The sequence below is a fragment of the Stenotrophomonas acidaminiphila genome, assembly GCA_002951995.1.
GTDB lineage: Bacteria > Pseudomonadota > Gammaproteobacteria > Xanthomonadales > Xanthomonadaceae > Stenotrophomonas > Stenotrophomonas acidaminiphila_A.
On the sequence record CP019797.1, the window covers coordinates 1,058,476 to 1,116,146 of the forward strand.

Genomic DNA, 57,671 nt, shown 5'->3' on the forward strand with positions numbered 1-57,671 from the left:
CCTGAAGTACCGCTACCTGGATCTGCGTCGTCCGGAGATGCAGCGCATGCAGCGCACCCGCATCAAGCTGGTGCAGGCGCTGCGCCGGCACCTGGACGCGCGCGGCTTCCAGGACATCGAGACCCCGATCCTGACCAAGGCCACCCCGGAAGGCGCGCGCGACTTCCTGGTGCCGGCACGCATGCACCCGGGCGAGTTTTACGCGCTGCCGCAGAGCCCGCAGCTGTTCAAGCAGATCCTGATGGTGGCCGGCTTCGACCGCTACTACCAGATCGCGCGCTGCTTCCGCGACGAGGCGCTGCGCGCCGACCGCCAGCTGGAATTCACCCAGCTGGACATGGAGTTCGCCTTCGTGCGCGAGCGCGACGTGCAGGACTTCGTCGAGGACATGATCCGTTCGATCTTCAGGGAAGTGGTCGCCGTCGAGCTCGACGCGCAGTTCCCGCGCATGACCTGGGCCGAGGCGATGCGCCGCTACGGCTCGGACAAGCCGGACCTGCGCATCGACCTGGAACTGGTCGACGTGGCCGCGCTGGTCAAGGACAGCGGGTTCGCGGTGTTCACCGCCGCGGCCAACGACGCCGACGGCCGCGTGGCCGCGCTGCGCATCCCCGGTGGCGCAGCGCTGAGCCGCAAGCAGATCGACGAGTACGCCGCGCACGCCGCCAAGTACGGCGCCAAGGGCCTGGCCTACATCAAGCTCGCCGACAACGGCGAGGTCAGCTCGCCGATCCAGAAGTTCTTCAGCGATGACGCCTTCGCCGCGCTGCTCAAGCATGTCGGCGCCGGCAACGGCGACATCGTGTTCTTCGGCGCCGGTGGCTACAACAAGGTGTCCGACTTCATGGGCGCGCTGCGGCTGAAGGCCGGCAAGGACTTCGGCAGGGTCGCCGAGGGCTGGCGCCCGCTGTGGGTCACCGATTTCCCGATGTTCGAATGGGATGACGAGGAGCAGCGCTACGTCGCCCTGCATCACCCCTTCACCGCGCCGGCGGTGGACGACGTCGCCGACCTGCGCGCCAATGCCCGCACCGCGGTGTCGCGCGGCTACGACATGGTGCTCAACGGCAACGAGATCGGCGGCGGTTCGATCCGCATCCACCGCCCGGAGATGCAGAGCGCGGTGTTCGAACTGCTCGGCATCGGCGCCGAGGAAGCGCGCGCCAAGTTCGGCTTCCTGCTGGACGCGCTGAACTACGGCGCGCCGCCGCACGGTGGCATCGCTTTCGGCATCGACCGCATCGCCGCGCTGATGGCCGGCACCGAGTCGATCCGCGACGTGATCCCGTTCCCGAAGACCACCGGCGCGCAGTGCCTGATGACCGACGCGCCGTCGCCGATCGCCGACGCGCAGCTGGCCGAAGTGCACGTGCAGGTGCGTCCGCAGCCGGCCAAGGGCTGAGCGGCCGATGGCCGGCGTCATCCGTCGCGCATCGCCCGACGACGCCGGCGTGCTGTGCGCGCTGGCCGAGCGTACCTTCGTGGAGACGTTCGGCCACCTGTACCCGCCGCAGGACCTGGCCGATTACCTGGCCAGCGCCTATCCGCCGGAGCTGCAGCGCCGCCAGCTGCAGTCGGGCGAGTACGCCGCCTGGCTGCTGGAGGTGGGCGACGAACCGGTCGGCTTCGCCTTCGCCGGCCCCTGCGGCCTGCCACATGCCGACGCCCGTCCCGGCGATGGCGAGCTCAAGCGTCTGTACGTGCTCCGCGGCCACCAGGGCGGCGGCTGGGGTGGCAAGCTGTTCGCGGCGGCCGAGCAATGGCTGCTGGGCGCCGGCCCGCGCACGCTGTGGATCGGGGTGTGGTCGGAGAACTTCGGTGCGCAGCGCTTCTACGCCCGCCACGGCTTCGACAAGGTCGGCGAGTACGACTTCCCGGTCGGCCGCACCCGCGACCGCGAGTTCATCCTGCGCCGTCCCGCGCCCGGCGTGTGATTCCGTAGCCCGGTGCCCGCTCAGCGGGCCTTGCCGAGCACATGCGCGCCGTCGGCGGTGTGGTGTTCGGGAATGCCGTAGACCTCGCCCAGCGCCTGGATGAAACCCTCCACGTCCTCGCCACGGAACACCCCGCTGACGCGGTAGGACGCCAGTCCCGGATCGGCCAGCAGCACCGGTTTGAAGCTGTAGCGGCCGAACTCGGCCACCGCTTCCGGCAGCGGCGTGTCGTTGAACACCAGCCGCCCGGACAGCCAGCCCGGCGCCGAGCCCGCCGCCACCGCCGCGTCCGTCACCTGCAGGCGCTGCGCGGCCATGCGCGCGCGCTGTCCCGGGACCAGCACGCCCAGCCGCGTGGCCGGGTGCGCGGCGCCGTCGCCTCCACGCAACTCGACGCTGCCCTCGTACAGGGTCACGTCGGCGGCCGCGCCGAGCCGCGAGACCTCGAACTGGGTGCCCAGTGCGCGCACGCTGCCGGCGGCGGTCTGCACCACGAACGGGCGTTCGCTGTCGCGTGCCACGCGGAAAAAGGCGCGGCCACCGTCCAGCCGCACCGAACGACCGCGCGGGTCATAGCGCACCTGCACCCGCGTGTCCGCGTCCAGGTCCACGCGGGTGCCGTCCTCGAGCTGCAGCGAACGGCGCTCGCCGATGGCGGTGCGGTAGCTGCTTTCGACAGCGCGCGGCGGCAGCAGCAGGGCCGCCAGGCCGGCGGCGCAGGCCAGCACCAGCGCGGCCGCCGCGGCGACCGGCCAGCGCCGCCGGCGCGGCGTGCGGCGCGCGGCCATGCGCGGGCGCGGCATGCGCACCGCAAGCTCGGGTGCGGTGGCGAACTCGCCCAGCGACGACCACAGCGCCTCGATGCGGCCATACGCGGTGCGGTGCACCGGGTCGGCGTGCAGCCATTGCTGCCAGGCCTGGCGGTCGCGCTCGCTGGCGTCGTCGGCACGCATGCGGACGAACCAGGCGGTCGCCTGTTGCTCCACGAGGTTGCTGCCGTCGTGGGCGGAAGTGTCCGGTCTGCTCATGTGTCCGCCAGTCGCGACTGCAGGTGCAGCAGTGCGCGCATCATGTGTTTTTCCACCGCGCTCACGCTCACCTGCAGTTGCAGCGCGATGGCGGCATAGGTCATGCCTTCGTAGCGCTGCAGCAGGAATACCTCGCGGCAGCGCGGTGGCAGTTCGTCCAGCGCCGACAGGAACTGCTGCAGCCGCTCCCTGCCTGCGTAGACGTGATACCCGGCCGGCTCCTCACTGGGCAGCTCGTGCACGCTGGCATCGAGTGGCTCGTGCTGCCCGGCGTGGTGGCTGCGGTCGCGGCGGAAGCGGTCGCGCAGCAGGTTGGAGGCGATGCGCAGCACGTAGGCCTCGGCGTTGTCCACCCGCGTCGGCGAGCGCGCCAGGCGGATCAGCGCCTCCTGCGCCAGGTCCTCGGCATCGGCATCGTGCTGCAGATGGCGGCGGAAGTAGCGCAGCAGCATGGGACGGAAGTGGCGGACGTGGTCCGGCTCCCAGCGCATGGCCAGTACCTGGTCTGCGGTGAACGGCGGCATCGCGAAGGAACCCCGGGCGGATGACCCGCCGACGGTAAGCGCTGGCGCCGCACCCGCGCAACCGTGCGGTGGCCGGGTGAGGTATGCGCATCGCGCTGCGTCTGCGAAGAGGGGAGCCTGGCACAGGCCGCCATCCGACATCGCTTGGGGGAAACCATAGATGAGAAATACCGCACGGGCGTCGAACCGCCCCGGCCGCACCATCGTCGCCAGCGCGCTGGCCACGGCACTGGGCCTCTCGCTGCTGGGCATGGCGCCGGCCTCCTTCGCGCAGCCGGCGGCCACGCACCAGTTCGCCGTCGCCAGCCAGCCGCTGGGCGACGCGCTCAACCGCCTGGCCGAAACCGCCGGCGTGCAGATCATGGTGCCGCCGGACCTGGTCCGCGGCCACACCGCGCCGGCGCTGAGCGGCCAGTACACCGTGCAGCAGGCACTGGACCGGTTGCTGGCCGGGACCGGGCTGGTCCACCGCAGCACCCGCGGGGGCGTGATCACGCTCGCGCGCGCGCCGGCACCCGCCGCGGCGCCGCGGCCGTCGCCGCCGGCCGCGGCGGCCAAGCCCGCCGACACCCAGGAACTGGCGGCGGTGCAGGTCACCGGCTCGCGGATCAAGCGCGCCGAGGTGGAAGGCCCTTCGCCGGTGATGGTGATCTCGGCCCAGCAGATCGAGAACGAAGGCCACGCCACCGTGTTCGAGGCGCTGGAAACCCTGGTCATGGCCGGCGGCGCGGTGGAGACGGAGCTGTCCGGGGGCTTTTCCGCCAACGCGCACCCGCTCAACCTGCGCGGCCTCGGGCCGGGGCGTTCGCTGTTGCTGATCGATGGCCGTCGTGCCGCCGACTATCCGTTTCCCTACGGCGGCCGCAGCAACTTCCAGAACTTCGGCAACATCCCCTCCGGCGCGGTCGAGCGCATCGAGGTGCTGGCCGGCGGCGCATCCGCCATCTACGGTGCCGATGCCGTGTCCGGCGTGGTCAACGTGGTGCTCAAGCGGGGCTACGAGGGCGACGTCTTCAAGCTGCGCGGCGGTACCAGCACCATGGGCGGCCGCGATCGCGCCGACCTGCAGTGGACCGGTGGTCGCAGCGGCGACGACTGGAGCGTGACCTACGCATTGCAGTACTACGAACAGGAGCTGCTCTATGGCTTCCAGCGCGACGATTGGGACCTGCGCCGGAACCCGGCGGCGGACCCGCGCATCGGCCCCGAGCCGACTTCCATGCTGCGCATCCGCCGCGGTGGCACCAGCAGCAGCAACCCGCTGATCGCGCTGCCGGACGGGACCTGCCAGAAGTGGGGCGGCGAGTTCGTCGACTGGACCTACCGCCGCATCAGCGGCGGCAATGTACAGACGCTGGGCAATGCGTGCGGCAGCTGGAACGACGAGCGCTACGTGCACCTGAGCAAGGGCAAGGAGGAGGCCGCCGCCTACGTGTTCGGCACCTACGATTTCAACAGCGCGCTGCAGGGCTGGGCGTCGCTGCAGGTGTGGGATTCCAGGGCCGAATCGCTGGGCGGCTTCGAGAGCATCACCGGGCCGCACACCGACGGTGTGGGGCGCCGCGGTGACTTCTACGATCCGCAGTTCGGCGGGGTGATCGCCCCGACCCGCTATCTGTCGCCGGTGGATCTGGGCGGCGTGGCGGAGATGAACCAGCACTACAAGGAGCGTTCGGTGGACCTGGCCATCGGCCTGCGCGGGCGCCTGGCCGAACGCTTCGACTGGGACGCCACCCTGAGCCGCGCCGAGTACGACTTCGAGCGCACCCGCCGGCGCATGGTCGGCAACCTGGTCAACGACTTCTTCTTCGGCCCCCAACTGGGCACCACGTCCAAGGGCGTGCCGATCCACCAGCTGAACCTGGAGCGCTGGCTGCGGCCGCTGACGCCGGACGAATATGCCTCGATTTCCACCCTGGCCCGCTACGAGGCCCGGTCGTGGGTGAGCACCGGCAGCTTCGTGCTCACCGGCGACCTGTTCCCGCTGCCGGCGGGGCCGCTGGGGATGGCGGTCGTGCTGGAGGCCAGCCGCCAGGGCTACGACCTGGACAGCGACCCGCGGGTGCAGCCCGGCGTGGTGCAGCTGTACAACCTGACCGGGACCAACGGCGGCGGCGAGCGCGACCGCTACGCCGCCGGCGTCGAGTTCAGCATCCCCATCGTGGACACGCTGAAGGCGAGCCTGGCGGGCCGCTTCGACAAGTACGACGACATCACCGACGTCAACGACGCCAAGACCTGGAACGCCGGGCTGGAGTGGCGCCCGTTCGACGCGTTGCTGGTGCGCGCCAGCCACGCCACCAGCTTCAAGGCGCCGGACATGCACTGGGTGTTCAGCGAGGGCAGCGGCAGTTACGGCAACAGCGTCGATCCGTGGCGCTGCATCGCCGGCGGCGCCAACCCGGGGTGCTCGGGCTACAGCTATTCCATGTTCTCGGTCACCCGCGGTGATCCGGCCCTGGAGGAGGAAACCGGCAAGTCGTGGAGCGCCGGTTTCGTGTGGGACATCGCCGACGGCCTGTCGGTCAACGCCGACTACTGGAACATCGAGTTGAACGGCGCGCTCGAGCGTCTTTCCAACGCCGCCATCCTCGAGGGCGAGGCCGGTTGCCGCACCGGGCGCAAGCTCAACGGCCAGCCCTTCGACTTCGCGGCCGACTCGGGCTACTGCCAGCTGATCACCAGCCTGGTCACGCGCACCCCGGAGGAGGGCCAGGCGATCGGCCGCGTCACCGAGATCCGCTCGCTGCCGATCAACCAGTCGTACCGGCGCGTGGCCGGCATCGACGCCGGGGTCAACTGGCGCCTGCAGACGGCGCGGCTGGGGCGCTACAACCTGCGCCTGAACTGGTCGCACACGCTGGCATCCGAACGTCAGGTGCAGGCCACCGACCCGGTCCAGGAGGACTGGCGCGACGACCCGGACAACCTGGATTTCCGGAGCCGCATCACCACCGGCGTGGACTGGCGGCTGGGCGACTGGTCGGCCGGCGTGTTCGGTACCCGCTACGGCAGCCTGCCCAAGTACGGCGGGGTCGGGCGCACCGGCGTGCACTTCCTGTGGAATGCCAACGTCGGCCGGCAGATCACCGACAAGGCGGCGCTGAAGCTGTACGTCAACAACGTGTTCAACAGCCTGCACCCGCACGACGAGACCAACAGCAGCTTCCCGTACTTCTACGAGGTCTACAGCCCGGTGGGCCGGGAGGTGGCGGTGCAGTTCGAGTACCGGCTGCACTGAGGCGCCGCCGTGCGCGGAGCGCCCCGTGCCGGGGTGTTCCGCGCACCATGCGTCGATGCTGGGTGATGACGTCCGCCGCAGCGATGCGGGACACTGGCGGCATGAGTACCGTGTCCGCAGACAAGTCCCGCGTGATCGTGCTGCACGGCATCTGGAACGCGCGGGCGTGGGTGGGGCCGCTGGCCTGGCGGCTGCGCGCGCGCGGGTTCCAGGTCGGCGTGTTCGGCTATCCCAGCGTGTTCGGCGGGCCCGACGTGGCGGTGCCGTCGCTGATCGAGCGGTTGCGCGGGCAGGGCCCGGTGTCGCTGGTCGGCCACAGCCTCGGCGGGCTGGTCGCGCTCGAAGCGCTGCGCCAGGCACCCGAACTGGACGTGCCGCGGGTGGTCTGCGTGGGCTCGCCGCTGTGTGGCAGCGAAACCGCGCGTGCGCTGGCCGGGCATGGCTGGGCGGTGGCGCTGGGACGCAGCGGCGGCCTGTTGCAGCACGGCCTGCCGGCCTGGCACGGGCGGGCACAGGTCGGGCTGGTGGCCGGCAGCGTGCCGCATGGGCTGGGGGCGCTGATGGGCGCGCTGCACGGCGATTCCGACGGCACCGTGGCGCTGGCCGAAACCCGCCTGCCGGGCCTGGCCGACCACTGCGTGGTGGCGGCGAGCCACAGCGGGCTGGTGTTGTCGCCGCGGGTGGCGGCGCTGGTCGCCACGTTCCTGCGCCATGGGCGCTTCGGCGCGGCCGCCGGGCAGCGGGCGGCCTGACGGGGCGGCCTGCGGGGATCGGGTAGAATCCGCCTCTTGTTCCCTACAGATGTACGGTAGATCCCCATGGGTAGAGGTCCCTCCATCGAAGCCCGCAAGAACGCGTCGGACGCGAAGCGCGGCAAGATTTTCACCAAGATCATCCGCGAGATCGGCGTGGCCGCGCGCGGCGGTGGAGGCGACCCCAACAACAACCCGCGGCTGCGCGTGGCCATGGACAAGGGCCTGGCCGCGAACATGTCCAAGGACGTGATCGAACGCGCCATCAAGAAGGCCACCGGCGAGCTGGAAGGCGTCGAGTACGAGGAAGTACGCTACGAGGGCTACGCCCCGGGCGGCGTGGCAGTCATCGTCGACTGCCTCACCGACAACCGCGTCCGCACCGTGGCCGACGTGCGCCATGCGTTTTCCAAGTGCGGCGGCAACATGGGCACCGAAGGCTCGGTGGCGTTCATGTTCAAGCGCCTGGGCGTGCTGACCTACGCGCCGGACGCCGGCGATGCAGCCGCGTTTGAAAGCCGCATCACCGAGGCGGCCATCGACGCTGGCGCCGACGATATCGTCGTGTATCCGGACGACGGCTCGATCGACGTGGTCACCGCGCCGGAGAATTTCCAGCAGGTGAAGGCGGCGATGGAGGCGGCCGGGCTGGCGCCCGACCACGCCGAGATCACCTTCCGCGCCGACAACGACATCGCCGTGGCCGGCGATACCGCGCTGCAGGTGAAGAAGCTGCTGGACATGCTCGAGGACCTGGACGACGTGCAGGACGTGTACTCCAACGTCGACCAGGCCGGGCTGGAGCGGGCCTGACGGCGCGCCCGCGTCCCGTCACGTGAGACGGCGGCCGGCGAAGATGGCCGCCGTTTCCTCCTTCCGGCCGCCATGGCAATGACCCGCATCCTCGGCATCGACCCCGGCTCGCAGCGCACCGGCATCGGCATCATCGAAATCGATGCCGGCGGCCGCGCGCGCCATGTCCACCACCAGCCGCTGGTACTGCTGGGCGCGGCCGATTTCGCCCAGCGCCTGAAGCGGCTGGTGCACGGGGTGCATGCGCTGATCGACGAGTACCGGCCACAGGAAGTGGCCATCGAAAGGGTGTTCATGGCCAAGAACGCCGATTCGGCGCTCAAGCTCGGCCAGGCGCGCGGCGCGGCGCTGTGCGCGGTGGTGCTGCGCGACCTGCCGGTCAGCGAGTACGCTGCCACCGAGATCAAGCTGGCGGTGGTGGGCCGCGGCGGTGCCGAGAAACAGCAGGTGCAGCACATGGTGGGGTTGATGCTGGGCCTGCAGGGCAGGTTGCAGGCCGACGCCGCCGACGCGCTGGCCGTGGCCATCACCCATGCGCACGTGCGCGCCACGGCCGGACGGCTGGGCGTGGACGTGCGCTCTGCCTGGAGTCGCAAATGACCGTTTTTGTTGGCCATGCTGGTGCATGCCGCGGGCTCCGGCCCCTGGCCCCGGGTTCGCGGAGGGCGTTGCCGTGATCGGTCGCCTGCGTGGCATCCTGGCGCACAAGGCCCCGCCGTGGCTGGTGATCGACGTGGGCGGCGTCGGCTATGAGCTGGAGGCGCCGATGAGCACCTTCTACGACCTGCCCGACATCGGCCGCGAGGTGGTGCTGTTCACCCACTACGCGCAGAAGGAGGACAGCGTGTCGCTGTACGGCTTCCTGCGCGAGGGCGAGCGGCGCCTGTTCCGCGACGTGCAGAAGGTCACCGGCATCGGCGCGAAGATCGCGCTGGCGGTGCTGTCCGGTGCCAGCGTGGATGAGTTCGGCCGGCTGATCCAGGCCGGAGACATCACCGCGCTGACCCGCATTCCCGGCATCGGCAAGAAGACCGCCGAGCGCATGATCGTGGAACTGCGCGACAAGGCCGCCGACTTTGCCGGTGGCGGTGCGCCGGTGGCCGGGCCGCTGGCCACCGACCCGGTGTCCGAGGCGACCGTGGCCCTGCAGCAGCTGGGCTACAAGCCGGCCGAGGCGGCGAAGATGGCGCGCGACGCGGCAACCGACGGCGACGATGTCGCCATGGTGATCCGCAAGGCGCTGCAATCGGCGCTGCGCTGACCCCACTCCCCTTCATTACCGGGCGACCGAAACCACCATGTCCCACGCTGCTTCCCAGCCCGCCACCCCGGGCCACCCCGGCAAGCCCGGCACCGCCGCCGGCCTGGCGCTGATCGTCGGCGCCATCGGCGTCGTGTTCGGCGACATCGGCACCAGCCCGCTGTACACGCTCAAGGAGGCGTTCTCGCCGCACTACGGGCTCACCAGCGACCACGACACCGTGCTGGGCGTGCTGTCGCTGGCGTTTTGGGCGCTGATCATGGTGGTCACGCTCAAGTACGTGACCATCATCATGCGCGCCGACAACGATGGCGAGGGCGGCATCATGGCGCTGATGGCGCTGGCCCAGCGCACCCTGCGCAACGGCTCGCGCTCGGCCTACGTGGTCGGCATCCTCGGCATCTTCGGTGCGTCGCTGTTCTTCGGCGACGGCGTGATCACCCCGGCGATCTCGGTGCTGGGCGCGGTCGAGGGCCTGGAGGTGGCCGCGCCGGGGCTCGGCCGGTTCGTGGTGCCGATCGCCCTTGTGGTGCTGGCCATCCTGTTCGCCGCGCAGCGCTTCGGCACCGAGAAGGTGGGCAAGGTGTTCGGCCCGGTGATGCTGACCTGGTTCCTGGCGCTGGCCGCGGTCGGCATCTGGAACGTGATCGCCGCGCCCGAAGTGCTCAAGGCGTTCAATCCGTGGTGGGCGGTGCGCTTCTTCCTGGAGCACGGCTGGCACGGCGTGTTCATCCTCGGCGCGGTGGTGCTGGCGGTGACCGGTGGCGAGGCGCTGTACGCGGACATGGGCCACTTCGGCGCGCCGCCGATCCGTCACGCCTGGTATTTCTTCGTGCTGCCGTGCCTGATGCTGAACTACCTGGGGCAGGGCGCGCTGGTGCTGCAGCGGCCGGACGCGGTGGCCAACCCGTTCTTCGAGGCGGTGCCGGAGTGGGCGCTGTACCCGATGATCATCCTGGCGACCATGGCCGCGGTGATCGCCAGCCAGTCGGTGATCACCGGCGCGTTCTCGGTCGCGCGCCAAGCCATGCAGCTGGGTTACATCCCGCGCATGCGCATCCTGCATACCTCGCACGACACCATCGGCCAGATCTACATTCCCGGCATCAACTGGGGGCTGGCGCTGATGGTGTTCGGGCTGGTGCTGGCGTTCCGCAGCTCCAGCAACCTGGCCGTGGCCTACGGCATCTCGGTCTCCGGGACGATGCTGATCGACACCCTGCTGCTGGCGCTGGTGGCGCGCACCCTGTGGCCGCGCGCGCGCCATGGCATCGTCGCGCTGTGCGCGGTGTTCTTCGTCATCGACCTGGGCTTCGTCGTCGCCAATGGCGCCAAGCTGATGCAGGGCGCCTGGTTCCCGGTGGTGCTGGGCATCGCGCTGTTCACCATGATGCGCACCTGGCGCCGCGGCCGCGAACTGCTGCGCGACGAGGTACGCAAGGACGGCATCCGCATCGACAGCTTCCTGCCCGGGCTGATGCTGGCGCCGCCGATTCGGGTGCCGGGCACGGCGGTGTTCCTGACCGCCGACCCGAGCGTGGTGCCGCACGCGCTGATGCACAACCTCAAGCACAACAAGGTGCTGCACGAGCGCAACGTGTTCCTGCACGTGGAGACCCTGCCGGTGCCGTACGCGGCGGCCGGCCAGCGGCTGAAGATCGAGCCGGTCGGCGACGAGTTCTACCGCATCCAGGTCCGTTTCGGCTTCATGGAGACACCGGACGTGCCGTTGGCGCTGATGCGCTCGTGCGACCACGGCGGGGTCTACTTCGACCCGATGGACACGACCTTCTTCGCCAGCCGCGAGACCATCGTCGCCACCGCCAACCGCGGCATGCCGGTATGGCGCGACAAGCTGTTCGCCTTCATGCACCGCAACGCCGCCCCGGCCAGCAACTTCTTCCGCATCCCCGGCAACCGGCTGGTGGAACTGGGCGCGCAGGTGGAGATCTGATGGGCGCGCGGCCTGCGGCCAGGGCCCGGAAAACACGGGCAGTCCTGGCCGCTTGTGCCTACAATCGCCGTTGATGAACATGCCCGAACGCTTGTCCGCCTTTTCCCGGCCTCCGGCCTCCGGCCCCTGGTCCCCATGACCGACAACCGCATCATCGCCGCCGGCGCCACCCGCGAGGACGACGCCGCCGACGCCAGCATCCGCCCGCGCCGCCTGGCCGACTACCTCGGCCAGGCGCCGGTGCGCGAACAGCTGGACATCTACATCCAGGCGGCCAAGTCGCGCCGCGAGGCGCTGGACCACGTGCTGATCTTCGGCCCCCGGGGCTGGGCAAGACCACCCTGAGCCACGTGATCGCCAACGAGCTGGGGGTGGGGCTGCGGGTGACGTCCGGCCCGGTGATCGAGAAGGGCGGCGACCTGGCCGCGCTGCTGACCAACCTGCAGCCGTACGACGTGCTGTTCGTGGACGAGATCCACCGCCTGTCGCCGGTGGTCGAGGAAGTGCTGTACCCGGCGATGGAGGACTTCCAGATCGACATCATGATCGGCGAGGGCCCGGCCGCGCGCTCGATCAAGCTCGACCTGCCGCCGTTCACCCTGATCGGCGCCACCACCCGTGCCGGCCTGCTGACCGCGCCGCTGCGCGACCGCTTCGGCATCGTGCAGCGGCTGGAGTTCTACTCGGCCGATGAGCTGACCCGCATCGTGCGCCGCTCGGCGACGATCCTCGGCATCGACTGCAGCGCCGAGGGCGCCGGCGAGATCGCGCGCCGCTCGCGCGGCACCCCGCGTATCGCCAACCGGCTGCTGCGGCGCGTGCGCGACTATGCCCAGGTCAAGGCCGGCGGCCATATCGACCAGGCCGTGGCGCAGGCGGCAATGCAGATGCTCAAGGTCGACCCGGAAGGTTTCGACGAGCTGGACCGGCGCCTGCTGCGCACCCTCGTGGAGTACTTCGACGGTGGCCCGGTCGGCATCGAATCGCTGGCCGCGGCGCTGTCCGAGGAACGCGGCACGCTCGAGGACGTGGTCGAGCCCTACCTGATCCAGCAGGGCTTCCTGGTGCGTACCGCGCGCGGCCGCATGGCCACCCACAAGGCCTACCGGCACATGGGCCTGAAACCGCGCACGGCGCCGGCCGACCTGTTCGTGGAGCAGCCGGACCATGAGTGAGTCCCGGTTCAGTTGGCCGACACGCATCTACTGGGAAGATACCGACGCCGGCGGCGTGGTCTACCACGCGCGCTACGTGGCCTTCATGGAACGTGCGCGCACCGAGTGGATGCGGGCGATGGGCTATGGCCAGGAAGCCATGCGCAGCGGCGACGGGCAGGTGTTCGTGGTCCGCGCGATGGCCCTGGATTTCCTCAGGCCGGCGCGGCTGGACGACGCACTGGAAACCACGGTGGAACTGCTGCAGTGCCGCCGCGCCAGCCTGGTGATGCGCCAGGCGGTGCTGCGCGACGGCCAGCCGCTGGTGACCGCGCAGGTGCGGCTGGCCGCGGTCGGCGCCCGCGATTTCCGCCCGCAGGCCATGGACGACACGCTGTACGCCACGCTCAAACAATTCGAAACCCAACACGCGCAAGACTGAGGAACATCGGATGATCGCTTTGCTTCTGGCCCTGCAGGCCACCGTGACCGAGGCGCTGCCGGCGGATGTCAGCGCCGCCGCGGCGCAGACCGTGGCCGGCGCCAGCCATGGCGGCATCAACTACCTGGACCTGATGCTCAAGGCCAGCATCCCGGTCAAGCTGATCGTGCTGCTGCTGCTGGCCGGCTCGTTCATCAGCTGGGTGATCATTTTCCGCAAGGCGCGCGTGTTCAAGGCCGCCGACCGCGCCGCCGACGACTTCGAGAACCGGTTCTGGTCCGGCGCCGACCTGGCCAAGCTGTATGCCGCGGCCGCCGACCGCAACCGCTCGGTGGACGGGCTGGAGGCGATCTTCGAGTCCGGCTTCCGCGAGTACAGCCGCCTGAACGGCCGCCGCGGGCTGGACAGCCGTACCCAGCTGGAAGGCACCCAGCGCGCCATGCGCACCACCTTCGCCCGCGAGGTCGACGGCCTGGAGCGCAATCTCGAGCTGCTGGCCAATATCGGCTCCAACGCCCCCTACGTGGGCCTGGTCGGTACCGTGTTCGGCATCATGGTGACCATGCACGACATGATCAGCAGCGGCGAGCAGGCCGGCATCGCCTCGGTCGCGCCGGGCATTTCCGAGGCGCTGTTCGCCACCGCCATCGGCCTGTTCGTGGCGATCCCGGCGACCTGGGCCTACAACCGCTTCACCACCCGCGTGGAACGGCTGTCGGTGCGCTACGAGACCTTCGCCGAGGAGTTCAGCTCGATCCTGCAGCGCCAGTCCGGCGCCGACGAATGATGCGCGCCACGCGCACCAGCCCGCACAGGAACCGCCCATGATTTCCGGCATTTCCCGGCGCAAGCGCCGCAAGCTCAAATCCGAGATCAACGTCGTGCCGTACATCGACGTGATGCTGGTGCTGCTGATCATCTTCATGGTGACCGCGCCGCTGTTGACGCTCAGTTTCGAGGTCGACCTGCCCACCTCCAACGCCAAGGTGCTGGAAGGCAAGCAGGACCCGGTCATCGTCTCGGTGCTGGACGATGGCCAGCTCAGCCTGAAGCTGCCCGATGCCAAGAGCCCCGAGCGCATCGACGCGGCCACGCTGCAGGCGCAGCTCGGCGCGATGGCCGCGCAGGACAAGGGCCTGCGCGTGATCGTCGCCGCCGACCGCGCGGTGGCCTATGAGAAGGTCGTCGCGGCGATGGACGTGATCAAGGCGGCGAAGATCGAGAAGGTGGGCCTGGCGACCGATGCACGCTGACGCTCTGCCGCCGCCGCGCGACCCCGGCAACGAATGGGGCATGCCCGTCGTACTGGCGTTGCTGGTGCACGTGCTGGTCGCGCTGGTGTTCATCATCGCCTGGGTGTGGTCGCCGTCGCGCAGCACCGAGGCCGCCGCCGGCGACCCGGTGGTGGAGGCCAGCCTGCAGCTGTCGGCGGCCGAAGCCGCGGCCGCGCGCAGCGCCCTGCGCGCGTCGGAGAAACTGCCGCCGCCGCCCGAGCCGGCGCCGGACGCGCAGCCCCAGCCGGTCCCGGAAGACACCGTCCCGCCGCCGCAGCCGATCCCCGAGCCGCGGCCGCAGGACGCGCCCACCCCGCAGCAGCACAATGCCCAGGAGCGCATCGCGCAGCCGGACACCGTCGACCAGGAGCGGGTCAGCGCGCTGGCCATCTCCCAGGAGAAGGCCCGCCAGGAGCAGGAAGCCAAGCGCCGCCAGGAGCAGATCGACCTGACCGAGCGCAAGCGCGTGGAGGAGGCCGAGCAGAAGCTGCGGCTGGCCAAACAGCAGGAAGAAGCCGACCGCCAGAAGAAACTGGCCGAGGAACAGCGCAAGGCCAACGAGGCCAAGGCCGAGCAGGAGCGCCAGCAGAAGATCGCCGAGATCCGCCGCAAGCGCGAGCAGGCCGAGCGCGAACTCAAGCTCGCCGAGCAGCGCCAGCGCCAGGTGGCTGATGCCCGCGCCCGTGCGCAGGCGGCCGCGTCCAGCGCCTCGCCGGCCAGCGGCACGCCGCAGGCGTCGCCGGGGCAGGGCGGCACCAGCACCGACCTGACCGCCAAGTACGCCGCGGCGATCCAGCAGGCGGTGCTCAACCAGTGGGTGCGCCCGGACACGATCCCGCGCGGCCAGCGCTGCCGGCTGACCATCCGCCAGCTGCCCGGCGGCGAGGTGGTCGATGTGCAGTTCGCCGCCGGTTGCCCCTATGACGACGCCGGCCGGCGTTCGGTGGAGGCCGCGGTGCTGCGTGCCCAGCCGCTGCCGTACCGCGGTTTCGAGTCGGTGTTCCAGCGCACGCTGAACTTCACGTTCGAGGCGCAGGACCGCTGAATCGCGGGGGCTTCACGCGGCCCCCGGCACCCTTGGCGGCGCGCTTGCCCATCGACGGGGATGGATTTCACGGGATTTTCGTTCACGATTGCGAAAATGTTCATCCGCCTGCTGCTATCCCTTTCCCCCCTGTTCATCCGATCGTTGAGCACCCCATGAAGAAACCGCTTCGCTGGCTGGCCGCCCTGACCGTACTGCTGTTGCCCCTGGTGGCGATGGCGCAGCAACGGGGGCTGGAGATCGACATCATCGGCGGCAATGCGTCGGCCCTGCCGATCACCGTGGTGCCGATGCCGTACCAGGGCAGCGCCGCGGCGCCGGCCACCGATGTCGCCGCGGTGGTGCGCTCGGACCTGGACCGTTCCGGCCAGTTCCGCACCCTGCCCGAGGCGCAGATCGTGCAGCGCCCGACCCGCGGCAGCGAGGTGCAGTACCCGACCTGGCGCGCGCTCAAGCAGGACTACCTGGTCGTCGGCCGCGTGCTCGACGCCGGTGCGGGCGCCTACCGCGTCGAGTACGAGCTGTTCGACGTGGCCAAGGGCGAGCGCATGCTCGGCCTGGCGATGACCGCCCGCTCCAACGCGATGCGCGACGTCGCCCACCAGATGGCCGACGCCATCTACGAGAAGATCACCGGCGTGCGCGGCGCCTTCTGGACCCGCATCGCCTACGTCACCGCCAGCGGCCGCGGCGACGCCATGCGCTATGCGCTGATGGTGGCCGATGCCGACGGCTACAACCCGCAGACCATCGTGCGCTCGGCCGAGCCGCTGCTGTCGCCGTCGTGGAGCCCGGACGGCAACCGCCTGGCCTATGTCAGCTTCGAGCGCGGCAACTCGGCCATCTACGTCCAGAACATCTCCACCGGCGCGCGCGACCTGGTCGCCAGCTTCCGCGGCATCAACAGCGCCCCGGCGTTCTCGCCGGACGGCCGCCGCCTGGCGCTGACCCTGTCGCGCAGCGGCAACCCGGAGATCTACGTGATGGACCTGGGCAGCAAGCAGCTGACCCAGCTGACCAACCACTTCGCCATCGACACCGAGCCGACTTGGAGCGCCGACGGCAACACCATCTATTTCACCTCCGACCGCGGTGGCCGCCCGCAGATCTACCAGGTGCCGGCGTCCGGCGGCAGCGCCAGCCGCGTGACCTTCCAGGGCAATTACAACGCCAAGGTGTCCGTGTCCTATGACGGCAAGAAGCTGGCCATGGCACAGGGCAGCGGCAACAGCTACCGGATCGCGCTGATGGACAGCAGCCTGGGTTCGCCGCGCTGGAGCACGCTGTCGCCGGGCTCGCTGGACGAATCGCCCAGCTTCGCGCCGAACGCGAGCATGGTGTTGTATGCCGCCCGCGAGGGTGGTCGTGGAGTGCTGTATGCCGTTTCGGCCGACGCGCGGGTCCGCCAGCGCCTGGTCCTGGCGGACGGTGATGTGCGCGAGCCCGCATGGGGTCCGTACCGCACCGCGCGTTGATAAAATGTTAATATCCCATCCGCATTAAACCCCATCATTGGCTCAGGAGCCTTTAGGTATCGCCATGAACAAGTCCACTCGCGTTCTGCTTGTTTCGCTTCTGTCGGTTGCCGCGCTGGCCGGCTGCTCGAAGAAGGTGAAGGAACAGCCGGCCCAGCCGCCGGTCGACACCACCCCGACCACCCCGTCGACCGGTCCGTCGACCTCCGGCCTGTACGGCCCGGGCGACCTGGACACCGACGCCTGCCTGCGCCAGCGCGTGGTCTACTTCGACTTCGACAAGGAAGAAGTGAAGTCCGAGTTCCAGGCCATCATGGCCTGCCATGCCAAGTACCTGCGTGACCGTCCGTCCTCGCGCATCACCCTGCAGGGCCACACCGACGAGCGTGGCAGCCGCGCCTACAACCAGGCTCTGGGCGAGCGTCGTGGCAATGCCGTGAACTCGGCGCTGCAGGCCAACGGTGGTTCGGCTTCGCAGCTGACCGTCGTGTCCTACGGCGAAGAGCGTCCGGTCTGCACCGAGTCGGCCGAGTCCTGCTGGTCGCAGAACCGTCGCGTCGAAATCGTCTACACCGCGCAGTAATCGATGCGTACCGGCATCAAGGCGATGATGCTCGTGGTTGCGGCAGCCCTCGTGGCTGCCGCACCCGCTCATGCGCAGCGGCAGAGCCTGGCCGACCGCGTCGGCGCACTCGAGCAGCAGGTCCAGAACAACCAGGCCAACACCGACATGCTCAACCAGCTGCAGCAGTTGCGCAGCGGGATGCAGGCGCTGCAGGCAACGGTCGAGCAGCTCCAGCACGAGAATGAACAGCTCAAGCAGCGCAGCCGGGACCAGTACCTGGACCTGGACGGGCGCCTGAACCGCCTGGAAGGCGGTGCCGCGCCGGCGCCGGCGCCGGTTGCGCCGACGCCTTCCGCGGGCAACCCGACGGCGGCGGAAAAGCCGCCCACCGTGCGGGGTGATGCCGGCGCGGTGGCCGCGGCCGGTGACGAGCGCAGCGCCTACAACGTGGCTTTCGACGCGCTCAAGGCCGGCCGATACGACGAATCGGCGCGTCTTTTTCAGGGGTTCCTGGAGCAGTATCCCAGTGGTGTCTACGCTCCCAATGCGCTGTACTGGCTGGGCGAGAGTTACTACGCCACCCGCAATTTCCAGCTGGCCGAGGCGCAGTTCCGCGACCTGGTCGCGCGCTATCCGACCCATGACAAGGCCGCTGGCGGCCTGTTGAAGCTGGGCCTGTCGCAGTTCGGCCAGGGCGATGCGGCCAAGGCCGAGCAGACGCTGGCGCAGGTCGTGACCCGGTTCCCGGGCAGCGACGCCGCGCGCACCGCGCAGGACCGTCTGCAGTCGATCCGGCTCGGCCAGCAGATCCGCTGAGTCCGGGCGGCAGTGTTTCCAGGGAGCCGGGCCATGCCCGGCTGCCGTCGTTTACGGCATGGCCGACGCCATCCGCCCCTCCAGAAGTTCCCGCCATGACCGCCGTTTCCCTTTCCAGCGCCGCCGCCACGCCCAGCGAGATCGTGCAGTCGCCGCTGCCGCGGCTGAAGATCACCGAGATCTTCCTGTCCCTGCAGGGCGAGGCCGACACCGCCGGCTGGCCGACCGTGTTCGTGCGCCTGACCGGGTGCCCGTTGCGCTGCGGCTACTGCGATACCGAGTACGCCTTCCACGGCGGGCAGTGGCGCGATATCGACGACATCGTCGCCGAAGTGCGCGGCCACGGCGTGCGCCATGTCTGCGTGACCGGCGGCGAGCCGCTGGCGCAGAAGCGCTGCCTGGTGCTGCTGCGCGCGCTGTGCGACGCCGGCCTGGAGGTTTCGCTGGAGACCTCGGGCGCGCTGGACATCGGCGGCGTCGATCCGCGGGTGTCGCGCGTGGTCGATCTGAAGACGCCCGGGTCGGGCGAGATGCCGCGCAACCGGCTGGAGAACCTGCCGCTGCTGACCGCGCGCGACCAGCTCAAGTTCGTGCTGTGCGACCGCGCCGACTACGACTGGGCCCGGGACATGGTTGCCGCGCAGCGCCTGCACGAGCGCTGCATGGTGCTGTTCTCGCCCTGCAAGGACCGGCTCGGCGCGCGCGAGCTGGCCGACTGGATCGTCGCCGACCGGCTGCCGGTGCGCTTCCAGATGCAGCTGCACAAGATCCTCTGGAACGACGAGCCGGGCAGGTAGCCGCGCGCTTCGTTCCCACTTGCGTACCGGCGCGGGACAGCGTGCTGGCGTTCCTTCCCCCAACCGGACTATCACTCCATGAAGAAGGCAGTCGTGCTTCTTTCCGGCGGCATGGATTCGGCCGCCGTCGTCGCCATGGCCCAGGAACAGGGCTTCACCGTGCATGCGCTCAGCGTGCGTTATGGCCAGCGCCATACGTCCGAGCTGGATGCCGCCGCGCGCGTGGCGCAGGCACTGGGCGTGGCCGCGCACAAGGTGGTGGATGTCGACCTGCGCAGCATCGGCGGCTCGGCCCTGACCGACGACATCGACGTGCCCGACGCCGGTGGCGAAGGCATCCCGGTCACTTACGTGCCCGCGCGCAACACCATCATGCTTTCGCTTGCGCTGGGCTGGGCCGAGGTGCTGGGCGCCAACGACATCTTCTGCGGCGTCAACGCGGTCGATTACTCCGGCTACCCGGATTGCCGCCCCGCGTTCGTCGCCGCCTTCCAGGCGCTGGCCAACCTGGCGACCAAGGCCGGGGTGGAAGGCGCGGGCATCCGCGTCCACGCGCCGCTGCAGTACCTGAGCAAGGCGCAGATCGCCAGCGAAGGCGCACGCCTGGGCGTGGATTTCGGGTTGACGGTGTCCTGCTACCGCGCCGACGCGCAGGGGCGCGCCTGTGGTCATTGCGACGCCTGCCGGCTGCGCGCGGACGGTTTCGCCGCCGCCGGCCTGCCCGATCCGACCCACTACGCCTGAGCGTCCCCGCGGCGCGACGCGGGCGGAGTCATGCCCGCCGCCGGCGCTGCGCAACGTCCGCTCGCGCATTCTGTTTTCAGGCATCTTGCGCTAGAATGCCCACCCCGGCGCCATGCCGGGTCTTTGTTTGGGCCGTTAGCTCAGTCGGTAGAGCAGAAGACTTTTAATCTTTTGGTCGAAGGTTCGAATCCTTCACGGCCCACCATGATCAGACAACGGTCCCGCGGTGCGGGACTGCGTTCTTGCAGTGGGCGGTACGCGGTTTCTGTGAACTGTGCCAGGTCGCAGTGGCGGGCGCCGGTCCTACCATGGGCTTGGTCGGTTTCACGGTAGCAGTGGGGGACGCTTGAGTACCCAGATCACGCAACTCCTGCATCGCTGGCAAGGAGGCGACGCGCAGGCGCGCGAGCAGTTGTTCGAAGCCCTGTATTCGGACCTGATGGTGGTCGCCCGCAACCGGCTGTTCAACGATACCGGCGGCACCCTGCAACCGGCAGCGCTGGTCAACGAGTCGCTGCTGCGGCTGCTGGGTTCGGAAGTGGATTTCAAGGACCGCGCCCATTTCATCGCCGTGGCGGCGCTGAAGATGCGCTCGGTACTGGTGGACCACCTGCGCGCGCGGGCCGCCGACAAGCGTGGCGGCAATCTTGTCCAGCTGACCCTGTCCCACGCCAGCGACGTCCCCGACGACGACGGCGATGCCTACGACGTGATGGCGTTGCACCAGGCCCTGAGCCAGCTGGCCGAACTCGAGCCGCGCGCGGCGAGCATGGTCGAGTTGACCTATTTCGGCGGCATGAGCCGCGACGAGATCGCCATGGTGATGGGGGTTTCGGCACCCACTGTGGACCGCGACCTGCGTTTCGCCAGGGCCTGGCTCAACCGACAGCTGACCTGATGTCCACCGCGGAGGAGGCAGCGCGCTGGCGCCAGACCCGCGAGCTGTTCGATGCCGTCTGCGACCTGCCACGCACGCAGTGGCGGCAACAGGTACAGCAGCGCTGCGGTGATCCCGCCCTGGCCGAGGACGTGCTGCAGCTGCTGCATGCGCAGACCCAGGGCCTGAGCCGGATCAGCAGCCGGCTGGATGCCGCGCTGGCGTGCGCACTGACTCCGGAGCTGGCGGTAGGCCAGCGGCTGGGACCGTGGCGGCTGACCGCGCGCATCGCCGGCGGCGGCATGGGCACCGTGTTCAAGGCCGAACGCGACGACGGCGTGTATCGGCGCACGGTTGCGATCAAGCTGCTGCACGGCATGCCGGGCGCGGGCGAGGTCGAGCGGCTGCAGGCCGAGCGGCAGGTGCTGGCCGGATTGAACCTGCCCGACGTGGCCCGGCTCTACGACGGTGGCACCACGCCCGATGGCTATCCCTATCTGGTGATGGAATACATCGAGGGCCTGCCGCTGGACCGCCACTGCGCCACCCATGCGCTCGGGCTCGCGGCGCGGCTGCGGCTGTTCCTGGATGTCTGCGCGATCGTGCGCTCGGCGCATGAGCGCCTGGTACTGCACTGCGACCTCAAGCCGGGCAACGTGCTGGTGCGGCCCGACGGCAGGCCGGTACTGCTCGATTTTGGCCTGGCCCGGGTACTCAACGACGCGCGCGAGCGTGGCGAGGCCGGTTACTGCACCCCGGGCTATGCCAGCCCGGAGCTGGTGAATGGCGAGCCGGTGGGCGTGGCCAGCGATGTCTACAGCCTCGGCGTGCTGCTGGTGGAACTGCTGTCCACGCGCCGCTGCGCGCAGGCGCTGCAGCTCGGCGAGGTGCCGGTGATCCTGCCCTCGGCCAATGCGCCGCCAGGCCTGCGCTGGCGCCGCGCGCTGCGCGGCGACCTCGACGCCATCGCCGCGCGGGCGTGTGCCCGCGATGTCGCCGCGCGTTACCGCTCGGTGGAAACGCTGATGGCCGACGTGACGCGCTACCTGGAGCGGCGGCCGGTGGCCGCGCGGCAGTCCGGGCGCCTGTACCGGCTGGTGCGCGGCGTACAGCGCAATGGACGTGGGCTGGCGGCCGCCGCGGGCGCGTTGTCGCTGGCGGTGATCTTCGTGGCCGGGCTGGTGCAGGCGCGCCGGCACGCCGAAGAGGAGGCCGCCATCGCCCACCAGGTGGGCGACTTCATGGTGGGCGTGTTCGAGACCGCCGATCCGTACCTGCGCACCGAGCGCGGACAGCAGGAACTGTCCTCGCGACAACTGCTGGACAAGGCGGCGCTGCGCGTCTCCCATGACCTGGCCGACGCGCCGGCGCAACTGGCCCGGATGCGTGCGGTGCTGGGGACGGCGTACCGCAACTCCGGGGTGCCGCGGCAGGCCGACGTGCTGCTGCAGCAGGCCTACGACGGCTTCATCGACCCGCGGGTGAACCGCCCGGCGGATGCGGCGGCGGTGCTGGTGGAGCTGTCGCTGCAGAAGACCCAGGACGGCAACGGCGCGTTGGGCCAGGCGCTGGCCGAGCGCGGCCTGGCACTGCTGCCGTCGGCCGCTGCCACGCCTACCCGCGCCCGGCTGCACGGCGCGCGCGGCATGGCCTTGGTGAACCAGCAGCAGTTCGACCGTGCCGAGGCAGCCTTCGACACCGCAATGGAGCTGTACGCGAAGCTGCCGCACCCCGGCGTTGCCAGCGAGAAGCTGGCGCTTTCCTACAACAAGGGCCTGATGTACCTGCGCTGGGGGCGGCTGGCCTCGGCCGAGCGCGAGCTGCGCCAGGTGCTTGGCGGCAGCCCGCGGCGCCGCACCAGCATGGCGCTGGCCGCGGAAATGCGGCTGGCGCAGATCCTGCGCGAGCAGGGCCGTTTCGCCCAGGCGTTGCCGCTGCTGCAGGCGGGCCTGCGCCATGCGCAGGAGCTGTACGGGCCGGAAAGCAGCTTCGTGCTGATGCAGCACGACGGGCTTGCCGATCTGTACCGCGACTGGGGCGATTACGCCGCTGCGGAGCGGCAGTACCAGCTGCGGCAGCATCTGAGCGGGATCATCGACGGCACCGGTTCGGTGGAGTACTCGATGGGGCTGTTCAACCACGGGGAACTGCAGGAACTGCGCGGCGACCTGGCCCAGGCCGAACAGTTGTACCGGCAGGCCCTGGCGATCCGCCGCGAGCGGCTGGGCGCGCAATCGCCCACCAGCCTGCGCGCCGAGTCGGGGTTGGGCGCGCTGCTGATGCGCCAGGCGCGCATGCAGGAAGCGGGCACGCTGCTACTGCATGCCGACGCCGGCCTGGACGCGGCGCTGCCGGCGGACGCGCCGGGGCGGATCGAGGCCCGGCTCAACCGCATCGACTGGCATATCCGCCAGGATGACACCGCCCAGGCGCAGGCGTTGCTGCGGCAACTGGGGGCGCGGGTACCGGCGACCCAGCAACTGCGCCTGCTGCGCATCCGCGCGGACCTGGCCGAGCGCAGCGGCGAGGGCGCGGCGGCGCTGGCACTGCGCCGCACCGCGCTGGAGCATGCGCGGTCGCTGCATGGCGACGGCAAGCTGGAGACTGCGACCTGCCGTATCGACCTGGCCGAAACCCTGCTGCGCCTCGGTCACCGGCAGCCGGCACTGGAAGCGCTGCTGCAGGCGCTGCCGACCATCGAGCGGCTGCAGGTCGATGACGCCCCGCGCGGCGCCGGCTCGACGGGCTGCTGCTGCTGGCCCGCGGCGGGCGGGGGCGCGCGGCCTAACCCTGCTCGCGCACGATCTCCACCAGCCGCTGCCCGTAGCGCGCCAGCTTGCTGCCGCCGATGCCACCGACCCGGCCCAGTGCATCGAGGCTGGTCGGGCGCTGTTCGGCGATGTTGCGCAGGGTGCTGTCGTGGAAGATGACGAAGGCCGGCACGTTCTGTTCGCGCGCCAGCTCGGCGCGCAGGCCGCGCAGTGCGTTGAACAGCGCCAGGTCCTCCGGCTGCACTGCCACGCCGGTGCGCGGGGTGCTGCTGCGGTCGCGTTCGCCGCGGGCGGCAGGCGGTTCGCGGCGCATCATCACCTGGCGGCGGCCCTTGAGCACGTCGCGGCTGGCGTCGGTCAGGCGCAGCCCGCCGTGCGCCTCGGGGTCCACCTCCAGCAGGCTGGCGGCGACCAGTTGCCGGAACACCCCTCGCCACGTGCGCGCGTCCAGGTCGCCGCCGATGCCGAAGGTGCTGAGCTGGTCGTGGCCCAGCTGGCGGATGCGCTCGCTGTCGCTGCCGCGCAGGATGTCGATCAGGTGGCCGACGCCGAAGCGCTGGCCGCTGCGGTAAACGCAGCTCAGCGCCTTCTGCGCGGGGATGGTGGCGTCCCAGGCGGCCGGCGGCGACAGGCAGTTGTCGCAGTTGCCGCAGGGCTGGCCCGGCACGCCCTTGGGCGTGCCGACAGGCACGTAGGTCTCGCCGAAGCCGGCCAGCAGCACCTGGCGGCGGCACTGCATGGATTCGCAGTAGCCGAGCAGGTGGTCGAGCTTGGCGCGCTCGAGCTGCTTGCGTTCCTCGCTGGCCTCGCCCTGTTCGATCATCTGCTTGAGCAGCACCACGTCGCCCAGCCCGTAGCACAGCCAGGCCTCGGCCGGCTCGCCGTCACGGCCGGCGCGGCCGGTCTCCTGGTAGTAGCCTTCCATCGACTTGGGCAGGTCGGTATGCGCCACGAAGCGCACGTCCGGCTTGTCGATGCCCATGCCGAAGGCGATGGTGGCGCACATCACGATCCCGTCCTCGCGCAGGAAGCGGCGCTGGTTGGCCGCGCGTACCTCGGCCGGCAGGCCGGCGTGGTAGGGCAGCGCGTCCAGGCCCTCGCCGCGCAGCATGTCGGCGGTTTCCTCGACCTTGCGCCGCGACATGCAGTAGACGATGCCGGCCTCGCCGCGGTGGCCGCGCAGGAACGCCAGCAGCTGGCGCCGGGCGTTGTCCTTCTGCACTACCGTGTAGCGGATGTTGGGGCGGTCGAAGGAGCTGATGAAGTGCTCGGCCTGGGCCAGGTCCAGGCGCTCGGCGATCTCGCGCTGGGTCGGCGGGTCGGCGGTGGCGGTCAGGGCGATGCGCGGCACCTGCGGCCAACGCTCGTGCAGCACCGTGAGTTGCCGGTACTCGGGACGGAAATCGTGGCCCCACTGCGACACGCAGTGCGCCTCGTCGATCGCGAACAGGGCGATGCGACTGCGTTCGAGCAGCGACAGGAAGCGCCCGGTCAGCAGCCGCTCCGGCGCCACGTAGAGCAGGTCCAGGGTGCCGGCCAGCAGTTCGCGCTCGACCCGGCCGGCGGTCTCCGCGTCCAGCGTGGAGTTGAGGAACTCGGCGCGCACACCGAGCTGGCGCAGCGCCTCCACCTGGTCCTGCATCAGCGCGATCAGCGGCGACACCACGATGCCGCAGCCCTCGCGCAACAGCGCCGGCACCTGGTAGCACAGCGACTTGCCGCCACCGGTGGGCATCAGCACCAGGGCGTCGTTGCCGGCGGTGACGTGTTCGACGATGGCCTGCTGGTTGCCGCGGAAGGCGTCGTAGCCGAAGACGCGCTTCAGCAGTTCATGGGCGGGGGAAGACATGCCGCCTAGGATAACTGCCCGGTCAAGCCCGCCCGTCCGCCGCCGTCCCGTCCACGCGTCGGGAAAGCCGAGGGCATGGTTCTGTTCCGCACAGGGCCGCAGGCCGCGGACCGGCCCGCAGTGCGCGCGGCCGCTGGATCCCGCCCCTCCCGCGTGCCCACCGATCCTGCGCAGGCCGCCCGGCATGGGCGTGGCGGGCAGTTGAGGCCGGCTCCCGGCTTCCGCGGCGCAGAACCCTGGAAGGCCGCAGGGCAAACGCCCGAAGGTCTAGTGCAACGATGCACACGATCCCTCTGGAGAACAGCCCCCTTTGGTAAAGGGGGCGCGCCGAAGGCGGGGGATCCGGCAGGCAGGTGAAGCAGGGTCCAGGGTTGCGCCGCGCGCAACCCTGAAAGACCAGGGCAAACGCTGAAGGTTTACTGCAACCACACACGATCCCTCTGGAGAACAGCCCCCTTGAGTAAAGGGGGCGCGCCGAAGGCGGGGGATCCGGCAGGCAGGTGAAGCAGGGTCCAGGGTTGCGCCGCGCGCAACCCTGGAAAACCCGCAGGGCAAGCGCCCGAAGGTCAGCAGCCACGCATCCATCCTTCTGGAGAAGAGCCCCCTTTAGTAAAGGGGGCGCGCCGAAGGCGGGGGATCTGGCAGGCAGGTGAAGCAGGGTCCAGGGTTGCGCGCGGCGCAACCCTGGAAAACCGCAGGGCAAACGCCCGAAGGTCAGCAGCCACGCATCCATCCTTCTGGAGAAGAGCCCCCTTTGGTAAAGGGGGCGCGCCGAAGGCGGGGGATCTGGCAGGCAGGTGAAGCAGGGTCCAGGGTTGCGCGCGGCGCAACCCTGGAAAACCGCAGGGCAAATGCCCGAAGGTTTACTGCAGCAGCGAGCGCAGCATCCAGGCGTACTTCTCGTGGGTCTGCAGGCGCTGGGTCAGCAGGTCTTCGCTGGGCGCGTCGCCGGCCTTCTCCGCCTGTTCCAGCACCTTGCGCGCGGTGCGGCACACCGCCTCGTTGCCCTGCACCAGCTGCCGCACCATTTCGCGCCAGTCGGCGCTGTCGGTCAGCCCCGGTTCCTCGGCGATGGAGGTCAGGGCGACGAATTCGCGGTACGAGCCGGGGGCGTTGAAGCCCAGTGCGCGGATGCGTTCGGCGATCTCGTCCAGTGCCGTCCACTGCTCGGTGTACTGCGCCTCGAACATGGTGTGCAGCGAATTGAACATCGACCCGGTGACGTTCCAGTGGAAGTTGTGGGTCTTCAGGTACAGCGTGTAGGCATCGGCGAGGAAGTGCGACAGCCCATCGGCGACCTTCTTGCGATCGGCATCCTTGATCCCGATATCGATGCCCGGCGCCGAGGGCGCGGAGGCGGCCAGCTGCTTCTTGCCGGCGTCGGGTTTGCTGCTGTTCTTGGCCTTGGCCATGACGCGTTGCTCCTTGTCGGGTTGAATGGCTTCACAATAGCGCCATCGGGACCATACCGGTATTTCACGTTTTCTCGTTGAACGATTGATGAGCGCTATCGAAAAGGACACTGCCGCGCGCCTGCGCCAAGCCCGTACAGCCATCGACGGGGCGATGAGCCGCGACCGCGGGCGCCTGCTCGGGCTGTGGTCACGCTGGCAGGGGCGGCCGGCCGATGCCGCCGCCGAGGCGGCGTTCCGCGGGCTGCTGGAGCAGTCCCGGGAGCAGCGTCGGCAGCGCGCGGCGCGGCCGCTTGCGATCAGCATGGACGACGCGCTGCCGATCGCGCGTGAAGCCGAGCGCATCACCGCGTTGATCCGCGACCACCAGGTGGTGGTGATCGCCGGCGAGACCGGTTCGGGCAAGACCACCCAGCTGCCCAAGCTGTGCCTGGCCGCCGGGCGCGGCGAGGCCGGGATGATCGGCTGCACCCAGCCGCGGCGCATCGCCGCGCGCGCGGTGGCCACCCGCGTGGCCGAGGAGCTGGGCAGCGAACTGGGCACGGTGGTCGGCTACCAGGTGCGCTTCACCGACAAGGTCGGCGAGGACAGCCGCATCAAGTTCATGACCGACGGCATCCTGCTGGCCGAGATCGCCTCGGACCGCTGGCTGTCGCGCTACGACACGCTGATCATCGACGAGGCGCACGAGCGCAGCCTCAACATCGACTTCCTGCTCGGTTACCTCAAGCAGCTGCTGCGCCGGCGCCCGGACCTGAAGCTGGTGGTGACCTCGGCCACCATCGACACCGAGCGCTTCTCGCGTCATTTCGACGATGCGCCGGTGGTCAGCGTCGAGGGCCGCACCTACCCGGTGGAGGTGCGCTACCGGCCGCTGGACGAGGCGCGGCCGGCGCCGGTCGCCGAGGGCAGGGGCGGGCGCGGCCGCGGCGACGATGCCGACTCGGACCCGGTATCGGTCAACGAGGCGATCGTCGCGGCGGTGGACGAGATCACCCGCCTGGATCCGCGCGGCGATGTGCTGGTGTTCCTGCCCGGCGAGCGCGAGATCCGCGACGCGCACCAGGCGCTGGAGCGGCGCAAGTACCGCGAGACCGAGGTGCTGCCGCTGTATGCGCGGCTCTCGGCCAAGGACCAGGACCGGGTGTTCAACCCCGGGCCGAAGCGGCGCCTGGTGCTCACCACCAACGTCGCCGAGACCTCGCTGACGGTGCCGCGCATCCGCTACGTGGTCGATCCCGGCTACGCCCGGGTCAAGCGCTACAGTCCGCGGCAGAAGCTGGACCGGCTGCACATTGAACCGGTGTCGCAGGCCAGCGCCAACCAGCGCAAGGGCCGCTGCGGGCGCATCGCCGAGGGCGTGTGCTACCGCCTGTACGCCGAGGCCGATTTCCAGGCGCGCCCGGAATTCACCGATCCGGAGATCCGCCGTTCCTCGCTGGCCGGGGTGATCCTGCGCATGCTGCAGCTGGGCCTGGGGCGGATCGAGGATTTCCCGTTCCTCGAGCCGCCGGACGAACGCGCGGTCGCCGACGGCTGGCAGCAGCTGGCCGAGCTGGGCGCGATCGACGGCGAGCGCAGGCTCACCGCCATCGGCCGGCAGATGGCGCGGTTGCCGGTGGACGTGAAGCTGGCGCGCATGCTGGTGGCCGCGCAGCAGGCCGGCTGCCTGCACGAGATGCTGGTGATCGCCTCGTTCCTGGGCATCCAGGACCCGCGCGAACGGCCGCCGGAAGCGCGCGAGGCCGCCGACAACGCGCATGCGGCCTTCGCCGACCCGCGTTCGGAATTCCTCGGCATCCTGCGCCTGTGGGAAGGCTACCGGGCCGCGCACGAAGACCTGACCCAATCCAAACTGCGCGACTGGTGCGGCCGGCATTTCCTCGGCTTCCTGCGCATGCGCGAATGGCGCGAACTGCACCGTCAGCTGCGCCTGCTGTGCGAAGAACTCGGGTGGGAAAGCGGCAGCGACGGCGTCTTCGGCAAGGCGCTGCTGGCCGCGCCGGCGGCACTGCCGGCCGGCGGCGACGGCGAAGCCAGGCGCAGGGCCACGCGCGGCGAACTGCACAGGGCGGCGCGGCTGGCGCGCGAAGGCGCGAAGCCGGAGGCGGCATCAGCTTCCTCCAGCAGAAACGCAGCAGCCCGGCAGGGCCGGGAGAAAACCGACCCAGGCGCGGATTCCACCTCCATTTCCGAGAAGGCCCGCGCCGCGGCCTACCAGGCCCTGCACCGGGCGATCCTCGCCGGGCTGCCGACGCAGATCGGCCACCGCACCGAGAAGGGCGACTTCCAGGCGCCGCGCCAGCGCCGCTTCCACCTGTTCCCGGGCTCGGCGCTGGCCAAGCGGCCGCCGCCGTGGGTGCTGAGCGCGACCCTGCTCGATACCCAGCGCGTGTGGGGCCTGACCAACGCCGCCATCGAGCCGGACTGGGCCATCGCCGAACTGCCGCACCTGCTGGCGCGCAAGCATTTCGATCCGCACTGGTCGCGTGCCCAGGGCCAGGTGCTGGCGGCCGAGCAGATCAGCCTGTTCGGGCTGGTGCTGGCGCCGCGCAAGCCGGTGCATTACGGCCGCATCAACCCCGGCGAAGCGCACGACATCTTCGTGCGCCAGGCGCTGGTCACCGGCGAGATCAACACCCGTGCCGGCTTCGTCGCCGACAACCTCAAGGTACTGGAGCAGGCGCGCGAGGAAGAGGCCAAGCTGCGCCGCGCCGGTATCGTCGCCGACGAGGACTGGCAGGCGCGCTGGTACCTGGACCGGGTCCCGGCCGAGATCCATTCGGCCAGTGGGCTGGATGCCTGGTGGAAGGCACTGCCGCCCGCGCAGCAGCGCACGCTGCGCTGGTCACTGGCCGACCTGCTGCCGGGCGAAGGCAGCGAGCAGGAGCGCTATCCGAAATATTTCGCGCTGGGCGACGCACGGCTGGCGATGCATTACCGCTTCGAGCCCGGCGCGGCGGACGACGGCGTCACCCTGGACGTGCCGCTGCACCTGCTCAACGCGCTGGACCCGGCGCGGCTGTCGTGGCTGGCGCCGGGGTTCGTCGCCGACAAGGCCGCGGCGCTGATCCGCACCCTGCCCAAGGCGATGCGCCGCAACTACGTGCCGGCACCGGACTTCGGCCGCGCCTTCTTCGAAGCCTGGCCGCAGCCCTCGGCCGACGACATCCGCGGCGAACTGGCGCGGTTCCTGTCCAAAGCCACCGGCGCGGTGGTGGCGGCCACCGATTTCGACGAGGCCGCGCTGGAGCCATACCTGCGCATGAACCTGCGCCTGGCCGATGGCGAGGGCCGGCTGCTGGCGATGTCGCGCGATCTCGATGCGCTGCGCGCACGCTTCGGCGAGCGCGCCGGGCAGGCGTTCGCGGCGCGCGCCGGCAAGGCGCTGGCGGCCGAGGGGCTGCGCGAGTTCCCGGCGGGCGTCATTCCCGAGCAGGTGCCCGGCGAAGCCGGCGTGCCGGCGTACCCGGCGCTGGTCGATACCGGCGAGACGGCGGCGCTGCGCATCTTCGCCGACCGCAACGCCGCGCGGCTGGCGCATCCGGGCGGGGTGCGGCGGCTGCTGGAGATCGCCCTGGCCGACAAGGTCAAGCAGGCCCGCAAGCAGCTGCCGGTGTCGCCCAAGACCGGGCTGCTGTATGCGGCCATCGAATCGCAGGAAAGGCTGCGCGGCGACCTGGTCGATGCGGCCATGAACGCGGTGCTGGCCGATGGCCTGGGCGAAATCCGCTCGGCGGAGGCTTTCGAGCTGCGCCGTGCCGATGCCGGCAAGCGCCTGTTCGGCGAAGCGATGGAGCGGTTGCGCCTGGCCGAGACCATCCTCGGCCTGGTGGGCGAGCTCAAGCCGCTGCTGGAGGCGCCGTTGATGGGCTGGGCGCGCGGCAACCTCGACGACATGGAACGGCAGCTGGCGTCGCTGGTGCATGCCGGCTTCCTGCGGCAGACCCCCGCCGACGCGCTGGCGCAGTTCCCGCGTTACCTGAAGGCGATGATCCTGCGCAGCGAACGCGCCAAGCGCGACCCACCCCGCGACCAGGCGCGCATGCTCGAGCTCAAGCCCTTCGTCGACGCATTGGAGGAGGCGCGGGCGCAGGGGCTGGCGGCGCGGCCGGAGTGGTCGGCGCTGCGCTGGGACATCGAGGAACTGCGGGTATCGCTGTTCGCCCAGGAACTGGGCTTCCGTTCCGGCATCTCGCCGAAGAAGCTGGCGCAGCGGGTCACCGCGCTGCGCGGCTGACCCGCGCCGCCGGCGGGGCTCGCCCGGCAGGCGGCGTCACCGCAACGGCGGTGCGGGCAAGGCCCGCCGCTACGGCGTGGGGCGGTACTGCTCCACGCAGCGCCGGCGCGCGGCGTTGACCTGGTCGTGGGCGTAGGCATGCTCGCGGCTGATCGCGCGGCGCAGGTTGTCCATGCGCGCCTGCAGGGCCTGGCTGCGCTTGGCGTCGGCGGCGTTGTCCAGCTGCTCGCCGAGCATCGCCATCTGCTGCTGGTAGGTCGCCACGCGGTCGTTGGAGGGGCCGTAGATCGACGCGGTCGCCGTGGCGATGCACGCGCGTTCGGCGCTGCGGTCCTGTTCCGCCGGCGCTGGCGGCGGGCTGCCGCTCTCGCGCAGCGGCGATTGCTCCGGCTCGCCTGCCTCCGCCGGGGGCGGTGGCGGTAGCGCCACCGGCGCCGGCAGGCGCTCGCTGCGCAGCTTCATCGGCTGCGCGTTGGCGTCGCAGGGATGCTCGGAATAAGCGGTTTCCCCGGATTTCCCCTTGCACTTGTAGACCTGGGCCGACGCGCCGGCCGGCAGCAGGAACAGCAGCAGGAGCAACAGCGTGGCGGGCAGGAAGGGCATGGCGGACCAGGGCAGGGGCGGGCGCCGCGGTGCGCGGCGCGGGAACGGGCACAGGTTACTTGGTGCGGCGCACCTTGGCGCGGGTGTTGAGCCCGTCGATCTGCAGGTACCACACCCCCATCAGCCCCGGGGTGATCTGCACCGCCGGCGCCTGCTTGCGGACACCGGCGGCCCGCGCATCGTCGGTCTGTTCCCAGACCTGGCCATTGTCCAGGGTGTACTGGCGGCCCTTGCCGAAGCCGCTGAACTCGCCCACCAGCGTGGCCTTGATCGGCTCGCTGGAGCCGAAGTCGAAGAAGCCGCGGTTCTTCACGATCACTTCCTGGCGGCCTTCCTCGCGCGCCTGCTCCAGCGCGGTGGCGGTGGCATTGCGCACCTTGCCCTGCAGCCAGGCGTTGAGCGCGGCCAGCTCCTCGGGCGAGAGCTTTTCCAGGCCGGCGGCCTTGAACTCGGCGGCGGACATCTGCTGCTGCAGGTCGCCTTCGACGACGCGCTGCGCGTGTACGGCGAACGCCGGTGCGAGCAGCAGGGTGGTGGTGAGCAGGAGGCCAAGGCGCGACGGCTGCATGGGCGATTGTTCCCGTGGATGGTTGGGCGCTAGTGTAGGCGCATCCGCCCGCCTTCAACCGCTGTGAACCGTTCTTCCCTCTCCGGCCTGGATGCCCTGCTGCACCGCCCGACCTGCGGCGCCCTTTCCGATCCGTTGCGGGAGGCGCTGCTGGGCGCCTGGCGGCAGCCCGGGACCGACACCCAACCGCGGTTGCCGTGGCCGGTGCTGGCCGACACGCTCGATGCGCTCGCCCTGCTGTCCGCCGACGAGGCGGTGATCGCCGCCGCGCTGCTGTTCGATCTGCCGGGCCTGCGCGCGCGCCTGGCGGAGCTGCCGCTGGGCAACGCGGCGGCCGCGGTGCGCGGGCTGCTCGATGGGCAGGATGCCGCCGACCAGGTGTGGGCGCTGCACGCCGGGCGCGAGGCCGGCCGCAACAGCGAAGGCCTGCGCCGCCTGCTGCTATCCATCGTCCACGACCTGCGCGTGGTGCCGGTGCTGCTGGCGCGGCAACTGGCGTGCATGCGCGCGGCCGACCGCAGCCCCGAGGAGCAGCGCCGCGCGCTGGCGCAGCTGACCCGCGACATCCACGCGCCGCTGGCCAACCGCCTGGGCATCTGGCAGTTGAAATGGGAACTGGAAGACCTGGCGTTCCGTTTCCTGGAGCCGGATACGTACCGCCACATCGCGCGCGAGGTGGACGAAACCCGGCTGGCGCGCGAGCGCTACGTCGAAGCGGTCAAGCGCCGCCTGTCCGCGGCGCTGGGCGAGCACGGCATCCGCGCCGAGGTCAGCGGCCGGCCCAAGCACATCTACAGCATCTGGCGGAAGATGCAGAAGAAGAAGCTGGCCTTCGAGCAGCTCTACGACCTGCGCGCGGTGCGGGTGATGGTGGACGACGTGGCCGCCTGCTACGCCGCGCTGGGCGTGGTGCACGCGTTGTGGACGCCGATCCCCAGCGAGTTCGACGACTACATCGCCCGGCCCAAGGCCAACGACTACCGCTCGCTGCACACCGCGGTGATCGGCCCGGAGGGGCGCACCGTGGAAGTGCAGATCCGCACCCACGAGATGCATGCGCAGGCCGAACTGGGCGTGGCCGCGCACTGGAAGTACAAGGAAGGCGGCAAGGGCGCGGAGAAGGCGTTCGACCGCAAGATCACCTGGATGCGGCAATTGCTGGAGCAGGCGCAGGATGCGGCCAATCCGGAGGACCTGGCCGGCGCGCTGGATGCCGAGCTGATCGAGGACCGGGTCTACGCGCTCAGCCCCAAGGGCGAGGTGATGGACCTGCCGGCCGGCGCCACGCCGCTGGACTTCGCCTACCACGTGCACACCATGGTCGGGCACCGTTGCCGCGGCGCCAAGGTCAACGGCCGTATCGTGCCGCTGACCTACCGCCTGCGCAGCGGCGACCGGGTCGAGATCATGACCGCGCGCGACGCCGACCCGCGCCGCGACTGGCTGCTGCCGGCCAACGGCTTCCTGGCCAGCAACCGTTCGCGCGAGAAGGTACGCACCTGGTTCCACAAGCTCGACCGCGCGCGCAACGTGCAGGCCGGGCGCGAACTGCTGGACCGCGAGCTCAAGCGGCTGGGCCTGCAGCAGGCCGACCTGATGCTCGCCGCCCGGCGTTTCCACGCCGACAGCGTCGACGACCTGTACATCCAGGTCGCGCTCGGCGACACCGGCCCCAGCCAGGTCAGCCGCGCGCTGCTGGAGGCGGAGAAGGAGAAGAACCAGCCAGCGCCGGCCACCCCGGCGCTGCCGCGGCCGACCGCGCGCCGCGACGGCATCGGCCGCTCCGACTTCACCGTGCAGGGCGTGGGCAACCTGCTGGTGCAGCTGGCGCGCTGCTGCCAGCCGGTGGCCGGCGAGCCGATCGCCGGCTACCTCACCCGGACCCGCGGGGTCACCGTGCACCGTGCCGATTGCCCGGCGCTGGCGCGGTTGTCGGCAGCGCACCCCGAGCGCGTGCTGCCGGTGGAGTGGGGCCGCGCCGGCGCGGGCTACGAGGTGGACGTGATGGTCCGTGCCATGGACCGGCGCTGGCTGCTCAAGGACATCACCAACCTGATCGCGCAGGAGGATGCCTACGTGCTCAACATCAACAGCGATCCGCTGCGCGACAGCGGCCGCATGCAGCTGCGGCTGCGGCTGAAGGTGAGCGACTACGGCCAGCTGTCCACCCTGCTGGGCAAGCTCGACGCGCTGCCGGGCGTGGACGAAGCGCGGCGCATGGGCTGAGCCCGGCGTTGCCGGCGGCGTCATCGCGGGCTGCTAGGCTGGCCGCATGCACAAGACCCGTTCCCGCCTGCCAGGATGGCTGTCGCCGCTCGTCGGGCGCGTGCACCTGTACGCGCGCTGGTGGGTGGCGCGTGGCTGGGACAGCCCGCGCGCGTGGCGCTCGATCGCCATCGGGGTGCTGCTGCTGGCGGTGCTGCTGAGCGTGTTCCGGCAGCCGCTGGCGAACCTGTTGTGGCCGGAGACCAAGATCCAGCGCCTGCTCGACGACGGCCACCGCGCGCTGCGCCAGGGCCATCTGTCCGCGGCCGATGGCAGCGGCGCGCGCGAACTGTTCGAAGCCGCCGCGGCGCTGGATCCGGACCGCGGCGACGTGCGCGACGCGCTGGCCGATACCGGGCGCGCGGCGCTGGAACAGGCGCGGCGGCAGCTGGCCGCCGGCGATGTGCCCGCCACCCGCGCGGCGCTGGCGCTGGCGCGGCAGCTGCAGGTGCCGCAGGGGGAGCTCGACGCCATCGCTGCGCACCTGCAGCGCCAGGCGCGGGAACCCGAGCGTGTCGACGACCTGCTGCGCCGCGCCGAGGCGGCACAGGCGCAGGGGCGGCTGGACCAGGGCGCCGACAGCGCGCTGCCGTTGTACCAGCGGGTGCTGGCGGTGCGCCCGGATCACCTGCAGGCGCTGCAGGGGCGCGACGACGCGCTGTCCGACCTGCTGGCCGCGGCGCTCGACGCGGCGCGGCGGGACGATATCCAGGCGGCGGCCGGCCTGCTGCGGCGGGTGGAAGGCTACGACCCGGGGCACGCCGAACTGCCCGCGGCCCGCGCCGCGCTGAACACCGCGCTGGAGCGGCGCCGCGGCCAGGCCGCGCGCGACCTGGCGCGGGGGCGCCTGCGCCAGGCCGCGGACGGATACAGCCGGGTGCTCGCGCTCGGTGACGACCCGGTGGCGCGCCGCGGGTTGCAGCAGGTCGCGCGGGCCTGGGCCGGCGAGGCCGTGCGGCTGGCCGGCGACTTCCATTTCGAGCAGGCGCGACAGGCGCTGGAGCAGGCGCGTGCATGGGCGCCGGGCAGTGCCGACGTGGCCGCCGCCGAGCAGGCGCTACAGCGCGCGCAGGGCGCGCACCGGGCGCTGGAGACGCGGATGCCGGCCGCCGAGCGCGAGCGCCGGGTACGCGCACTGCTGGCGCAGATGGACGCCGCGGCGGCGCAGGGGCAGTGGCTGCTGCCGCCCGGCGCCAGTGCCTACGACCGCTTCAAGGCCGCGCAGGCGCTGGCCCCCGGCGACGCGCGGGTGAAGCAGGCCGGTGCCCGCATCCTGCCCGCCGCCCGCGACTGCATGGAGCACCACCTGCAGGGCAACCGCCTGCAGGCGGCGCGCACCTGCCTGGATGCCTGGCAGGCGCTGGCGCCCGGCGATCCGCGGTTGCCCGCGGCGCGGCGGCGGCTGGCGCAGCGCTGGCTGGCGGTCGGCAGTGAACGGCTGGGCGCCGGCGACGTGGCCTTCGCCGGCCGTGCGCTGGACCAGGCGCGCGCGCTGGACCCGGCGACCCCGGAGCTGCCGGCCTTCGCCGAACGGCTGGGCAACGCCCAGCGTTAGTCCAGGAACACCCGCGTCACCACGTCGCGCGCGGCGTCCATCGAGAAATGCCGGGCAATGTTGTCCAGGCCGTTGCCGGACAGCCGCCGCCACAGGGCTTCGTCGTCGTGCAGCCGCACCACCGCGTCGGCGAACGCCGCGGCGCCGTCGGCGACCAGCACGTCCTCGCCGTCGCGCAGGTGCATGCCCTCGGCGGCGCAGCTGGTGGCCACCACCGGCTGGCCGTGGGCCATGCTCAGGTTGATCTTGCCCTTGACCCCGGCGCCGAAGCGCAGCGGGGCCACCGCGACCCGGCCACCGGCCATCCATGGCACCACGTCGGGCACGTAGCCATGCACCTGCACGCCGGGCTGCGTGGCCGCCAGCGCGCGCAGGCTGTCGGGCACGTCGGCACCGATGCAGTGGAAGCCGATGCCCGGCAGGCGTTGCCGGATCAGCGGGAACACCTCGCCGATGAACCACTGCATCGCATCCAGGTTCGGCGGGTGGTTGAAGCCGCCGACGAACACCAGCCCCTGCCGCTGTGCCCAGTCCAGCCCCTGGCCGGCGACCTCGTGCAGGTTGGACAGCAGCTCGACCCGCACGCCGGGGGCATCGACCGCCAGCTGCGCCTTCTCGGCGGCGCTGACCAGCAGGGTGACGTCGGTCGCGGCCATCACCGCCAGCTCGCTGGCCCGGGTGCGCTCGGCACTGCGCGCCAGCCGCGGGTCGCCGCTGAGCTCGGCGCCGCGGCGTTCGCGCAGGTAGTGCAGGTCGACGGTGTCGAACACGGTGCGCGCCTGCGGCGCATGGCGCCGCAGCAGCGGCAGGCATTGGCTGGCGACGTGGTGGCGCACCAGCAGCACCACCTGGAAGCGCTGGCCATGCGTGCGCAGCCACGCGCCGACGCCGTCCAGCCACGGCGCGTGCCAGACCTCCACGCCCAGCGCCTGCAGGGCGTGGGTGGCGGCGCCGCCGTGTTCGCCGCGGGTCGGCAGGAACACCACGTGGGCGCCGCCGGCCAGCAGCATGCGGATCAGGTTGAACTGGCGCAGCGAGGCCGAATCGCGGTCCGGGCGCGGCACCGCTTCGTCGATGATCAGCACCTGGCGCTGGCCACGGTGCAGCAGCGCCGGGCCCGGCACGCTGCCCGCCGGCAGCTGCCGCGCCAGCGCGGTGCGCCAGGCGTCGGCGAACACCTGCTGGTTGCGCACCTGCCAGGCCTTGACCCCGCTGCCGGTGTCGGTGCCGTTGCTGGTGCCTTCGTCGTGCACCACGCGGCTGGCCGGCTGCACCAGCACGCGGTGGCCGGCGGCGCGCACCTTGAACGCCAGGTCGGTGTCCTCGTAGTAGGCCGGCGCATAGCGCGCATCCAGCCCGCCGAACCGCGCCAGCAGCGCACGCGGAATGGCCAGCGCCGCGCCGGAACAGTAATCGGCGTCGCGCAGGCTGGCGTAGCGCGGGTCCTCCGGCGATTCGAAACGACCGTAGCTCCAGCAACTGCCGTCGTCGAACACCACGCCCCCCGATTCCTGCAGGCGACCATCCGGATACAGCAACTGGGCACCGACCAGGCCGGCCTGCGGAATCTGCACGAAGGTGTCGAGCAGGGCGTCCAGCCAGCCCGGTTGCGGCACGGTGTCATTGTTCAGCAGCACCACGTACTGGCCGCGGGCCAACCGCAGGCCGTCGTTGCAGGCGGCGATGAAGCCACCGTTCTCCGCGCGGCGGTGGTAGCGCAGGCCGTCGATCCGCGCCATCCAGCCAGCGGTCTCGTCGCTGCTGCCGTCGTCGACCACCAGGATCTCGCAGGCCGCCGCCGGCGGATGCGCGGCCAGTGCGCGCAGGCACGCCAGGGTATGCGCGGCATGGTTGTAGACCGGGATCACGATGCTGGCCAGCGGCTCGGCGCTGCTGGGCACGGCGAATGGCGCGAAGGCGGCCGCGGCCGGTGCGTACAACGGCGCGCGCCGCGGTGGCGGCTGCCGCCGCAGGCGCACGCCGACGCGCTGCAAGGTGGTGCGCCAGCCGCGGGTGCGCAGGCTGGCCAGGCCGCGGCGGATCAGGCCGACGATGCGGGCGAGGTGGTAGCGCGCATCGGCCGGGGACATCGACATTCGGTTGCAACTCCAGCTTAAGCAGGTGGGGGCCGGCAGCGGTGCGGTGGCGCGAGGCTGCGTTAGACTCGCCTGAACCTACATTCTCGCATCCCCGTGCCGCGACGCTACGATACCGACGAACTGGACGACGATACCGACGAGCCGGGCACGCCCTGGCGCAACCGGTTGATCACCTGGGGCCTGGCCGCCGCCGCCCTTGGCCTCGGTTTCCTGATCCCGTACACGCTGTACCTGAACTCGCAGGTGACCCAGCGCTTCGGCGAGCTGCGCTGGCAGATCCCGACCCGGGTCTATGCCAGGCCGCTGGTGCTGGCGCCGGGCGTGGCGATGAACGCCGGCACGCTCAAGACCGAGCTGGCGGCGTCGGCCTATCGCGACGACGGCATCGGCCAGAGCCCGGGCACCTACCGGCTGCAGGACGGCCGGTTCACCATTTCCAGCCGTGGCTATGTCGATGTCGACGGGCGCGTGGCGCCGCGCCGGATCGACGTGGTGGTGTCCGGTGGCCAGGTCGCCTCGCTGCGCGATGCCGCGCAGCGCAAGCCGCTCAAGGCCGCGCGGCTGGACCCGGCGCGCATCGCCACCCTCTACGGGCAGAAGCAGGAGGAACGGCGGCTGGTGCGCATCGCCGAAGCGCCGGAGCTGCTGGTCACCGGCCTGCAGGCGGTGGAGGACAAGGATTTCAACAGCCACCACGGCATCGACCTGAGCGGCATCGTGCGCGCGGTCTGGGTGACGGTGCGCTCCGGCGGCAAGGTGCGCCAGGGCGCCAGCACGCTGACCCAGCAGCTGGCGCGCAGCGGCCTGCTCGGCATCGGCAAGGAACAGACCTTCACCCGCAAGTTCAACGAGGTGCTGTACGCGCTGATCATGGAAGCGCGCTACGACAAGCAGGTGATCCTGGAGGCCTACCTCAACCAGGTCTACCTGGGGCAGCGCGGCAGCCAGGCGATCCACGGCGTGGCGTCGGGCGCCGAGTTCTGGTTCGGGCGCGATCTGAATTCGCTGACCACCGAGCAGGTGGCGCTGCTGATCGGGCTGGTGAAGGGGCCGTCCTACTACGATCCGCGGCGCAACCCCGAGCGCGCGCTGGACCGTCGCAACTTCGTGCTGGGCAAGCTGCACGAGAACGACCTGATCGACGCGGCCGAGTACCAGCGCGCGCTGAAGGCGCCGCTGGGGGTGCCGAAGGTGCCGGGGCTGGCGGCGGCCAACCGCTTCCCGGCCTATATCGACCTGGTGCGCCGCCAGCTTGGCCATGACTATCCGGAAAGCACCCTGCAGGGCGCGGGCCTCAACGTTCTCACCGGCATGTCGCCCTCGGCCCAGGCCTATGCCGAAGGCGCGGTGGCGCATACGGTCAAGTCGCTGGAGAACAAGCGCCGCCCCGAGCTGCAGGCGGGGCTGGTGCTGACCGACGTGCACAACGGCGACGTGCTGGCGGTGGTCGGCAGCCGCGATGTCGCCGAGCCGGGCTTCAACCGCGCCATCGACGCGCAGCGGCCGGTCGGTTCGCTGCTCAAGCCGTTCGTGTACCTGCTGGCGCTGGCGCAGCCGGACCGCTGGTCGCTGGCGACCTGGGTCGAGGACACCCCGGTGACCGTGCAGCTCAGCCGCGGGCGCAACTGGACCCCGGGCAACGCCGACAACCGCAGCCACGGCACGGTGCGCCTGATCGACGCGCTGGCCCGTTCCTACAACCAGGCCACGGTGCGGGTCGGCATGCAGGTCGGGCCCGAGCGCATCACCCAGCTGATCCACGTCCTGGCCGGGCTCAAGGCCGAAGCCAACCCGGCGGTGATCCTGGGCTCCACCGACCAGAGCCCCTATGGCATGGCGCAGCTGTACCAGTTCCTGGCCTCCGGCGGCGAGATCCAGCCGTTGCACGCCGTGCGCGGGGTGGTCGACGCGCAGGGCACGCTGCTCAAGCGTTACGACAAGAGCCCGGCGCCGGCGCAGGAAGGCGATTCCATCGCCGCCAACCTGATCAGCGTGGCGCTGCAGCAGGTGGTGTCCAGCGGTACCGCCTCCGGGCTCAACGCCGACGGCCTCGGCCGGCTGCAGCCGGCCGGCAAGACCGGCACCACCAACGACGGCCGCGACAGCTGGTACGCCGGCTACACCGGCGACCACCTGGCGGTGGTGTGGATGGGCAACGACCAGAACGAGCAGGCCGGCCTGTTCGGCGCCACCGGCGCGATGCGGGTGTGGTCGGGCATCTTCCGCAACCTGCCGAGCCGGCCGCTGCGGGTGAACAGCAAGGGCCTGGACTGGCAGTACGTGGCCGCCGAAGGCACCAACAGCACCGACGAAGGCTGCCCGGGCGCACGCCGGCTGCCGTTCGTGGCCGGCTTCGCCCCGGCCTACGCGCCGTGCGCGCCGCCGGCGGTGCCGGAAGAGGAGACCCAGGAAGGCGGGGGCTGGCGCAGCTGGTTCGGGCTGGACCGCAAGGAACCGGCCGCGGCGTCAAGCACGCCTTCAGACGCGCCTGCGCGATAATGGCGACATGAACCACACGCTCCCGATCCATCGCGCACTGGCCGTCCTGGCCGCCTCCCTGGCCCTGGCCGCCTGCACCAGCACGCCAGCGCCGCCGCCGCCCCCGGTCGATACCACCACGCCCGCCCAGCGCATGGCCGCGGTACAGGCCGCCGCCGGTGCCGACGACAAGGAAGTGACCGTGCAGCCGCTGCGCGACCCGCAGGTGGACGACCTGCGCCAGATCGCCGGCGAACGCCGCGGGGCCGGCGACCTGGCCGGTGCCGCCGATGCACTGAACCAGGCCCTGCTGCTGGTCGAGGACGACCCGGCGATCCTGCAGGAACGCGCCGAGATCGCGCTGCTGCAGGGCGACTGGGCGCGCGCCGAGACGCTGGCGCGCAAGGCGCTCGCGCTGGGCTCGCGCACCGGGCCGCTGTGCCGCCGCCACTGGGCCACCATCGAGCAGACGCACCTGGCGCGCGTGGAGAAGGAAAACGCCGCGTCGGCGCATGCGCAGATCGAAGCCTGCACCGTGCCGGGGATCATCCGCTATTGAGGGGCCGGGGATCGCAGGCCAGCGGCCCGTGGGTACCGGCTTCTTGCTGATTCCAAGCCTCCGGCCCCGGACCTCCGATGCTTAGAACCGCCAGCCGTGAAGCCCTCAGCGCCGACGGCGCGCTCGCGCGGCAGCTCGACGCCTTCACCCCGCGCGCGGCGCAACTGCGCCTGGCCGAGGCCATCGCCGATGCCTTCCAGCAGCGCGACGTACTGCTGGCCGAGGCCGGCACCGGCACCGGCAAGACCTTTGCCTACCTGGTCCCGGCGCTGCTGTCCGGGCTGAAGACCATCGTCAGCACCGGCACCCGCGCGCTGCAGGACCAGCTCTACCACCGCGACCTGCCACGGGTGCGCGCCGCGCTCGGCGTCGGCCACCGCAGCGCGCTGCTCAAGGGCCGCGCCAACTACCTGTGCCGCTACCGGCTGGACCAGGCGCGCGGGGAACCGCGCCTGGCCTCGCCCGAACAGGCCGCGCAGTTCCAGCGCATCGTTGCCTGGTCCGGGCGCACGCAGTTCGGCGACGTGGCCGAGCTCGACGGGTTGGCCGACGATTCGCCGCTGCTGCCGATGGTCACGTCCACCGTCGACAACTGCCTGGGCAGCGACTGCCCGTTCTGGAGCGAGTGCTTCGTGGTGCAGGCGCGGCAGCGCGCGCAGGAGGCCGACCTGGTGGTGGTCAACCACCACCTGCTGCTGGCCGACCTGGCGCTCAAGCAGGAAGGTTTCGGCGAGATCCTGCCGGGCGCGCAGGCGTTCGTGATCGACGAGGCGCACCAGTTGCCGGAACTGGCGGCCGGGTTCTTCGGCGAAGGCTTCGGCATGCGCCCGTGGCAGGAGCTGGCGCGCGACTGCCTGGCCGAATGCCGCGGCGTGGCCGGCGCGCAGCCGGTGCTGCAGCCGCCGGTGGCGGCGCTGGAAATGGCATTGCGGCAACTGCGCGCGGCGATGGAGCCGTTGCCGCCGCGCGGCACCCAGTGGCGCGCGTTGGCGGTGCCGGCGGTGGCCGAGGGCTTCGACGTGCTGGCCACGGCGCTGGCCGGGTTGCGCGATGCGCTGGCCGGTGTGCGCGAGGCGTCGCCGGGGCTGGACGCGTGCCATGCACGCGCGCTCGAAGGCGCGGCGCGGCTGGCGCGCTGGCTGTGCGAGGATGCGCCGCTGCCCGATTTCGAAAGCGATGACGCCGACATCGGCGCCGCCGGCAACGACGTGCTCTGGTACGAGCTGACGCCGCGCGGCTTCCGCTGCCAGCGCACCCCGCTGGACGTATCCGGGCCGCTGCGCGAACACCGCCTGCGCTCGCACGCGGCCTGGGTGTTCACCTCGGCCACGCTGACCGTCGATGGCGACTTCGGCCACCTGGCCGCGCGGCTGGGGCTGGACGACCCGCACACCCTGGTCCAGCCCAGCCCGTTCGACTGGCCGGTGCAGGCGCTGTGCTACCTGCCGCGGCAGTTGCCCGATCCGGCCGCGCGCGGCTTCGGCGCCGCGCTGATCGCCACCCTGCGCCCGGTGCTCGAGGCTTCGCAGGGGCGTGCGTTCCTGCTGTTCGCCTCGCACCGCGCGCTGCGCGAGGCCGCCGATGCGCTGCGCGGCGGGCCGTGGCCGCTGTTCGTGCAGGGCGAGGCGCCCCGCGCCAGCCTGCTGCAGCGTTTCCGCGAATCGGGCAACGGCGTGCTGCTGGGCTCGGCCAGTTTCCGCGAAGGCGTGGACGTGGCCGGCGACGCGCTGAGTGTGGTGGTGATCGACAAGCTGCCCTTCGCCGCGCCGGACGACCCGGTATACGAGGCGCGGCTGGACGCGATCCGCCGCGCCGGTGGCAACCCGTTCCGCGACGAACAGTTGCCGCAGGCGGTGATCGCGCTCAAGCAGGGCGTGGGCCGGCTGATCCGCAGCGAGAGCGACCGCGGCGTGCTGGTGCTGTGCGACCCGCGCCTGCTCAGCCGCGGCTACGGGCGGGTATTCCTGGATTCGCTGCCGCCGTTCCGCCGCACCCGCGAACTGGCCGATGTGCAGGCGTTCTTTGCGCGACAATGGCAGCCCGATGCCGACGCGCCGGGCATGGAAACCGCCATGCCGCCCCTTCCCGATCCCGATGTGACCCCATGAAGCTGCTCGCCCTGGAAACCGCCACCGAAGCCTGTTCCGTCGCCCTGCATGTGGACGGGCGGGTACTGGAACGCTTCGAGATCGCGCCGCGCCGGCATGCGGAACTGACCCTGCCGTGGGCGGAACAGCTGCTGGCCGAGGCCGGCATCGCCCGCGCGCAGCTGGACGCCATCGCCCTGGGCCGCGGTCCGGGCGCGTTCACCGGCGTGCGCCTGGCCATCGCCATCGCCCAGGGCGTCGCCCTGGCGCTGGACCGGCCGCTGCTGCCGGTGTCCACGCTGCAGGTGCTGGCGATGCAGGCGCCCGTCGACGCCAGCCACGTGCTGGCCAGCATCGATGCGCGCATGGGCGAGGTCTACGCCGCGCGCTGCGTGCGTCGTGGCGATGGCCTGTGGGACGAACAGGGCGCGGAAGTGGTGATTGCCCCGGATGCACTGCAGCTGCCCGACGGTGGCAGCCGCTGGGCCGGGGTCGGCACTGGTTTCGGCGCCGCCGAGGGGCTGCTGGCCACGCGCCTGCAGGCGCGGCTGTCGTCGGTCGATGCGCAGGCGCTGCCGCGCGCATCGGACGTGTTGAAGCTCGCCGTGCCGGCCTTCGCCCGCGGCGAGGGCATCGCTCCCGAACGGGTGCAGCCGGCCTACCTGCGCGACAACGTCGCGCTCACCCTGGTCGAACAGCAGGCGCTGCGCGCTTCGCGCTGACCTGGCCGGCACGGGCCCGGCCGGGAATGCGCCAGGCGCGGTGAGCCCCGCATCTACGGGGGCCGGTTGCCGGCGGCATCCAGCAGCGCATTGAGTTGTCCGATCATCGCGTCGTCGTAGCCGATGCCCTGCGCTGTCTGCGGCCGTGGCGCCGGCGCATCGGCATCGCGCAGTTCGGCGCGCAATCCGCTGCTGGCGCCGTAGATCGGCGCCGCGACCGTGAAACCCCGCACGGGGCGCGTGTCGAACAGCGCCCGGTACAGCTGCACCGCATCGAGCAGCGTCAGCGCCGGCCCGGGGTGCATGCCGTCGGCGTCGTACCAGGCGAGCGTGCCGGCACCGGTGGAGAGCCGGCGCAGGCTTTCGGAAATCTCCACGTAGCCGATGCCGGCCTGCGTGGCGGCGGCGCGTTCGGCCTGGACAATCGCCGCCGACGCGCGGGGATGGGGCTGGTAGCTGCCCAGCAGCAACACCCGTGCGCCGGCCTGGCGGCCCGCCGCGGCCAGTGCCTGCACCGCCTCCCGCGACGTCCGGCAGGCATCCTCGCCGGCGCCACAGAGCAGCTCGCCGCCGCGTTCCTGCAGCACCAGCACCGCCGGCCGGTAGCGGGCCAGCGCCCGCAGCACGCTGCCGTCGGCCACCCGCTGTTCGAGCGTGGCGCCGCCCTGCACGAGCATCGCGGCGTGCATGTGCTGCCCGTTGGCATTGGCCAGTGCGGCGAACGTGGCCGGCAGGTTGCCCACATAGGTCAGGCTGTTGCCGACGAACAGCACGCGCTGCGGCACTGCCGGTTGCGTGGCACCGGCAGGCATCTGCATGCCGGCCAACAGCAGCGACAACAGCAGCAGCCATCGACGCATGCGGACGACCTCTGCCTGGACTGTCGGTACGACCGCGCTACCAGTCGATGGTTCCGCGGATCACCGTCTGCACCTGGCCGCCGGACCACACGTCGCCGTGCGCGTCGATGCGCAGTTCCAGCAGTGCGTCGTGGCCGACCTCGCGGCCCTGGCTAACGCTGTAGCGGCCGCCGTGGCCGGGCAGCGCGCCGCGTTCGTCCAGCCACGCGGCGAGCACCGCATTGGCGGCGCCGGAGGCGGCGTCCTCGAAGCGGCGGCCGTTGCCGACGAAGGCGCGCACCGCCAGGTCGTGCGCCTGGCCATGGCTGCGGGCGTAGGCGAACACGCCCATCGCGCCGCTGGCCTCGGCCAGGGTGGCGATGGCGTCCCAGTCGGGGGCGAGGGCGCGCAGGGCGGCCTCGTCGGCCAGTTCCAGCAGCCACCAGCGGCGGCCGCCGTCCATCAGCACCGGCGGCAGCGCGCCCAGCGCCCAGCCGGCGACGGCCGGGCGCAGCCGCGCATCGGCGGCGTCCACGATCTCCGCCACCGACGCGCGCGGGGTGCGGATGGCGATGCGGCGGACGCCGTCGATCGTGTCCACCCGCAGCGGCAGCTGCCCGGCGATGCCGTCCTGCACCAGCAGGCCGTCGACCGGCGTGGCCAGGCCGCACTCCAGCACCGCATGCGCGCTGCCGACGCTGGGGTGGCCGGCGAACGGCACTTCCTTCTGTGGCGCGAACATGCGGATACGGTAGCTGCTGCCCGGTGTGGTGGGCGCGAACACGAAGGTGGTCTCGGGCAGTCGGGTCCAGCGGGCGATGGCCTGCATGGCGGTATCGTCCAGGCCGTCGGCATCGAGCACCACGGCCAGCGGGTTGCCGGTGCCGGGGCGCGGGGCGAAGACGTCCAGTTGCAGGAAGCGGCGGGTAGTCATGGGGATTCCGTGTGGTAGGGGAGATATCTGCAGGCGCGGTGTGGCGCGCGATCGGCCTCACCGGGAAGGTTCCCGCGCACGCAAGTGCGCATCTGCGGGCAGGGGGGCGGCGGTTACCAGTCGAGGTGGCCGCCGATGACCGGCTGCACCTCGCCGCCGATCCAGACATGGCCCTCGTCGTCCACCTGCACATGGACCTCGCCGTTGCGGCCGCGCTCGCGGCCCTGGCTGGCGCGGTAGTGCTGTCCGGGCGTGAGCCGGCCCTGGGCCAGCAGGTGCGCGGCGACCAGTGCGTTGGCGCTGCCGGTCACCGGGTCTTCGTCGATGCCGACGCCGGGGGCGAAGGCGCGCACCACGTACTGGTAGCCCACGTCGGGCCGCGCCGCGGCGGCGAACACGGCGAGCTTGCCGTTGCCGGGCAGGGCGGCGATGGCCGCCAGTTCCGGCCGGTAGCGGCGCAGCGCGGTTTCGTCGCCGGCCTCCAGCAGCCACCAGTCCGGGCCGTTGTTCCACAGCGCCGGTGCCACGCCCGGGCGTGCCAGTGCGGCCAGCCCCGGCGGCAGCGCGGGCGTGGCCGCGTTGCGCTGTTCCGCGCGCGGGCTGCGCACGTGCAGCAGGCGGAAGCGGCTACTGCCCTGCACCCGCACCGGCAGCAGGCCGGCGGCGCACTGCTGCAGCAGCCGGCCGTGGTCGTCGGCCGTCGCCAGGCCGTGCTCCAGCGCGGCCCAGGCCGCGCCCACGCTGGGGTGGCCGGCGAAGGGCAGCTCCATCCTCGGGGTGAAGATGCGGATGCGGTAACCGGCGCCGGCGTCGGGCGGCAGGAAGAACACCGTCTCGGACAGGTTCAGCCAGGCGGCGATGGCCTGCATGGCGGCATCGTCCAGGCCGTCGGCATCGAGCACGACGCCCAGCGGGTTGCCGGCGCCCGGGCGCGCGGCGAAGACGTCCAGTTGCAGATAGCGGCGTGCGGTCATGGCAGGGGTCCAGGCGGGGGCCGGCCAGCATAGGCCGCGCGCGCCGGCATCGCGAGCCCGGGCGCCCTCCGCGCGCGCCGCCGTGGCCACCGGCGCAATGCGGTCGCCCGCGACCGGCGGCGCGCGGCGGGGCATGGCTATAGAATCGACGGTTCCGCCCGCCTGTCGGGTCTTTCCCCACCGTGAACCCCCACGCCAATGTCCTCTTCCCCCCTCGTCGATCGCTGGATCGTCCTCAAGTTCGGTGGCACCTCGGTGTCGCGTCGTCATCGTTGGAACACGATCGGGGAACTGGCGAAAAAACGTGCGGACGAGACCGGTGGCCGCGTGCTGGTGGTGGTGTCCGCGCTGTCGGGCGTGACCAATGAGCTGACCGCGATCGCCGACGGCGCCGCCGACAGCCGCGAGCGGGTGGCCGCGCTGGTCGCGCGCCACAACGCATTCCTGGCCGAGCTGGAGCTGGGCCAGGAGGTGCTGGCCGCGCGGCTGGCGGCACTGCAGGCGCTGCTCGACGACCCGCGCGCGGCCCACCGCCCGCTGGACTGGCAGGCCGAGGTGCTGGGCCAGGGCGAACTGCTGTCTTCCACCATCGGCGCGGCCTACCTGCGCGGCAACGGCCTGGATTTCGGCTGGATGGACGCGCGCGACTGGCTGCACGCGCAGCCGCCGGCGCCCAACCAGAGCGCCTGGTCGCAGCGGCTGTCGGTGAACTGCCAGTGGCAGGGCGACGCCGGGTTCCGCCAGCGCTTCGCGGCGCAGCCCACGCGCATGCTGATCACCCAGGGCTTCATTTCCCGCCACGGCGACGGCGGCACCGCGATCCTCGGCCGCGGTGGCTCGGATACCTCGGCCGCGTACTTCGGCGCGCTGCTGGGCGCCAGCCGGGTGGAGATCTGGACCGACGTGCCGGGCATGTTCAGCGCCAACCCGAAGGACGTGCCCGACGCGCGCCTGCTCACCCGGCTGGATTATTACGAGGCGCAGGAAATCGCCACCACCGGGGCCAAGGTGCTGCACCCGCGCTCGATCAAGCCGTGCCGCGACGCCGGGGTGCCGATGGCGATCCTGGATACCGAGCGCCCGCACATGCCCGGCACCAGCATCGACGGCAGCGCCGAGCCGGTGCCGGGGGTCAAGGCGATCAGCCGCCGCAACGGCATCGTGCTGGTGTCGATGGAAGGCATCGGCATGTGGCAGCAGGTCGGCTTCCTCGCCGACGTGTTCGACCTGTTCCGCCGGCATGGCCTGTCGGTGGACCTGATCGGCTCGGCCGAGACCAACGTCACCGTCTCGCTGGATCCGTCCGAGAACCTGGTCAGCACCGACGTGCTGGCCGCGCTGTCGGCCGACCTGTCGCGGATCTGCAAGGTCAAGGTGATCGTGCCGTGCGCGGCCATCACCCTGGTCGGCCGCGGCATGCGCTCGCTGCTGTACAAGCTCTCGGACGTGTGGGCCACGTTCGGCAAGGAGCGCGTGCACATGATCTCGCAGTCGTCCAACGACCTGAACCTGACCTTCGTGATCGACGAGGCCGACGCCGACGGCCTGCTGCCGATCCTGCACGACGAGCTGATCGACAGCGGCGCCATGCCGGTCTACGAGGAGCAGGTGTTCGGCCCGCGCTGGCGCGAGATCACCGGCAGCGTGCGCCCGCGGCCGACGCCGTGGTGGCGCGCGCCGCGCGCGCGCGGGCAGCTGCTGGAACTGGCCGCGCAGGGTACGCCGCGCTACGTATACCACCTGCCCACGGTGCGCGCGCGCGCGCGCCAGCTGCAGGCGGTGGCGGCGCTGGACCGCCGCTACTACGCGATCAAGGCCAACCCGCACCCGGCCATCCTGCGCGCGCTGGCCGCCGAAGGCTTCGGCCTGGAGTGCGTTTCGCTGGGCGAGGTCGAGCACGTGTTCCAGGTGTTGCCGGAGCTGGCGCCGGCGCGGGTGCTGTTCACCCCCAGTTTCGCCCCGATCGGCGAGTACGCCGCGGCGCTGGCGCGCGGGGTCAACGTCACCGTGGACAACGTCGAACTGCTGCGGCGCTGGCCGGAGGTGTTCGGCGACCGCACGCTGTGGCTGCGGATCGACCTGGGCCATGGCGACGGCCACCACCGCAAGGTCAATACCGGTGGCAAGGAGGCCAAGTTCGGCCTGTCGGCGCAGCGGGTGGACGAATTCATGGACGTGGCGCGCGGCCTCGGCGTGCGCGTCACCGGCATCCACGCCCACCTGGGCAGCGGCGTGGAGAGCAGCGGCCACTGGCAGCAGGTGGTGGACGAGCTGGCCGGCTTCGCGCGCCGCATCGGCAGCGTGGAGATCCTCGACATCGGCGGTGGCCTGCCGGTGCCGTACAGCGACGACGACGAACCGTTCGACCTGGACGCCTGGGCCGCCGGCCTGGCCGCGGTCAAGGCGGTGCACCCGGCGTTCCAGCTGGCGGTCGAGCCGGGCCGCTTCCTGGTCGCCGAGGCCGGCGTGCTGCTGGCCCATGCCACCCAGGTGGTGGAAAAGGATGGCGTGCGCCGGGTCGGCCTGGACGCCGGCATGAACGCGCTGCTGCGCCCGGCGCTGTACGACGCCTGGCACGACATCGCCAACCTGTCGCGGCTGGAAGACGCGCGCGACCTCGACTTCAGCGTGGTCGGGCCGATCTGCGAATCCAGCGACGTGTTCGCGCAGCGGGTGAAGCTGCCGTCCACCACCGCCCCCGGCGACGTCATGCTGATCGCCGACGCCGGCGCCTACGGCTTCAGCATGGCCAGCCGCTACAACCAGCGCGCGCTGCCGTGCGAGGACATCATCGACGATGCGTCCTGACCTCCGCGCCGCCCTTGCCCCCTCGTTCCGCCGCGCCCACGCAGCACCGCGCGCGGCACCCCGCTTGATTCCGGATACGCCATGACAGCTTTCGACAAAGACCAGGTTTCCCGCTTCCGTTTCGTCTGCTGCGAATTCGCCGCGGACACCGGCGTGGCGCGGCTGGTGTACGCCTTCGACGACGGCCCGGAGATGACCGAGACCGTCACCGTGCCGGGCGCGCCGTTCCACCTGGACCCGGCGCGTGCGGCGGCGGTGCAGCGCGCGCTGCGGCTGCTGCACCTGATCGCCGGGGTGAGTTACTACAAGGCGGCGGTGCCGGCGCAGGTGGCCATCGACAGCTACGCCATCGACGCCGCGACCGCGGCGCTGGTGGAAACGGTCTACTTCAACGGCCTGGGCGAGTTCGCCTACCGCAACGGGCTGAACCTGCGTGGCCGCTTCCGGTTGCCGGTGGAGGCGCAGGCCGAACCGGCGGCGCAGCCGCTGGGCCTGCGCGAACACGCCCTGGTCGCCATCGGCGGCGGCAAGGATTCGCTGGTCAGCATCGAGGCGCTGCGCCACGCCGGCGTGGCCGCGACCGTCACCTGGATCGGCGGCTCGCAGCTGATCCGCGCCTGCGCCGAGCGCACCGGCCTGCCGATGCTCAACATCGGCCGCGCGCTGGCGCCGGAGCTGTTCGAACTCAACCGCCAGGGCGCGTGGAACGGCCACATTCCGGTGACCGCGGTGAACTCGGCGATCATGCTGCTGGCGGCGCTGGTGCAGGGCGTGGACCAGGTGGTGTTCTCCAACGAGCGCTCGGCCAGCTACGGCAGCCAGATCGCCGGCACCGGCGAGGTCAATCACCAGTGGTCCAAGGGCTGGGCGTTCGAGAAGGCGTTCGGCGAACACGTGCAGCGGCACGTCGCCGCCGACCTGCATTACTACTCGCTGCTGCGGCCGCTGTCCGAGCTGGCGGTGGCGCGGCAGTTCGCCAGGACCGACTACTACGACGCGCATTTCTCCAGCTGCAACCGCAATTTCCACATCCTCGGCGAGCGCCCGGTGAACCGCTGGTGCGGGGTCTGCCCGAAGTGCCACTTCGTGTTCCTGGCGCTGGCGCCGTTCATGCCCAAGACCCGGTTGGTGCGCATCTTCGGCCGCAACCTGCTCGACGACGGCGACCAGGCCGGCGGCTTCGACGCGCTGCTGGAATTCCAGGACCACAAGCCGTTCGAGTGCGTGGGCGAAGGCAGGGAGTCGCGCGCGGCGATGGCCGCCCTGGCCGCGCGCCCGGAATGGAAGGAAGACGTGCTGGTCAAGCGGTTCGCCCAGGTGATCCAGCCGACCCTGGCGGCCGACGAACTGAAGATCGAGCCGCTGCTGGTGATCGACGGCGAGCACCGCATCCCCGCCGCCCTGTGGGAGCGCCTGCGTGCGGATTTCGCAGCTTGAGGGGCAGCGCGTCGCGCTGTGGGGCTGGGGCCGCGAGGGCCGCGCCGCCTTCCACGCGCTGCGCGAACGGCTGCCCGGCCTGGCGTTGACACTGTTCTGCCCCGAGGCCGAAGCCGCGGCCGCGCGCGCTGAAACCGCCGGTGCGCTGCAGGTGCAAAGCGCGGTCAGCGGCGAGGCGCTGGCAGGCTTCGACGTGGTGGTGAAATCGCCCGGCATCAGCCCGTACCGGCCCGAGGCATTGGCCGCCGCGGCAAGTGGCACGCAGTTCATCGGCGGCACCTCGCTGTGGTTCAGCGAGCACGCGCGCGCCGACGGCACGCTGCCGGACACCGTGTGCGTGACCGGCACCAAGGGCAAGAGCACCACCACCTCGCTGCTGGCGCACCTGCTGCGCGCGGCCGGGCACCGCACCGGGCTGGCCGGCAACATCGGCCTGCCGCTGCTGGAAGTGCTCGACCCGCAACCGGCGCCGGCGTACTGGGCGGTGGAACTGTCCAGCTACCAGACCGGCGAGGTCGCGCGCAGCGGTACGCGGCCGGACGTGGCCATCGTGCTCAACCTGTTTCCCGAGCACCTGGACTGGCACGGCAGCGAGCAGCGCTACATCGACGACAAGCTGTCGCTGGTGACCGGCGGCCACCCGCGGGTGGCGGTACTCAACGCCGCCGATCCGCACCTGCGCGCGCTGCAGCTGCCGCACAGCCAGGTGGTGTGGTTCAACCAGGCCGAAGGCTGGCACATGGTCGGCGAGGTGGTGCACCGCGGCGCGCAGCCGGTCTTCGATACCTCGGACACGCCGCTGCCGGGCCGCCACAACCGCGGCAACCTGTGCGCGGTGCTGGCGGCGCTGGAAGCGCTGGGGCTGGACGCGGTGGCGCTGGCGCCGGCGGTGCGCGGCTTCCGCCCGCTGCCCAACCGCCTGCAGCTGCTGGGCGAGCGCGACGGCCTGCGCTGGGTCAACGACTCGATCAGCACCACGCCGCATGCCTCGCTGGCGGCGCTGGACTGCTTCGCCGGGCAGCGCATCGCATTGCTGGTCGGTGGCCACGACCGCGGCCTGGACTGGCACGACTTCGCCGCGCACATGCGCGACCATGCGCCGCTGGAAATCATCACCATGGGCAGCAACGGGCCGCGCATTCATGCGCTGCTGCAGCCGCTGGCCAGCGAAGGCCGCTTCGGCCTGCATGCCGCCGCCGACCTGCCGCACGCGGTCGCGTTGGCGCGGGCCGCGCTCGGGGAGCAGGGCGGGGTGGTGCTGCTGTCGCCGGGCGCGCCGAGCTTCGGGGCCTACCGCGACTACGTGGCGCGCGGCCGCCACTTCGCCGAACTGGCCGGCTTCGACCCGGACAGCATCAGCGCGATCCCGGGGCTGGGGGTCCGCTGACGGCGCGTATCCGGGCGGGGTCGGGGGTTACCGGGTGCCGGCCCATCGACGTGGGTCGGGCCCTTGCGTCCGCGGGGTGGCGCCGTGCGCGGCGAGCCCCGCCCCCGGGGAAGCCGGGGTGACACGGCAAAGGGGGCGGCACGCGCCGTTCATGCCGCATGAGGCATAGACTCGCCGCATTCCCCAGACGGAGTGACTCCCATGCGAACCGTGCGCAAGTGGCAGGTGGCGTTGCTGGTGGCGTGTGCGTCGGCGGCACTGCCGGCGCTGGCGAAGATGCAGCAGCGGCCGGTGGAGTGGCAGCTGGACGGCGCCCGCTACAGCGGCGTGCTGGTCTTCGATGACGACGGCGACGCGCGTCGCCCGGGCGTGGTGATGGTGCCGAACTGGCGCGGGGTGAACGCGTCGGCGATCGAGAAGGCCGGGCGCATCGCCGGCGACGACTACGTGGTGCTGGTGGCCGACGTCTACGGCAGCGCGGTGCGGCCGAAGGACGACGCCGAAGCCGCCGCGGCCTCCAGGCCGCTGCGCGAAAACCGCGAGCGGTTGCGCGCGCGCGCCCGCGCCGCGCTGGACGCGCTCAAGGCCCAGGCCGGCAAGGCGCCGCTGGACGCCTCGCGCATCGCCGCGGTGGGCTTCTGCTTTGGCGGCAGCACGGTGCTGGAAATGGCGCGTGCGGGCATGCCGCTGGCGGGCGTGGTGAGCCTGCACGGCGGCCTGTCCACGCCCAGCCCGGCCGCCGCCGGCAGCGGCAAGGTGCCGATGCTGGTGCTCAACGGCGCCGCCGACCGCGGGGTGACGGCCGGCGATATCGCCGCGTTCGGCGCGGAAATGGATGCCGCCGGCGCCGACTGGCAGTTCGTCAATTTCAGCGGTGCGGTGCACTGCTTCGCCGAGGCCGACGCCAACAGCCCGCCGGGCTGCGTGTACGACCCGCGCGCGGCCAGGCGCGCGTGGAAGATGATGGACGGCTTCCTGGAAGAGCGCCTGGGCGATTGAGCGCCGGGCCCGGCGCGGGCGCGGCTTCCGTTGCAGGTGGGGGCGGGTGCCGCGCCCGGAACCGGCAACGCACCGCGCCTGCCGCTGGCGGTCGCCGGCCTGCAGCCGCGCGGCCGCCTAGGACCGGGGGGCGTGGCTGCGTGCGGCCGCGATGGCGCCGGCGATCGCCGCGCGCGCCTGCGGGCTGTTGCGCCAGCAGCTGCTGCCCAGCATCGCCGCGGCCTGGCCGACGATGTCGCCGGGCTCGGCCTGCGCCAGTTGCCGCAGGGTGTGGAAACCCAGTTGTTCCAGCCGTGCCACCACGGTGGCGCCGACGCCTTTCACCGCCAGCAGCGCGGCGCGCTCCTCGTCGTTGAAATGCCGCGCGGACGTCATCGGCTCAGTGGCTGCGTTCGACCGCGTAGCGGGCCAGGCCGCGCAGGGCGGCGACGGCATCGCTCTCGGGCAGGCCATCGAGCGCGCGCTCGGCGGCGTCGGCGTACTCGACCGCGCGCTGGCGGCTGTATTCCAGGCCGCCGGTGGCGCGGATGGCGGCCAGCACCTCGGGCATGGCGTCGGCATCGCCCTCCTGCACGATCGCGCGCAGGCGCTCGCGCACGGCCGCGTCCGAATGCGCCATGGCATGGATCAGCGGCAGCGTGGCCTTGCCCTCGGCCAGGTCGTCGCCCAGGTTCTTGCCCAATTCCTCGGCGTTGGCCGAGTAGTCCAGCACGTCGTCGGCGATCTGGAACGCATAGCCCAGCGCCATGCCGTAGTCGTACAGCTGCCGCTGCACCGCCTCGCCGGCACCGCTGGCCAGCGCGCCCAGGCGGGTACCGGCGGCGAACAGCACCGCGGTCTTGCGCTCGATCACCCGCAGGTAGGCCGCTTCGTCGGTATCCGGGTTGTGGACATGCAGCAGCTGCAGCACCTCGCCTTCGGCGATGCGGTTGGTGGTATCGGCCAGGATGCGCATGACCGGCATGCGGTCCAGCTCGACCATCAGCTGGAAGCTGCGCGAATACAGGAAGTCGCCGACCAGCACGCTGGGCGCGTTGCCCCACAGCGCGTTGGCGGTGCTGCGGCCACGGCGCAGGTCCGACTCGTCGACCACGTCGTCGTGCAGCAGGGTCGAGGTGTGGATGAACTCGATGATCGCCGCCAGCTGGTGGTGCTCGGGGCCGGCGCCGCCGGCGGCATGCCCGGCCAGCATCACCAACATCGGCCGCAGGCGCTTGCCGCCGGCGGAAATGATGTGGTCGGCGATCTGGTTGATCAGCACCACATCGGACGCCAGGCGGTGGCGGATCAGGGCATCGACGGCGGCCATGTCCGGGGCGGCGAGGGTCTGGATGGCGGGCAGGCCCAGCGCGGGGCGGAGGTCTTCGGCGATGCTCATGCGATGGCGTCGGGGGCGTGGGGCGATTATAGGCGGTGCCGCCGGTGACCGGGCGCCGCCGCCGGCACGCGCGTGAATACGTATGCACTGCGCGCCATGGCTCCGGTGCCGCCGCTAAGCTGGCGTGGTTCATCCATGCCCGGCCGCGGGCACGCACAAGCCCGGAGGGGCGCTCGATGTCGAACACTCCCTGGTGGCGGGGCGCCGTCATCTACCAGATCTATCCGCGCAGCTTCCTGGACACCAACGGCGATGGCGTCGGTGACCTGCCGGGCATCATCGATCGGCTCGATTACATCGCCTCGCTGGGCGTGGATGCGATCTGGGTATCGCCGTTCTTCCGCTCGCCGATGGCCGATTTCGGCTACGACATCGCCGACCAGCGCGACGTCGACCCGCTGTTCGGCACGCTGGACGACTTCGACCGGCTGCTGGCCAGGGCGCATGCGCTGGGCCTGAAGGTGATGATCGACCAGGTGTTCAGCCACACCTCCGACCAGCACCCGTGGTTCCGCGAGAGCCGGCAGAGCCGCGACAACCCCAGGGCCGACTGGTACGTGTGGGCCGATGCGCGCGAGGACGGCACCCCGCCCAACAACTGGCTGTCGATCTTCGGCGGGGTGGCCTGGAAGTGGGAGCCGCGCCGGCGCCAGTATTACCTGCACAACTTCCTGTCGTCGCAGCCGGATCTGAATTTCCACAACCCGGCGGTGCAGCAGGCCACGCTGGACTACGTGAAGTTCTGGCTGGACCGCGGCGTCGACGGCTTCCGCCTGGATTCGATCAATTTCTGTTTCCACGACGCGCAGTTGCGCGACAACCCGGCCAAGCCGGAGAGCGAGCGCGTGGGCCGCGGCTTCAGCCCGGACAACCCGTACGCCTTCCAGTACCACTACTACAACAACACCCGGCCGGAGAACGTCGGCTTCCTCGAGCGCCTGCGCGCGCTGCTGGACCAGTACCCGGGCGCGGTGGCGCTGGGCGAGATTTCCTCCGAGGATTCGCTGGCGACCACCGCCGAGTACACCGCGCCGGGCCGCCTGCACATGGGCTACAGCTTCGAGCTGCTGGTGGACGACTACAGTGCCGGCTACATCCGCGCCACGGTGGAGAAGCTGGAGGCGACCATGCGCGACGGCTGGCCGTGCTGGGCGGTGTCCAACCACGACGTGCAGCGCGCGGTGACCCGCTGGGGGGGCACCCGGCCGACCCGGCGATGGCCAGGATGCTGGTCGCGCTGGTGTGCTCGCTGCGCGGCTCGGTGTGCATCTACCAGGGCGAGGAACTGGGCCTGGGCGAAGCCGACGTGCCGTTCGAGGCATTGCGCGACCCCTACGGCATCACCTTCTGGCCGAACTTCAAGGGCCGCGACGGCTGCCGTACGCCGATGCCATGGACCGGCGGCGAGCTGGCCGGCTTCAGCACGGCCAGGCCATGGCTGCCGATCCCGGCCGAGCACCGCGCGTTGTCGGTGCAGGCGCAGGAGGCCGCGCCCGATTCGGTGCTCAATGCGTTCCGCGCGTTCCTGGCCTGGCGTCATGCCCAGCCGGCGCTGACCGGCGGTGCGATCCGCTTCCTCGACAGCGCCGAGCCGGTGCTGATGTTCGAGCGCACGCGGGATGGGCAGACGCTGCTGCTGGCGTTCAACCTGTCGGCGGCGCCGGTGCGGCACCCGCTGCCCGCTGGTTCGTGGCAGCCGCTGGCCATGCCCGGCCCGGATGCAGGACGCGCCGAGGCCGGCGAACTGCTGTTGCCCGCGCACGCGGTGTACTGCGCACGGCGCGGCTGAGCGTTGCAACCCGCGACGCGGCCTGCAGGGGCGGAGAGCGATCTCCGCCCCTGCTGCGTTGTGCTTCGCCTGCGCGCGCAACGCAGTGCGTGCCGCCCGGCACCGGCCATCGTGCGCCGCATGCGCTCCGGCGCCGCGGAGCGGCGAGGAACCATGGTGGGGCGCTGGCCCGGCGCGGCGCGCAACGCGCGCCCCGGTGCCGATGGACCGCGATGCCCTCGCGCATGGGCGGCGTGCCGGCACGTCCCCGGCCGCGGGCGTCATCGGCCCGTGGGAAACAGTACGGTGTCGGCCACATCGCGATGCGACGACCGGTTGCCAGCGCCACCGGACAGGGACGCGGCGTGACCCATCCGGCCGTTGCCAGGATGGGGCGTCGCGGGTGCAGCCGCGGGCGGCCGCGGGGCGGCCTCGAGCGCCGGGATGGTGGCCGCGGCGCCGGCCGCGCGCATGAAAAAACCCGCTGCCGGGGCAGCGGGTCCGGTGTGCGGCTGAAGCCGACGGCTCAGAACTTGTAGTTCACCCCGATCTGGTAGCTGCGGCCCCATTCCACGGTCTCCAGCGGACGGTCCTTGCTGCCGGCATAGGTTTCGTACCTGGAGTTGGTCAGGTTGCTGGCCTGCAGGTACAGGCTCAACCCGCTGAACATCGTGTCGCTGCCGAAGCTGTAGCCCAGCTGCGCGTCCAGCACGTTCTCGCCCTTGACGTAGCGCAGGGTGCGGTTGCCGTTGAAGTTGCCGATCTCGCCGATGAAGTCCGAGCGCTTGCGCTGGTTCAGGCGTACTTCGAAACCGTCGTTCTCGTAGTAGGCGGTGAAGTTGTACACGCGCTTGGACAGGCCCGGCAGCATGATCGGGGCGCTGCCGACGCTGGAGACGGCGCCCGGATCCGGCGGGATGGTGATGCTGCTGTCGTTGAAGCTGGCGCTGGCGACCACGCCGAAGCCGCGCAGCGCGTCGGCGAACAGGTCCAGCGGCAGCGAGGCGGTCAGTTCCATGCCGCGCAGGCTGCCACCGCTGCCGTTGAACGGCGCGGTGTAGGTGCCGGTCGTCTGCGCCGGTGCCTGGAGCTGGGCTTCGTTGGCCGGGATCTTCAGCCACTCGGCGACCTGGCTGGTGAAGTCGTAGCCATCGCGCTTTTCGGTATAGATGTAGGTTTTCAGGTCCTTGTAGAACACCGCGGCGGCCACGTAGGCCTTGTTGCCGAAGTACTTTTCCCAGGA

General features: G+C 71.4%; 43 protein-coding genes, 1 tRNA gene and 2 pseudogenes (2 of these 46 only partly in view). 33 read left to right on the forward strand and 13 right to left on the reverse strand.

The window, feature by feature from the left end; translation table 11 throughout:
• Positions 1 to 1,402, forward strand: partial view of an aspartate--tRNA ligase gene (locus B1L07_04690; GenBank protein AUZ54519.1) — the 3' portion only. It extends 356 nt beyond the left edge of the window; 1,402 of the gene's 1,758 nt are visible here — the last part of the coding sequence; its start codon lies beyond the left edge, outside the window; its stop codon occupies positions 1,400 to 1,402.
• A gap of 7 nt (positions 1,403 to 1,409) precedes the next feature.
• A complete protein-coding gene (locus B1L07_04695) occupies positions 1,410 to 1,934 on the forward strand; it encodes a GNAT family N-acetyltransferase (GenBank protein ID AUZ54520.1) in 525 nt (174 codons plus the stop codon).
• 20 nt (positions 1,935 to 1,954) lie between these two features.
• Here the strand turns inward: B1L07_04695 and B1L07_04700 are convergent, their stop codons facing one another.
• Both B1L07_04700 and B1L07_04705 read right to left on the reverse strand, forming a co-directional pair.
• Positions 1,955 to 2,962, reverse strand: coding sequence for a hypothetical protein (locus tag B1L07_04700; protein ID AUZ54521.1), 1,008 nt, complete (start codon positions 2,960 to 2,962; stop codon positions 1,955 to 1,957).
• Positions 2,959 to 3,453, reverse strand: a complete 495-nt coding sequence (locus tag B1L07_04705) for a hypothetical protein (protein AUZ56456.1) — start codon at positions 3,451 to 3,453, stop codon at positions 2,959 to 2,961. Before B1L07_04705 ends, B1L07_04700 begins: the two co-directional genes overlap by 4 nt.
• A 193-nt stretch (positions 3,454 to 3,646) precedes the next feature.
• On the opposite strand from B1L07_04705, the gene B1L07_04710 reads away from it, so the two are divergent.
• The 19 genes and pseudogenes from B1L07_04710 to B1L07_04800 all read left to right on the forward strand — a co-directional run bounded on the left by B1L07_04710 (position 3,647) and on the right by B1L07_04800 (position 23,626).
• On the forward strand, positions 3,647 to 6,727 hold the full coding sequence (locus tag B1L07_04710; GenBank protein ID AUZ54522.1) for a hypothetical protein: 3,081 nt from the start codon (positions 3,647 to 3,649) through the stop codon (positions 6,725 to 6,727).
• A gap of 101 nt (positions 6,728 to 6,828) precedes the next feature.
• Positions 6,829 to 7,479, forward strand: a complete 651-nt coding sequence (locus tag B1L07_04715) for a cobalamin adenosyltransferase (GenBank protein AUZ54523.1) — start codon at positions 6,829 to 6,831, stop codon at positions 7,477 to 7,479.
• Between the two features lie 66 nt (positions 7,480 to 7,545).
• Positions 7,546 to 8,292, forward strand: coding sequence for a transcriptional regulator (locus B1L07_04720; protein AUZ54524.1), 747 nt, complete (start codon positions 7,546 to 7,548; stop codon positions 8,290 to 8,292).
• 78 nt (positions 8,293 to 8,370) lie between these two features.
• The gene (locus tag B1L07_04725; GenBank protein AUZ54525.1) at positions 8,371 to 8,892 is read left to right on the forward strand and encodes a crossover junction endodeoxyribonuclease RuvC; all 522 of its coding nucleotides are present in this window, start codon (positions 8,371 to 8,373) and stop codon (positions 8,890 to 8,892) included.
• Positions 8,893 to 8,965: 73 nt separating this feature from the next.
• Positions 8,966 to 9,553 (forward strand): Holliday junction branch migration protein RuvA, encoded by a 588-nt coding sequence (locus B1L07_04730; GenBank protein ID AUZ54526.1) that lies wholly within the window; start codon positions 8,966 to 8,968, stop codon positions 9,551 to 9,553.
• Between the two features lie 37 nt (positions 9,554 to 9,590).
• Entirely contained in the window at positions 9,591 to 11,507 is a 1,917-nt protein-coding gene (locus B1L07_04735) for a potassium transporter Kup (GenBank protein ID AUZ54527.1), read from the forward strand.
• Between the two features lie 135 nt (positions 11,508 to 11,642).
• A pseudogene (locus B1L07_04740) lies at positions 11,643 to 12,682 on the forward strand (Holliday junction branch migration DNA helicase RuvB).
• Positions 12,675 to 13,103, forward strand: a complete 429-nt coding sequence (locus tag B1L07_04745) for a tol-pal system-associated acyl-CoA thioesterase (GenBank protein ID AUZ54528.1) — start codon at positions 12,675 to 12,677, stop codon at positions 13,101 to 13,103. Before B1L07_04740 ends, B1L07_04745 begins: the two are co-directional and overlap by 8 nt.
• A gap of 10 nt (positions 13,104 to 13,113) precedes the next feature.
• Positions 13,114 to 13,890 carry a protein TolQ gene (locus B1L07_04750; GenBank protein ID AUZ54529.1) on the forward strand — a complete coding sequence of 259 codons (777 nt, stop codon included), beginning with the start codon at positions 13,114 to 13,116 and terminating at the stop codon, positions 13,888 to 13,890.
• A 37-nt stretch (positions 13,891 to 13,927) separates the two neighbouring features.
• Positions 13,928 to 14,356 carry a protein TolR gene (locus tag B1L07_04755; GenBank protein AUZ54530.1) on the forward strand — a complete coding sequence of 143 codons (429 nt, stop codon included), beginning with the start codon at positions 13,928 to 13,930 and terminating at the stop codon, positions 14,354 to 14,356.
• Positions 14,346 to 15,422 carry a protein TolA gene (locus B1L07_04760; GenBank protein AUZ54531.1) on the forward strand — a complete coding sequence of 359 codons (1,077 nt, stop codon included), beginning with the start codon at positions 14,346 to 14,348 and terminating at the stop codon, positions 15,420 to 15,422. Before B1L07_04755 ends, B1L07_04760 begins: the two co-directional genes overlap by 11 nt.
• Before the next feature lie 155 nt (positions 15,423 to 15,577).
• On the forward strand, positions 15,578 to 16,897 hold the full coding sequence (locus tag B1L07_04765; GenBank protein AUZ54532.1) for a Tol-Pal system beta propeller repeat protein TolB: 1,320 nt from the start codon (positions 15,578 to 15,580) through the stop codon (positions 16,895 to 16,897).
• A gap of 64 nt (positions 16,898 to 16,961) precedes the next feature.
• Positions 16,962 to 17,480: a peptidoglycan-associated lipoprotein gene (locus B1L07_04770; protein AUZ54533.1), complete on the forward strand. Its 519-nt coding sequence runs from the start codon at positions 16,962 to 16,964 to the stop codon at positions 17,478 to 17,480.
• 3 nt (positions 17,481 to 17,483) lie between these two features.
• Positions 17,484 to 18,278, forward strand: a complete 795-nt coding sequence (locus tag B1L07_04775) for a tol-pal system protein YbgF (GenBank protein AUZ54534.1) — start codon at positions 17,484 to 17,486, stop codon at positions 18,276 to 18,278.
• A 95-nt stretch (positions 18,279 to 18,373) separates the two neighbouring features.
• Entirely contained in the window at positions 18,374 to 19,075 is a 702-nt protein-coding gene (locus tag B1L07_04780) for a 7-carboxy-7-deazaguanine synthase QueE (protein ID AUZ54535.1), read from the forward strand.
• A gap of 78 nt (positions 19,076 to 19,153) precedes the next feature.
• Positions 19,154 to 19,819, forward strand: coding sequence for a 7-cyano-7-deazaguanine synthase QueC (locus B1L07_04785; protein AUZ54536.1), 666 nt, complete (start codon positions 19,154 to 19,156; stop codon positions 19,817 to 19,819).
• Positions 19,820 to 19,948: 129 nt separating this feature from the next.
• Positions 19,949 to 20,024: transfer RNA gene (locus tag B1L07_04790), tRNA-Lys, on the forward strand.
• Between the two features lie 141 nt (positions 20,025 to 20,165).
• Positions 20,166 to 20,717, forward strand: a complete 552-nt coding sequence (locus B1L07_04795; GenBank protein AUZ54537.1) for a hypothetical protein — start codon at positions 20,166 to 20,168, stop codon at positions 20,715 to 20,717.
• Entirely contained in the window at positions 20,717 to 23,626 is a 2,910-nt protein-coding gene (locus B1L07_04800) for a hypothetical protein (protein ID AUZ54538.1), read from the forward strand. The genes B1L07_04795 and B1L07_04800 overlap by 1 nt, the downstream gene beginning before the upstream one ends.
• Here B1L07_04800 and B1L07_04805 read toward each other — a convergent pair.
• Together B1L07_04805 and B1L07_04810 are read right to left on the reverse strand one after the other, a co-directional pair.
• A complete protein-coding gene (locus tag B1L07_04805) occupies positions 23,481 to 25,316 on the reverse strand; it encodes a DNA helicase RecQ (protein AUZ54539.1) in 1,836 nt (611 codons plus the stop codon). The genes B1L07_04800 and B1L07_04805 overlap by 146 nt on opposite strands.
• An 863-nt stretch (positions 25,317 to 26,179) precedes the next feature.
• Complete coding sequence (locus B1L07_04810) at positions 26,180 to 26,728, reverse strand: DNA starvation/stationary phase protection protein (protein AUZ54540.1); 549 nt, start codon at positions 26,726 to 26,728, stop codon at positions 26,180 to 26,182.
• Between the two features lie 88 nt (positions 26,729 to 26,816).
• On the opposite strand from B1L07_04810, the gene B1L07_04815 reads away from it, so the two are divergent.
• Entirely contained in the window at positions 26,817 to 30,968 is a 4,152-nt protein-coding gene (locus B1L07_04815) for an ATP-dependent RNA helicase HrpA (GenBank protein ID AUZ54541.1), read from the forward strand.
• Positions 30,969 to 31,037: 69 nt separating this feature from the next.
• On the opposite strand, the gene B1L07_04820 is transcribed toward B1L07_04815, so the two are convergent.
• Positions 31,038 to 31,571 carry a hypothetical protein gene (locus B1L07_04820; GenBank protein AUZ54542.1) on the reverse strand — a complete coding sequence of 178 codons (534 nt, stop codon included), beginning with the start codon at positions 31,569 to 31,571 and terminating at the stop codon, positions 31,038 to 31,040.
• A 55-nt stretch (positions 31,572 to 31,626) separates the two neighbouring features.
• A complete protein-coding gene (locus B1L07_04825; GenBank protein AUZ54543.1) occupies positions 31,627 to 32,139 on the reverse strand; it encodes a hypothetical protein in 513 nt (170 codons plus the stop codon).
• A gap of 63 nt (positions 32,140 to 32,202) precedes the next feature.
• Between B1L07_04825 and relA the strand changes: the two genes are divergently transcribed.
• Positions 32,203 to 34,365, forward strand: coding sequence for a GTP diphosphokinase (relA, locus tag B1L07_04830; GenBank protein ID AUZ54544.1), 2,163 nt, complete (start codon positions 32,203 to 32,205; stop codon positions 34,363 to 34,365).
• A gap of 124 nt (positions 34,366 to 34,489) precedes the next feature.
• Positions 34,490 to 35,959 carry a hypothetical protein gene (locus B1L07_04835; GenBank protein AUZ56457.1) on the forward strand — a complete coding sequence of 490 codons (1,470 nt, stop codon included), beginning with the start codon at positions 34,490 to 34,492 and terminating at the stop codon, positions 35,957 to 35,959.
• Here B1L07_04835 and B1L07_04840 read toward each other — a convergent pair.
• Positions 35,956 to 38,055, reverse strand: a complete 2,100-nt coding sequence (locus B1L07_04840; protein ID AUZ54545.1) for a glycosyl transferase — start codon at positions 38,053 to 38,055, stop codon at positions 35,956 to 35,958. The genes B1L07_04835 and B1L07_04840 overlap by 4 nt on opposite strands.
• A 96-nt stretch (positions 38,056 to 38,151) precedes the next feature.
• Between B1L07_04840 and B1L07_04845 the strand changes: the two genes are divergently transcribed.
• The 4 genes from B1L07_04845 (at position 38,152) to B1L07_04860 (ending at position 43,904) form a co-directional block, all read left to right on the forward strand.
• Positions 38,152 to 40,557, forward strand: coding sequence for a penicillin-binding protein 1B (locus B1L07_04845; GenBank protein AUZ54546.1), 2,406 nt, complete (start codon positions 38,152 to 38,154; stop codon positions 40,555 to 40,557).
• A 7-nt stretch (positions 40,558 to 40,564) separates the two neighbouring features.
• On the forward strand, positions 40,565 to 41,095 hold the full coding sequence (locus B1L07_04850) for a hypothetical protein (GenBank protein ID AUZ54547.1): 531 nt from the start codon (positions 40,565 to 40,567) through the stop codon (positions 41,093 to 41,095).
• 77 nt (positions 41,096 to 41,172) lie between these two features.
• Positions 41,173 to 43,203, forward strand: coding sequence for a helicase (locus B1L07_04855; protein AUZ54548.1), 2,031 nt, complete (start codon positions 41,173 to 41,175; stop codon positions 43,201 to 43,203).
• Positions 43,200 to 43,904 (forward strand): tRNA (adenosine(37)-N6)-threonylcarbamoyltransferase complex dimerization subunit type 1 TsaB, encoded by a 705-nt coding sequence (locus tag B1L07_04860; protein AUZ54549.1) that lies wholly within the window; start codon positions 43,200 to 43,202, stop codon positions 43,902 to 43,904. The genes B1L07_04855 and B1L07_04860 overlap by 4 nt, the downstream gene beginning before the upstream one ends.
• 53 nt (positions 43,905 to 43,957) lie before the next feature.
• On the opposite strand, the gene B1L07_04865 is transcribed toward B1L07_04860, so the two are convergent.
• The 3 genes from B1L07_04865 to B1L07_04875 form a co-directional block, all read right to left on the reverse strand.
• The gene (locus B1L07_04865; protein ID AUZ54550.1) at positions 43,958 to 44,764 is read right to left on the reverse strand and encodes a hypothetical protein; all 807 of its coding nucleotides are present in this window, start codon (positions 44,762 to 44,764) and stop codon (positions 43,958 to 43,960) included.
• Positions 44,765 to 44,801: 37 nt separating this feature from the next.
• The gene (locus B1L07_04870; protein ID AUZ54551.1) at positions 44,802 to 45,677 is read right to left on the reverse strand and encodes a phenazine biosynthesis protein PhzF family; all 876 of its coding nucleotides are present in this window, start codon (positions 45,675 to 45,677) and stop codon (positions 44,802 to 44,804) included.
• 113 nt (positions 45,678 to 45,790) lie between these two features.
• The gene (locus tag B1L07_04875; GenBank protein ID AUZ54552.1) at positions 45,791 to 46,651 is read right to left on the reverse strand and encodes a phenazine biosynthesis protein; all 861 of its coding nucleotides are present in this window, start codon (positions 46,649 to 46,651) and stop codon (positions 45,791 to 45,793) included.
• Positions 46,652 to 46,849: 198 nt separating this feature from the next.
• Here B1L07_04875 and B1L07_04880 point away from each other — a divergent pair, with 198 nt between their 5' ends.
• From B1L07_04880 to B1L07_04895, 4 genes are all read left to right on the forward strand, one after another.
• Positions 46,850 to 49,459 carry a diaminopimelate decarboxylase gene (locus tag B1L07_04880; GenBank protein AUZ54553.1) on the forward strand — a complete coding sequence of 870 codons (2,610 nt, stop codon included), beginning with the start codon at positions 46,850 to 46,852 and terminating at the stop codon, positions 49,457 to 49,459.
• 81 nt (positions 49,460 to 49,540) lie between these two features.
• A complete protein-coding gene (locus B1L07_04885) occupies positions 49,541 to 50,896 on the forward strand; it encodes a hypothetical protein (protein ID AUZ54554.1) in 1,356 nt (451 codons plus the stop codon).
• Positions 50,877 to 52,283: a UDP-N-acetylmuramoyl-L-alanine--D-glutamate ligase gene (locus tag B1L07_04890; GenBank protein ID AUZ54555.1), complete on the forward strand. Its 1,407-nt coding sequence runs from the start codon at positions 50,877 to 50,879 to the stop codon at positions 52,281 to 52,283. The genes B1L07_04885 and B1L07_04890 overlap by 20 nt, the downstream gene beginning before the upstream one ends.
• Before the next feature lie 201 nt (positions 52,284 to 52,484).
• Positions 52,485 to 53,282 carry a dienelactone hydrolase gene (locus B1L07_04895; protein ID AUZ54556.1) on the forward strand — a complete coding sequence of 266 codons (798 nt, stop codon included), beginning with the start codon at positions 52,485 to 52,487 and terminating at the stop codon, positions 53,280 to 53,282.
• 117 nt (positions 53,283 to 53,399) lie between these two features.
• On the opposite strand, the gene B1L07_04900 is transcribed toward B1L07_04895, so the two are convergent.
• A complete protein-coding gene (locus B1L07_04900) occupies positions 53,400 to 53,657 on the reverse strand; it encodes a Pathogenicity locus (GenBank protein ID AUZ54557.1) in 258 nt (85 codons plus the stop codon).
• A gap of 4 nt (positions 53,658 to 53,661) precedes the next feature.
• The gene (locus B1L07_04905) at positions 53,662 to 54,660 is read right to left on the reverse strand and encodes an octaprenyl-diphosphate synthase (GenBank protein AUZ54558.1); all 999 of its coding nucleotides are present in this window, start codon (positions 54,658 to 54,660) and stop codon (positions 53,662 to 53,664) included.
• A gap of 176 nt (positions 54,661 to 54,836) precedes the next feature.
• Between B1L07_04905 and B1L07_04910 the strand changes: the two are divergent.
• Positions 54,837 to 56,449: pseudogene (locus tag B1L07_04910) on the forward strand (alpha-glucosidase).
• 505 nt (positions 56,450 to 56,954) lie between these two features.
• On the opposite strand, the gene B1L07_04915 reads toward B1L07_04910, so the two are convergent.
• Positions 56,955 to 57,671: the 3' end of a TonB-dependent receptor gene (locus B1L07_04915; GenBank protein ID AUZ54559.1), read on the reverse strand. 2,055 nt of this gene lie beyond the right edge of the window; only the last 717 of its 2,772 coding nucleotides appear in the window; its start codon lies beyond the right edge, outside the window; the stop codon is at positions 56,955 to 56,957.

Coding starts and splice junctions, on each gene's coding strand:
- B1L07_04695 (AUZ54520.1), top strand. CDS start 1,410: ATGGCCGGCGTCATCCGTCGCGCATCGCCCGACGACGCCGGCGTGCTG.
- B1L07_04700 (AUZ54521.1), bottom strand. CDS start 2,962: ATGAGCAGACCGGACACTTCCGCCCACGACGGCAGCAACCTCGTGGAG.
- B1L07_04705 (AUZ56456.1), bottom strand. CDS start 3,453: ATGCGCTGGGAGCCGGACCACGTCCGCCACTTCCGTCCCATGCTGCTG.
- B1L07_04710 (AUZ54522.1), top strand. CDS start 3,647: ATGAGAAATACCGCACGGGCGTCGAACCGCCCCGGCCGCACCATCGTC.
- B1L07_04715 (AUZ54523.1), top strand. CDS start 6,829: ATGAGTACCGTGTCCGCAGACAAGTCCCGCGTGATCGTGCTGCACGGC.
- B1L07_04720 (AUZ54524.1), top strand. CDS start 7,546: ATGGGTAGAGGTCCCTCCATCGAAGCCCGCAAGAACGCGTCGGACGCG.
- B1L07_04725 (AUZ54525.1), top strand. CDS start 8,371: ATGACCCGCATCCTCGGCATCGACCCCGGCTCGCAGCGCACCGGCATC.
- B1L07_04735 (AUZ54527.1), top strand. CDS start 9,591: ATGTCCCACGCTGCTTCCCAGCCCGCCACCCCGGGCCACCCCGGCAAG.
- B1L07_04745 (AUZ54528.1), top strand. CDS start 12,675: ATGAGTGAGTCCCGGTTCAGTTGGCCGACACGCATCTACTGGGAAGAT.
- B1L07_04750 (AUZ54529.1), top strand. CDS start 13,114: ATGATCGCTTTGCTTCTGGCCCTGCAGGCCACCGTGACCGAGGCGCTG.
- B1L07_04755 (AUZ54530.1), top strand. CDS start 13,928: ATGATTTCCGGCATTTCCCGGCGCAAGCGCCGCAAGCTCAAATCCGAG.
- B1L07_04760 (AUZ54531.1), top strand. CDS start 14,346: ATGCACGCTGACGCTCTGCCGCCGCCGCGCGACCCCGGCAACGAATGG.
- B1L07_04765 (AUZ54532.1), top strand. CDS start 15,578: ATGAAGAAACCGCTTCGCTGGCTGGCCGCCCTGACCGTACTGCTGTTG.
- B1L07_04770 (AUZ54533.1), top strand. CDS start 16,962: ATGAACAAGTCCACTCGCGTTCTGCTTGTTTCGCTTCTGTCGGTTGCC.
- B1L07_04775 (AUZ54534.1), top strand. CDS start 17,484: ATGCGTACCGGCATCAAGGCGATGATGCTCGTGGTTGCGGCAGCCCTC.
- B1L07_04780 (AUZ54535.1), top strand. CDS start 18,374: ATGACCGCCGTTTCCCTTTCCAGCGCCGCCGCCACGCCCAGCGAGATC.
- B1L07_04785 (AUZ54536.1), top strand. CDS start 19,154: ATGAAGAAGGCAGTCGTGCTTCTTTCCGGCGGCATGGATTCGGCCGCC.
- B1L07_04800 (AUZ54538.1), top strand. CDS start 20,717: ATGTCCACCGCGGAGGAGGCAGCGCGCTGGCGCCAGACCCGCGAGCTG.
- B1L07_04805 (AUZ54539.1), bottom strand. CDS start 25,316: ATGTCTTCCCCCGCCCATGAACTGCTGAAGCGCGTCTTCGGCTACGAC.
- B1L07_04810 (AUZ54540.1), bottom strand. CDS start 26,728: ATGGCCAAGGCCAAGAACAGCAGCAAACCCGACGCCGGCAAGAAGCAG.
- B1L07_04815 (AUZ54541.1), top strand. CDS start 26,817: ATGAGCGCTATCGAAAAGGACACTGCCGCGCGCCTGCGCCAAGCCCGT.
- B1L07_04820 (AUZ54542.1), bottom strand. CDS start 31,571: ATGCCCTTCCTGCCCGCCACGCTGTTGCTCCTGCTGCTGTTCCTGCTG.
- B1L07_04825 (AUZ54543.1), bottom strand. CDS start 32,139: ATGCAGCCGTCGCGCCTTGGCCTCCTGCTCACCACCACCCTGCTGCTC.
- B1L07_04840 (AUZ54545.1), bottom strand. CDS start 38,055: ATGTCGATGTCCCCGGCCGATGCGCGCTACCACCTCGCCCGCATCGTC.
- B1L07_04850 (AUZ54547.1), top strand. CDS start 40,565: ATGAACCACACGCTCCCGATCCATCGCGCACTGGCCGTCCTGGCCGCC.
- B1L07_04855 (AUZ54548.1), top strand. CDS start 41,173: ATGCTTAGAACCGCCAGCCGTGAAGCCCTCAGCGCCGACGGCGCGCTC.
- B1L07_04860 (AUZ54549.1), top strand. CDS start 43,200: ATGAAGCTGCTCGCCCTGGAAACCGCCACCGAAGCCTGTTCCGTCGCC.
- B1L07_04865 (AUZ54550.1), bottom strand. CDS start 44,764: ATGCGTCGATGGCTGCTGCTGTTGTCGCTGCTGTTGGCCGGCATGCAG.
- B1L07_04870 (AUZ54551.1), bottom strand. CDS start 45,677: ATGACTACCCGCCGCTTCCTGCAACTGGACGTCTTCGCCCCGCGCCCC.
- B1L07_04875 (AUZ54552.1), bottom strand. CDS start 46,651: ATGACCGCACGCCGCTATCTGCAACTGGACGTCTTCGCCGCGCGCCCG.
- B1L07_04880 (AUZ54553.1), top strand. CDS start 46,850: ATGTCCTCTTCCCCCCTCGTCGATCGCTGGATCGTCCTCAAGTTCGGT.
- B1L07_04885 (AUZ54554.1), top strand. CDS start 49,541: ATGACAGCTTTCGACAAAGACCAGGTTTCCCGCTTCCGTTTCGTCTGC.
- B1L07_04895 (AUZ54556.1), top strand. CDS start 52,485: ATGCGAACCGTGCGCAAGTGGCAGGTGGCGTTGCTGGTGGCGTGTGCG.
- B1L07_04900 (AUZ54557.1), bottom strand. CDS start 53,657: ATGACGTCCGCGCGGCATTTCAACGACGAGGAGCGCGCCGCGCTGCTG.
- B1L07_04905 (AUZ54558.1), bottom strand. CDS start 54,660: ATGAGCATCGCCGAAGACCTCCGCCCCGCGCTGGGCCTGCCCGCCATC.